Here is a 57,671-nt window from a genome sequence, read left to right on the forward strand (position 1 = left end):
AAAAGCACGGGATTCTGATCTCGACGCAGTCGGCGTGTTCCTCCAAAAGCTTGAAACCGAGCCGGGTGTTGACGGCTATGGGAATGGACGAGCATCGGGCGTCGGGAAGCATTCGCATCAGCTTCGGGGACGAGCAAACGGAACGGGATATCGATACGCTTGCCGAAAGATTGCGCCTCGCCGTCGCCAAGCTGAAGCCGCTTGAGAGGAGCTTGACATGATTTACAACTTAATTTTGGTGAGATTCGGAGAACTGACGATCAAGGGACGCAACCGGCGGAAGTTCGAATCCCTTATGACGGCCAACATCAAACAATCGCTCGCGGCGTTCCGGGGCTTGTCCTATGAACGATCTTACGGCAGGGTGTTTATCCACCTGAACGGAGAAGCATACGAATCCGTCGCCGCCCGCCTTCGCGAAATATTCGGGCTCGCATCGTTCAGTCCGGTGCTGAAAGCGGAAAACGAACTCGCGGCCATCCAGGCAGCCGCTCTCGCGGTCATGCGGGGGCTGGACGTTCCGCCCAAAACGTTCAAAGTATCGGTAAAACGAACCTGGAAGGACTTCCCGCACGATTCGCAGCAAATGAATCACCTTGTCGGCGCTCACGTGCTGCGCAATACGCCGGAGCTGAAGGTAGACGTCCGCCATCCCGACACCGAGCTCAAGGTCGACATCCAGGCGGAGGCAACGTACGTCTATTGCAAGGTCGAGCAAGGCACCGGAGGGTTCCCGATCGGGATGAACGGCAAGGCGATGCTGCTGTTGTCGGGAGGAATCGACAGTCCCGTAGCCGGATGGATGGCGATGCGAAAAGGGCTGGAAATCGAAGCGGTTCATTTTCACAGCTATCCGTTTACGAGCGAGCAGGCGACCGAGAAAGTGATTACGCTGACGCAGCGGTTGGCTCATTACGGCGGCCGGATCAAGCTTCATCTTGTTCCTTTTACCGATATCCAGACGAAACTCGCGCAAAACGGCCAGGACAATCTGATCATCACGCTTATGCGCAGATCGATGCTGCGCATCGCCGAAAAACTGGCGGAACGCAGCGGCGCGCTTGCGCTCGTGACCGGCGACAGCCTCGGGCAAGTCGCCAGCCAGACGCTCGGAAGCATGAACGTGATCGGACGAACGATATCCTTGCCGCTGCTGCGCCCGCTGGTCATGATGGACAAGCTCGATATTATCCGGCAAGCCGAAAAAATCGGCACCTACGAAACGTCGATCCTGCCGTTCGAGGATTGCTGCACGTTGTTCGTGCCGAAATCTCCGGCGACCAATCCGAATTTGAAAATCGTCGAGCGGCTGGAGGATGGAATGAAGGCCGATCTGGAGCGCATGATCCGGGAGGCGGTCGAGGGAACGGAGACGGTGTGGATGAACGCCCAGGGCCGGATCCAGCGAAAAAAAGAAGCCCCCGCCGAGGAGGACCGCTGGTTTTAAGCGGGTAACGACGCAGAGCGCCCTTGGGACGGGGGCAACGAATAAAAGATGCCGGCCCAATCCGGGCTCGCTCCTCGATCAAAATAACGGCCTCCGGTCCCGGGGCCGTTATTTCGTTTGCAGTTAGGAAAATTTCGTAAATGGCGGCCTCTCGGGACCGCTGATTCGGACGCCAATCCGAGGCTTGTCCGGGCAAACGAATGCAAATGGCCGCTCAATCGGCGTCTCCGCCCGATAAACGCCCCTGCTGCCTTTTCGCCTTGATGGCGTTCGTCCAAATGCCGCCGACGATGACGATGGCGATCATGAGCGCCACGAATGTCCAGACGGCGACCGGATTGTCGTGGAACAAGCCGCCCAGCCGGGGCTCGTGCGTGACCATCGTCGAAGCGGTATAGGCGAGGACGGCGGCCCCGATGTACACGATCCACGGAAACCTTCCGAGCAGCTTGACGAACAGCGTGCTTCCCCAGACGACGATCGGGATGCTGATGAGCAGGCCGAGGATGACCAGCAGGTCGTTACCGTGGGCCGCGCCCGCTACCGCGATGACGTTGTCGAGGCCCATCGCCGCGTCGGCGATGACGATCGTGCGGATGGCGCCCCACAAAGAGTCGCTCGCTTGAATGTCCTCGTGGCTGTCCTCTTGAACGAGCAGCTTGTAGGCGATCCAGAGCAGCACCAGGCCGCCGACCGCTTGCAGAAACGGAATTTTGAGCAAGGTGACGACGAGCAGAGTGGCGGCGACCCGAATGACTACCGCCCCGCCGGTCCCGTACCAGATCGCTTTTTTTTGCAGGTGCTTCGGCAAGTTGCGCGCCGCAAGCCCGATCACGATCGCATTATCCCCCGCAAGCATCAAATCCATAAAGACGATTTGCAATAACGACCCTAAAAACTGAAGACTGAATACTTCCTCCATGCCGGCTTCCTCCCTGTTGTCCAACTTCTTGCCTACGTTCCGCCCGACAAAAAGATTCGTTTTCGAACCCAATATTTAATAACATAACCTGAATGGCTTGTACATACAACGGGTAAGAGGGGGGATTTCGAATGGGACTGGGCGAAAATATTTTGGTTTTTGCGCAAATCGTTTTGATTAACCTGCTGCTTAGCGGCGACAATGCGGTCGTCATCGCGATGGCCGGACGGCGTCTGCCCCCTGCGCAGCGCCGTGCGGCGATCTGGTGGGGAAGCGCCGCCGCCATTGCCCTTCGCTGCCTGCTGACCGTCGGGGCCGTCGCGCTGCTCCGGATTCCGCTGCTGCAGACCGCCGGATCGCTTTTGCTGTTCGCCATCGCGCTGAAGCTGCTTGTCGACAATAACGGGCACGAGCAGGAAACGAAGGCGGCGGTTACGCTGAAAGGAGCGGTATGGACGATCGTGACCGCCGATTTCATCATGAGCCTGGACAACGTGCTCGCCGTAGCTGCGGTCGCAAAGGGGGATGTCGGCCTTCTCGTCATCGGAATTGCGATGAGCATCCCGCTCATCATCTGGGGCAGTTCGTTTATGATCAAAGCGCTGGACCGCCTTCCGTTTCTCGTTTACATCGGGGGAGCGCTGCTCGGCTACGCGGCCGGCGAAATGCTGCTCAAAGATCCCTTTTGGCAGCGCTGGCTGCCGCAAGTTTCCGCCCATGCGCTCGAAGCGCTTCCGTTCGTGACCGTTTCGCTCCTGATCGCTTCGGCTCTCCTCCTGCGCAGAAAGCGAGCGTAAAGTCGAACCGGCTAACCTTTGGCGAATCTCGCCAGTTTGCGAAGGGCGATCTTTGTTCGAATTTTAGCTTGCCGCCCTAGTTTTTTCTCCTCAATTCCATTACACTAAAAAGGAATTCGTTGAATGCATAGAAGTTTTTGAAAGAATTGGGGGGCCATCGTGAACAAACAATCCGCCGCGGTCGGCGTTCTGGTGTTGGCTGCGGGGTTGGTCATTTTGCTGGGGAAGCTTGGCGTTTTTGCTTATATCGGTTCCTTGTTCTGGCCGTTGTTCATTTTGATCGCCGGGGTGCTGCTGCACGTCCTGTATTTCGGCCGGATCCTGCCCGCGATCGCGCTCGTGCCGGCGGGGATTTTGACGGTCGTGTCCGTCCCGCTGCTGATCGGCCGCTGGTTCGACTGGAGCTTGATGAAGTACTTGTGGCCATTGTTCGTATTTGCCGTCGCCGCGGGCCTGTACGAATATTACATATTCGGACCGATGCGCAATCGCGCCATCTGGACCGCGTCGATCGTTCTCGGAGCCGTTTCGCTGCTCATGTTCGTCATGTCGCTGCTGTGGACGTGGGGCATTTATCTCATTGCGGTGCTGCTGATCGGTTTCGGGGCCTACCTCGTGCTGCGCCGGCCGAAAATTTGGTAGTCCCTTGATTTGCGACGATTTTCGCATATAATAGAAGGGATGTAGGTATACGTCGACTAAAACGTCGGCGTTTTATGTTGTGATACAGAGAAAACATGAGGAGTGGAATCATGCATCAAAGAGATCGGATTCGAAATATCGCCATTATCGCGCACGTCGACCACGGGAAAACGACGCTGGTCGATCAACTGCTGCGCCAATCCGGCACATTTCGGGACAATGAGCAAGTGCAGGAGCGCGCAATGGACTCGAACGATCTGGAGCGGGAACGCGGCATTACGATCCTGGCGAAAAACACGGCGGTCCACTATAAAGACTATTTGATCAACATCGTCGATACGCCCGGACACGCCGACTTCGGAGGCGAGGTCGAGCGAATCATGAAAATGGTCGACGGCGTGCTGCTCGTCGTCGACGCGTTCGAAGGCTGCATGCCGCAAACGAAATTCGTATTGCGCAAGGCGCTGGAAGCGGGACTTACCCCGATCGTCGTCGTCAACAAAATCGACCGCCCCGCGGCCCGTCCGGCCGAAGTCGTCGACGAAGTGCTCGAGCTGTTCATCGAGCTCGAAGCGAACGACGATCAACTGGATTTTCCGGTCGTCTACGCCTCCGGCCTCAACGGGATCGCGAGCATGGACGCTTCCGAGCTCGGCACGACGATGGAGCCCCTTTACGAAACGATCGTCGGGCATATCCCGTCGCCGACCGAGGATACGGAGCAGCCGCTGCAGTTTCTCGTTACGCTGCTCGACTATAACGAATATTTGGGGCGCATTCCGATCGGCCGGGTGAACCGCGGCAAAATCCGCCAGGGCCAGCCGGTCGCCGTCCTTGACCGCGAAGGCAAAATCCGCCAGGCCCGCATCGAAAAGCTGTTCGGCTTCCAAGGGCTGAAGCGCGTGGAAATGGAAGAAGCGGCCGCCGGCGACATCATCGCCATTGCGGGCATAAAGGACGTCAACATCGGCGAAACGATCGCCGATTTGGCGAATCCGGAGGCGCTGCCGGTACTGAAGATCGACGAGCCGACGCTGCAGATGACGTTCATCGTCAACAACAGCCCGTTTGCCGGCCGCGAGGGCAAATTCGTCACGTCCCGCAAGCTGCGCGAGCGGCTGTTCAAGGAGCTGGAAACGGACGTCAGCCTCCGCGTGGAAGAAACGGACAGCCCGGACGCGTTCATCGTGAGCGGCCGCGGCGAGCTGCACCTCGGCATTTTGATCGAGAATATGCGCCGCGAAGGCTACGAGCTGCAGGTGTCCAAGCCGGAAGTCATCGTTCGCGAGATCGACGGCGTGAAGAGCGAACCGATCGAGCGCTTGCTGATCGACGTGCCGGAGGAGAGCATGGGCAGCGTCATGGAAAGCCTGGGCACCCGCAAAGCCGAAATGGTCAATATGATCAACAACGGCAACGGCCAGGTGCGCCTGGAGTTTCTGATCCCCGCCCGCGGGCTGATCGGGTACCGGACGAATTTCCTTACGCTGACGCGCGGCTACGGGGTCATGAACCATGCGTTCGACCACTACGGTCCGGTCGTCGGCGGGCAGGTCGGCGGACGCCACCAGGGCGTGCTGATCGCCAGCGAAACGGGCACCTCGACGATGTACGGCATGCTGAGCGTCGAGGACCGGGGCATCCTGTTCGTCAATCCGGGCACGGAAATTTACGAGGGCATGATCGTCGGCGAGCATACTCGCGATAACGACATCATCGTCAACATCTGCAAGGAAAAGGCCCTCAACAACATCCGGACGGCAACGAAGGAAGAGACGGTGAAGCTGAAGACGCCTCGCCTCATGTCGATGGAAGAAGCGCTCGAATATTTGAACGACGACGAATATTGCGAAATTACGCCGAAGTCGATTCGCCTGCGCAAAAAGTACTTGAACAAAGGCGAGCGCGACCGGTTCGAAAAGCAGCGGAAAATGGCGGAGTCGGGCGTATAATCCTGTCCCGGCTCGCCGCTGAACGCAGCCAAAGGGGGAACAAGCCGTGCAGACGTGGTTTCAGGAGCATCCGCTCATCTCCTATATCCTGATCCTGGCGTTTACGATTTATATTTTCAACGCCGTCTTTCGGCCCGGGCGTCTGCCGATTTTGAAGGAAATCCTGGTTTACGTCATGATGGCGCTCGGTTGCCTGGTGCTGCTGGTGCTGCAAATCGACAAGCTGCCGATCATTCAGTGCATGGGCGTCGCCGTCATCATGATGCTCATGCTGCGCTTGCGCCAGCTGTACGACAAGCTCCGCAAGCCGAAGGATGGCGGGGACAAGCCTTCGGCCGAGGCCTCCGAATCCAGGTAGTTGACCATGTAAGCGAAAGCGAATAGCGAATCTCGCATGCGGCCTTGCCGAGCGCGGAGGGATCGGAAATGCGTCTGAACGATGCGCTGTTCTATTGGCTCCAAACGAAGCTGATGACCGAAATTCGCCCCGACGACGAAGCCGCGCGGGGTTCGCTTCGCTTTTTTGCGCAAATTTTGTCGGAAGATCACGGGCTGGCGTCGGTTGAAGTCGATTCAAGCGATGCCGCCAAATATCGCGTTTCCTATCGGGCGAAAGACGGAACGGCCCGCGAAGTCCGGTTCGACCGCGAAGCGGCCGAGCAGCTCGCGGCCGACCTGTACGGCCATGCTTCGATAGAAGACGGAGAGTCAGAGGTGAACGAATGAACGCGAACGCACCGTTGCCGCCGCGAGCCCGTCAAACGCCTCCGCGCAAAACGTCGGCAACCCCGAAAAAGAAAAAACCGAAACGGCGCAAGTGGGTCGTCGCCCTGCTTTCGTTTTTTGCCGTCGTCATTTTGGGCCTGGGCTTGTTCGCCGGGTATTTGTATCTGGAATTGAATAAAACGCTGGACGATATCGCGTTGCCGGAAGGGCCGGATTCGAAGCCGATCGCTTCCGCCGACAGCGCCCAGGTGAAGCCGGTTTCGATGGTTTTGCTCGGCCTTGACAGCCGCGAAGGCACCGGGACGCTGAACACGGACGTGCTGATGGTCGCCGCGTTCAACCCGAAATCGAATACGGCCACGGTCGTGTCGATTCCGCGCGACTCGCTGCTGGACATCGACGGATACAAGCAGCGGAAGGCGAACGCCTACTATGCCAATTTTTACGCGGGCAAGCGGGATGAAGGGCTAAGCAGCGACGATGCTTATACGTACGCCCGAAGCGAAATGCGCGACATGTTCGGCGAGTTTTTCGGCGTGCCGTTCGACTATACCGCCATTATCAATTTCAAAGGATTCTCCGACGTCGTCGACGCGCTCGGCGGCATCAAAGTCTACGTCGACCAGGATATGTACTATACCGATTCGGCGGACGGAACGAAGATCGACTTGAAGAAAGGCGAGCAAACGCTCGACGGCGAAGACGCGCTCGGCTTCGTCCGCTACCGGAAGTCCAAGGGCGGCAGAACGCCGGAGTCGAGCGACTTCGCGCGGAACGACCGCCAGGCCCGCGTGCTGGCCGCCATCACCGACGAAATGAAATCGCTCGGCGGGGTGACGAAGCTCGGGAAGGTGATCAGCGCCGTAGGCGACAACATGACGACCGACATTCCGCGCGAGCAGATCACCAATCTGTTGAAGGCCTATTACGATCTCGACTCCAGCCAGATCCGGTTTATTCCGCTCGAAGGCAGCTGGAGGAGCCCTTACGTTTATTTGAACGACAGCAGCGTCGAGAAAGCGAAGGCCGCCCTGGCGGAGGAGCTTTCGCCCGAAGGGCGCCAGGCTGGCGCGGCAACGCCCTCCGCCGCCGGTTAATTCGGGACGGCCGCTTACTTGGAAACGCCTCGGAGCGTGTGGTATAATGAGGCCATGAACAGCTGCGAGGAGGTCTGCCAATGGCGGTGCGCGTCTTCATTCATCCCGACTCGGGAAAGCTTCCCGCCGTTGTCGCAGCTCCGTTGCCTTGCGGTTCGGCCGACCGTTTACATGGACAAGTTTTCGTTAACATGCGCAAAAAAGCCCAGTGAATTTCGCTGGGCTTTTTTGCGTCTTTCGGGAAGGTTGACGACCTGGCCGACTTGCTAACGGGAGGTGCGGCGATGGCCGTTTTGAACCGAATTCGTCTCTTGCTGCCGGACGGAATCGTCGATATCCGGGGATGCGGGCGGGATGATGCTGCGCGGCATTTGCGGCACGAGCCGGCCGACGATGTCCGCGAGCTCTTCGGCAAATCCGGCGATCGGGCGCCCTTGGTTCGCGTCCTGCCGGATTTCCCGAATCCGCTGGGCGAGGTCGACGTCGGCCGTGACCAGCGCGTCTACCCCGTAAGGGTCTTTGCGGAACGCTTCCGCAACGGCGTATTTAACCGTTCCGACCCGCGATCGCTCCATCTTCGGTTCCACGTCGATGCCGACGATCGCGTAATTGCCGAACACGACGCAGTTGGCGCCCCTGACGCCCTGAACGCCCGCCGCGAGCTGCTCCAGATGCGCGGCAACCGCCTGCGGATCCGTAATCTCCCTTCTCGCCGCGTCGGCCGGCTGTTCGTCCTGCGCTTCGAGACGGTTTGCCGGCGGTTCGGGCGCCGCTTGTTTCGCAGCGCAGCCTGCGGCCCCTGAAGCCAGGGAAGCGAGCATCAGGCAGACCGCAAGTCGAGATCCGTAACGCTGCCATTGCATGATTTTCACCTTCTTCGTTTGGTTGCTTTTCTTATTGTCCCCTGTCGTCCGGCTCCTATGTAAACACGCGAAAATTCGTCGAACCCGGGAGGGACCACCCGTGAAAAAAATTTACGTACTCGATACGAATGTGCTGCTGCACGATCCGCTGGCGATGTTTTCTTTCGAGGAGAACGTGGTTGTCATCCCGTCGGTCGTACTGGAGGAAATCGACTCCAAAAAACGGCTGGCCGACGAAATCGGGCGCAACGCCCGCTTCGTATCCCGGGAACTGGACCGCATGCGCGGACTCGGGCATTTGCATAACGGCGTCCCGCTGGAAGGCGGCGGTCAGCTCAAGGTGGAAATGAATCACCGCCGGTTCGTCCGGGTTCAGGAGCTGTTCGGGGAAATGACGAACGACAACCGCATTTTGGCGGTTGCGCTCAATTATCATATGGAGGAGCAGGAGCGCGGGGAAGAAGGAAGCCCCGTCATTCTCGTCAGCAAAGACGTGCTCGTGCGCGTCAAAGCCGACGTGCTCGGCATCCATGCCGAGGACTACTTGTCGGACCGCACCGTGTCCCCCTCCGACCAATATACGGGGCACGCGACGCTGCGGGTCCATCCTTCGATCATCGACGAGTTTTATACGTACCGTTTCCTCGATATTCAAAGCCTGGGGCCGGGCGTTCATTTGCACCCGAACGAATTCGTCATTTTGCGCGACGAGCTCGGCACTTCCAAATCGGCGTTGCTGAAGGTCAGCCAGGACGGGCAGCGGCTCGATCCGCTGCACCTCGGCAACGATCCCGTCTGGGGCATCACCGCGCGAAACGCGCAGCAGCGCATGGCGCTCGAACTGCTGCTGAACGACGACATCCCGCTCGTTACGCTGACCGGCCGCGCCGGAACGGGGAAGACGCTCATTACCCTTGCCGCGGGCCTCATGAAGGTCGAGGACGAGCACAAATTCAAAAAGCTGCTGATCGCCCGTCCCGTCGTGCCGATGGGCAAGGATATCGGGTATTTGCCGGGAGAGAAAGAGGAGAAGCTGCGTCCGTGGATGCAGCCGATTTACGATAATCTGGAGTTTCTGTTCGATACGAAAAAGTCGGGCGATCTCGACAAAATTTTAATGGGTCTCGGCAGCATCCAGGTCGAAGCGCTCACGTACATTCGCGGCCGTTCCATTCCGGGGCAGTTCATCATAATCGATGAAGCGCAAAATTTAAGCCGCCACGAGGTGAAGACGATCGTTTCCCGCGTCGGCGAAAACAGCAAAATCGTGCTGCTGGGCGACCCTGAGCAGATCGACCACCCGTACCTGGACGCGCAGAGCAACGGGCTGACGTACTTGGTGGAGCAGTTCAGAGGAGAGGGCATTAGCGGCCACGTCACCCTGGAAAAGGGCGAGCGCTCGCGCCTCGCGCAGCTCGCCGCCGAAAGGCTGTGAACCGGCCGGATTACTCATCCAGCCACTCCGTCCGGCAGCCGTAGGCGCGCGCGATTCGGTCGGCCAGCTCTTGAAGCCCGCCGTCGATCGCGAACGCCGTACGGCCGTCCGCCTCGATCGAGCAGACGAGATGCTCCTCCAATTGCCATCGGGCCGGCGCGATCGAGGCGTCCGGCTCCGATTCCGCAAGCCGGAACAAAGCCGTCGACGTCAAGTCGAGGTAGGCGTTGCCGGCGCGCGATTCGAAGCCGTAATCGTCGAAAAGGCCGGTCCGGACGACGCCGTTTTCCGGCAGTTCAAGCAGCGGACGAGGCTCGAACGCGACGTTGTACCGCGTCAGAAATTGTTCGACGGAGGGGAGATGTTCCCGCTTGTCGAAAATGAGCAGCTCCTTGTGCCGGTCGTATAGCGGAGCGCGCTCGGCGATTCCTTTGACGATCTGGGCATAGAACCCCGGAAGCTTATTTTCCGGAAGCGTCATGCTCAGGCCGAATTTTTTTTCCATCCGTTTGTTCCCTCCCTTCATGCTTTGAGGCGTATCGGACGGTTCGTCGCCCGAATGGCTCGGCGGCAGGCTGAAGCGTTTGCAAAAAAGCGAGACATTCCTGATCTTACCTGATATCATAGGAAAATGGCAACACAAGCATGAGGAGTGAGCGGTGTGAAGAGTCGCAAATCGAGCGTCGTTCTCGTGCTGCTGGCAATAGCCGTTCTATTGCTGTCGCTTTGGGATTCCGCTCCCGCCCCGACGACGGAGTCGATTTTGACGAGCGAAGGCGGGGAAGCATCCCCGCCCGCGGCGGACGAGCAGGAGCCGAACGCGGAGCTCAAAGTCACGGCGGTCGCGAGCAGCTCCGATTTCGCCGCATTGTCCCGCCAGAACGAGTCGTTTCGGCTCCGCTATCCCGACATCCGCGTCGAGCTCGCCCGAATGGATCCGGCCGAAGCCGACCTGCTGTGGGAACGGGAACTGTGGAGCGCCGAAGACTCGGACCTGTGGCTCGTGCCGAACGAACGCGTCAAAGCGCTCGCGGTGGCGGGGGAGCTAATGCCGGCCGACGGCGTGTTCGTCGGGGAGGCGATATCGGAACCGTTCGACGTTCTCCTCTCGCAAGTGCGGTGGAACGGCTACATATGGGGCGTGCCCCGCGATATGGATCCGCATGTCATCGTTTGGAATCGCGAAACCCTTCGCGAGCTCGGAAACGATGCGGATCCGCTTTCCGTGCCGCTTTCGCTTGCGGAATGGCGGGAACTGGCGTTAAAGCTGGCCGAAACCGGCGGGGACGCGGATTGGCTTGCGATCGACGATACCGATCCGCTTGCCCTGCTCGCATGGGTCGGATCCGCGGCCAGGCTGCGGGAAGACGCGGTGCTGGACGGGACGAGCTGGACCGGAAGCGGGGAAGCCTTCGAGCAGGCGCTTTCGCTGCTGGCGGAATTCCGCGAGGGCGTCCGCACGGGCCCGCAAAACGCCGCCTTCTGGCGAACGTTCGCGGAAGAGGGCGTGGCGGCGGTCGCCAGGCATTCCGAAGCGCTGCTGGCGCTGGATGCCTTGCCGGAAGCGGCTTCGGACCGCCTTCACTTGGACCGCTCCTCGTGGGAGCGCGCGTTCGTATGGCCGGGCGGCCAAAGCTTCGTGCTGTCCGCCAAATCGCAGCATGAAGAAGCGGCCCAATTATGGGCCGCCGAAATGACGAGCAAAGACAATCAACTGCAAAACTACCGCGATTCGCGCAAGCTGCCCGTCTATCGTTCTCTCTTTTCGGCTGCCGGCAGCGTTCCGATTCCGCTGCACGAGGCGGGAACGGGCGCGTTTCCGAATATGCCCGCGCTCGCTTCGGGGCCGAACGCCGCCGAACGGCTAAGCGAGCTCGGCGCGGCATGGAACGGCCTGATGGACGGTTCCGTAACGGTGGAGGACTGGAAACGGCTCGACCCGGGGCTATTTGCCGATTTTTAAGCCGACGACCAGTTCCCCCTCTTGAATGTCCACCGTGTCCGCCGTCACGTACTTGATCAGCCGTTGCGGATAAAAACCGAGATCGAATTCCCGTTCCAAATCGGCCCTCGTCGTGTCGGGCAGCTCCAAGCCGTTGAACACGAGCTTGTCGACATGAAACAGAATGGCGTTTTGCGGCTCGTTTTCGAGTGTATAATGGCCTTCGATCCGCACGCTCAGGCTGCCGTTGTCGCCTTCGAGCACCATTTTTCCCGGTACGAACGAAATCTCGAATTGCTCGAATCGCCCGTCCTCGCTTCGAATGAACTCGTTGAGCTGCTCGTCGGTGACGGTAATCGTCGCCTTCAGTCCGCTAGTCTTCATGATGCCGGGGTTTTGCTGAATCCAATCCGGCAAGCGGCCCATCGCTTTCGACAGCGCGCGGAAATGTTCGCGAACTTCGTATAAGCCGACGTTGCGCCAGTAGGCCTGCATTTCGTTCATCAACTGCCGCAAATACGCTTCCTGCCCGCTGCCCGCGAGGGCTTCGTCGACTTCTTGCCGCAAAGCCGTTATCCGGTCGCGCTGGGCGATCAGGGCGTTCTCGACCTCGGAAAGCTCCGTCTTGCTCTTCGCAAGGGCCTCGTAGCTCTGGCGCAGCCGATCGTATTCTTCCTGGTACGCGAGCAGGGCTTCGCGGTCGGAGCGGAAGACGAGCTCCATGAGCTCCCACGTCCGGAGCAGCTCGGAAAGCGATCCCGCATTCAAAATTCCGGACAACAGAATATCCTTTTGACCCATATAATAAGAGCGCAAGGCGCGGCCGGCCTTTTCCCGGTGGGCCGCAATCTCGATTTCCTGCCGGGCCAGTTCCGTTTCGCTATGGATGATGTCTCGCTCGGCTTCGGTTCTCAGGCTTCCGATCCGTTCGATTTCCCGTTCGAGCTCGGTCACGGATAAACTTTTTTCCAGCAGTTCCCTCGTTTGTTCGGGGATTTCGGCCGGATCGGCGTAAACGGGAACGAGAGCCCCGGTTCGCGTCAATGCCGCAAGGAGCAGCAATAACGGCAAGCCAATCCCTATCAATCGTCGCATCGGGGCCTCCTTTCTGCGGCGGACGAGCGGCGAGGGTAGTTCAACCTATGTCCGAACCGCCGAATTTAGAAGCGCGTCCGGTATTTGTTCCTTCGCCGAGGGCGGCTTTGTCACGACTTTTATTATAATCGCTTGGCAATGTCAGGGAAAGGAGCCGGCAGCGATGAAACGGAATCGATCTCGACCGCCTATTGCCGATAAATTCCGGGAACAGCTCCTTCGGAGCGGCCGCGAAGGGCGGACCGCGGACGGAGAGACCGTCGTTTGCCTGACGTTTTGCGACTATATGCGGCTTTGCCTGTACGACCCCCATTACGGCTATTATCGAAGCGGCCCCGCGCGCGTCGGAAGGGAGGGCGACTTTTACACGAGCCCGTTCGTCGGCGATGCGATGGGCAGGCAGCTCGCGAGCTCGCTTCGAAAGCTGGCCGACGAGCATTTCGGCGCCGGCATCGTAAACGTTGTCGATTGGGGAGGGGGAACGGGAAGGCTGGTCCGCCAGCTGGCCGAGGCCTGGTCGGACGAAGCCGGCGGCGGAAGGTTTCGGCTGTTCGTCGCGGAGGATCACCCCGCGCACCGGCGGGAAGCGGAGAGGACGCTTTGCGGCGACCGTGCGCGGCCGATGGCGACCGTGATGGACAGCGCCCAGGCGGAAAGCTATCCGTGGAAGGAACACAACGCCATCGTCATCGCCAACGAGCTGCTCGACGCGTTTCCCGTTCATCGGGTGACGGTGCGGGAAGGCGAGCTCCTCGAATGGGGCGTGGCCTGGGCCGAGAGCTCGGCGAAACCCGAGGCCTGCCTGACCCGGCCAAGCAGGCCGGAGCTGGCGGCGTGCCTCGCCGCGGACGGAATCGGTTTGCGCGATGGGCAAACCGTCGAAATCGGCCTGGAAGCCGTCGAGTGGATCGCCGGCATGGCCGGAAAGCTGGGCGACGCGCTGCTGGCCGTCATCGATTACGGCGACGAGGCGGGGGATCTGGCGGCGCCGCACCGGACGGACGGGACGCTCGTCTGCTACCGGCGGCATGCGGCCGGCGTCGATCCGTACGAAGCGCCGGGCGAGCAGGATATGACGGCGCACGTGAATTTCACGGCGGTGCGGGCCGCTGCCGCAGCGGCGGGATGGCGGCCGGTCTGGCAGGGGACGCAGCAGCGTTTTTTGATCGAGTCTGGCATTTTGGAACGGTTGTCGGCGCACGCGATAACCGACCCGTTCGATCCGGTCGTCCGGAGGAATCGCTCGATCCGCCAGCTGCTGCTGTCCGACGCCATGAGCGAGCTGTTCAAGGTGCACATTTTTTTCAAAGGGAACGGTTCGAGAGTTTAGCGATTGTCAGCGTGCGCTGCCCGCTGTCCGTTATGTCGAAGTCGAAAGCCAAATGCCGATCGCTCCGGCAAAATGACTGAAAAAAGCCCGAGTCCCGCACGGAAAACCGCGCGAGACTCGGGCTTCTGTTCGCTGGAATGCGTTCGCCCCAAGCTTAGTAAGGCAAATCCATTTCGAACACCGACCAATATGTAAAGCCAAGGAACGCAATGATCATATATCCCCAAAACATGTAGATATAGGTCTTTTCCGTGAATTTCAAATATCCGAGCAGGAAAAATACCGCCGACTGGATAAAGAACAGCAAAGACATTTCCCACATGTCGCCTGCGAAAGACATAAGAGCGATCACAAGCGTGAAGAAGCCGAGCACCCGAAACATGCGTGCCATGAATGATCCCCCTCTCTGCTGACATACCAACCCAATTTCTAATCGTTATTATACCCGCTGTCCGCACGAAGTGTAAACCGGAAGAAGTGACGAATTGGCAAACTTTTTAACTTGCATTCATCATTCCGCAAAGACCGCCGTTTTATTCCCCATTCGTTCGTCATCGCCGACCGCAGGTATACGCGCGTGAAATTTGGATATACATAGGAGTATCCGATAGATTCTATGAATTTCTCGCCAAGCATAGAAATGAAATGAAAAGGCATCGAAGCAAGGATGACGAGGAGGGAACAAGCCATGACAGCCGCGAGACAGGATGCATGGACGGAAGACGACGATTTGATTTTGGCAGAGGTAACCTTGAGACATATTCGGGAAGGCGGCACGCAACTGGCCGCGTTCGAAGAGGTCGGGCAGCGAATCGCGAGAACGGCGGCGGCGTGCGGCTTCAGATGGAACAGCTGCGTGCGGAAACGGTATAACGAAGCGATCGCGCTCGCCAAGCAGCAGCGGCAAAAACGGAATTATCTCAAAAAGCAGGGGATTGCCGAGCTGAGTTCGGCCGACGAAACGGTTTCGGTCGAAGCGGGCGGCGCCAAATCCGAAGCGCTGACGGCGGAATCTATGTCGCTCGAAGCGGTTATCCGCTATTTGCGTCAATGGAAGGGCTCGATTCAGGAGTATAACCGCCAAATCAAGCAATTCGAAAAGGAATTGAAAGAGAAAGACGAGCGGATTGCCGAGCTCGAGGAAGAGAACGAGCGGCTGTCCAAAGCCGTAAACGAGGTGCAAACCGATTATCGCGTCGTCAACGACGACTACAAGGCGCTCATAAAGATTATGGACCGGGCGCGCCGGCTCGCTTTTTTGGCGGAGGAGTCGGAAGAGGAAAAGGCTCGGTTCAAAATGGACGCAAACGGCAATCTGGAACGCATCGAATAAAGGCGCGACCTGCTTCCACAGCGATTTTGTGGGCAGGTCGTTTTTTTTGCCCGGACGAACGGGACGATGGCCGCCCGCCGGATCGAGGATGGCAGATCGGACGATCTTGCGATAAAATAGGGCAAAAAAGGGAGGCGCGGCAAGTGCGGATCGCGATCGTAGGAGGAGGGGCGCTCGGCTTGCTGTTCGGAGGCAGGCTGGCGGCCGCGGGACGGAAGGCGGAGCTGTGGACGCGAACGAGGGAGCAGGCGGAGCTGCTGTCGTCCGCGGGCATCCGCCTCATGGACGCGGACGGAGGCTCGCCCGTCGACGTTCCCGTGGCCGCGCGGGCCGTCGACGACGTGCCTGCGGACGGCGGCGGGCCGATCGCCTTTCTTGCCGTAAAGCAAACCTCGCTTTCCCCGGAGCTGCTCGCCGGGCTGAGGCGCGCCGTTCCGCCCGGCGGCGCGATCATCGCGCTGATGAACGGCATCGGGCACACGGACCTGCTCGCCGACGCTTTGCCGGGACGGGCGATTGTCGCGGCGGTGACGACCGAAGCGGCGCTGAAGGTCGACCCCCGTTCGGTTTTGCATGCCGGCCGGGGGACGACCTGGCTCGGACAAGCCCCGCTGTTCGGGACGTATCCCGCCCGCTATGCCGATCCGATGCCGGAGGAAACGGCGTTCGCCGTCGAAAAATGCCTTCTGCAGGCAGGATTTTCCGTTTCCCTGTCGAATGATATGATGGACAGAATGCTGCGCAAGCTGCTCGTCAATGCGGTCGTGAATCCGCTGACGGCGCTGCTTCGGCTAAGGAACGGGGAACTGTCGGCGACGGCGGACCGGCGTTCGCTCATGCGCGCCGTTTACGAAGAATCGGCGGCCATCCTGGCGCCGTACGGTTTGCGGGATCCGGAGCTGCTCTGGCGGGAAGTGCTCGACGTCTGCGAAGGAACGGCCGCCAATCGCTCCTCCATGCTCCAGGACGTGCTGGCGGGACGCCCGACGGAAATCGACGCCATCAACGGGGCGATCGCCCGCATGGGTTCCGCGATCGGGAGAAGCGCGTCCTGGAACGAGAAGCTCGCGGCGTTGGTAAAGGCGATATCCGGCGAATGAGGAGAGATGACGATGGCGGCGATATGGGAAGCATTAAAGTATGCTTATGCTGCGTTGGCCGTTGTGCCGATGATTCCCTTTCTCCTTGTCTTCCTCGTCGTGCATGCCCGAAGCAAGGATAAAAAGCGGGCCATCCAGCTGTCGATGGACGTGACGACCCTCTTTCTGATCGGCATCGTGTCCAGCCTCCTGAACCAGTTCGGCACGTCGTTCGGTCCGTATTTGATTTTGCTGTTCATGCTGCTGCTTGCGGGGCTCATCGGCAACGCCCAAAACCGGGTCCGCGGCAAGGTGGACGGAACAAAGCTCGTTCGAGCGGTGTGGCGGCTGTCGTTTTTTATGCTGAGCGTCGTCTACGTCCTGCTGATGGCGGTTACGCTGGTCAAATACCTGTTCGTGCAGTCGGCGTGATCGCCTGACCGTGAATAAGAGCGACGGGACCAAACTCTCCTGCGCGGAGATTTGGTTTTTTTCGCGTTTTCGGCCAGCCCGAACCCGAATCGCGCCGCCGGCGTACACTTGAGAGAACCCGATGGAAGTCCGCGATATTCTCTTTTGACGCCAATTCCGCTGTTGTGTACAATCAAGTTTGATAAGTCTCAAACTTTGGGAGGACCCCTGAATGAATCTAACACCCTTGGATGGGTTGTCTTCTCCTTCGCTGGCGGAGTTATATCGACGTCAAGACGAGAGAGTTCGCGGCCTTTTCGGAAGCCACCCTTCGGCGGAAGGCGATTGGCGCCGCCGCGCCGCGGCGCTGGATGCGGCGGCCGGACGCCGCGCGGACCGGAAGCTGGTCGCCGGCGCGATCCGCGAGTACCATGCCCGGCTGCCGGCGTTCGAGGCGGTCGCGCGTTCGCTGGCGAAGCTGGAATCTTCCGACAGCCTTGTCGTCGTAGGCGGTCAGCAGGCCGGCCTGTTCGGCGGTCCCCTTATGATCGTATACAAGGCGCTGACCGTCATCGAAACGGCGCGCCATGCGGAGCGCCTGCTCGGCCGTCCGGTCGTCCCGGTATTCTGGATCGCGGGCGAGGATCACGATTTTGACGAGGCGAACCACGTCTTCGTGGCGGCTGCCGGCGGCGAGCTCGCCCGGATCCGGATGGAGCGCCCCGAGGGCGCGCGTCATTCCGTCAGCCGCACCCCGCTTGGCGGACAGGAGTGGGAGGCCGCGCTCGAGGCGCTGTCCGCCGCCTTGCCGGACACCGAGTTCAAGCCCGGCTTGCTCGAACGCTTGCGCAAGCACGTTTCGGATGAGCCGACGCTGACGCTCGCCTTCGCCCGTTTGCTGGCGGACTGGTTCGGACCTTCCGGGCTGCTGCTGCTCGATGCGGACGACCCGAACCTGCGCGCGTTGGAAGGTCCTTTTTTCCGCGAGCTGATCGAGCGGAACGACGAGCTGGAACACGCCCTTCGCGAAGGAGAGGGAGCGGTCCGCGAGCTCGGGTTTCCGCTGCAGGCCGAATCGTCGCCGGGCTGCGCCAACGTATTCGTTCATCTGGAATCGGGAAGGACGCTGCTGTTCAAGAAGGACGGGCGTTTTTCCGATAAAAAGGAAGAAGCGTTTTTCTCCAAAGACGAGCTGCTGGACATGGCGGACGGCGGTTCAACACGGCTTAGCAATAACGCGTTGACGCGGCCGATGATGCAGGAGTACCTGCTGCCGGTTTTGGGCACCGTTCTCGGTCACGCCGAAATCGCCTACTGGAGCTCGCTCGGAGCGGCGTTCAAGCGCTTCGGCATGTCGATGCCGATTATCGTTCCGAGGCAATCGTTTACATTTTTGGAGCCGAACATCCGCAAGCTGCTCGACAAGTATGAAATCACGGCGGAAGAGGTTATTCGCGAAGGCGAAAGCCGGAAGGAAAAATGGCTTGCCGAGCAGGACCGGTGGCAGCTCGATGCCAAATTCGCCGATGTCAGAGACCGGTTCGCAGAGCTTTACGCGCCGATCCTGGATACCATGTCGGCGCTTCAGCCGGCCTTGCGAAAGCTCGGGGAAAGCAATCAGGACAAAATTTTCGAGCAAATCGCCTACCTGGAAAAGCGCGCCTCCGACGCGCTCGCCAAGCAGCACGAAGCGGGACTTCGGCAGTGGGATCGCATGCGCGGCTCGCTGGCGCCCCAGGATAAGCTTCAGGAGCGGGTGCTCGGAAGCATTCATTTCCTGAACCGGTACGGGCCCGATTGGCTTGCGGGCTGGCATCAGGTGCCGTTCGAAGCGACGGGCGGCCATCGGCTGGTCGAGAACCTGATCTCGGAAGCGTTGGTCTGACATCTGACCGGATCGCAGAAATTGGTTTTTATTATGGATACGACTTGGAGGAGATTCGCAATTGGCAACGACTAACAGCATTATCCGGGACCCTTCGCTTGCTCCCGAAGGCAAACTGAAAATCGACTGGGCGCAAGCGCACATGCCCGTGCTGAATCGCATTCGCGAGGAATTCGAGCGCGAGTTGCCGTTCAAGGGACTTAAAGTTGCCATTTCGCTTCACCTGGAAGCCAAAACCGCGTACCTGGCCAAGGTTATTCAAGCCGGCGGCGCGCAAGTGGCCATTACGGGCAGCAATCCGCTGTCCACGCAGGACGACGTGTGCGCGGCGCTCGCGGAAGACGGAATAACCGTTTTCGCCAAATACAATCCGACGGCGGAGGAATACCACGATCTGCTCGTCAAAACCGTGGAAACGAAGCCGGATTTGATCATCGACGACGGCGGCGATCTCGTCACGATCCTCCATACGGAGCGCCAGGATTTGCTCGCCACGATCCGCGGCGGAGCGGAAGAAACGACGACCGGCATTTTGCGCCTGAAAGCGATGGAGAAGGACGGATCGTTGAAATTCCCGATGGTGGCGGTCAACGACGCGTACTGCAAGCACCTGTTCGACAACCGCTATGGGACCGGCCAATCGGTATGGGACGGGATCAACCGGACGACGAACCTCGTCGTCGCGGGCAAAACGGTTGTCGTCAGCGGCTACGGCTGGTGCGGCAAAGGCGTCGCGATGCGGGCCAAGGGGCTGGGCGCGAACGTCGTCGTCACCGAAGTCGACGCGATTAAAGCGGTCGAGGCTTACATGGACGGCTTCGCGGTCATGCCGATGGACGAAGCTGCCAAAGTCGGCGACTTTTTCGTTGCGGTGACGGGCAACAAGGACGTCATTCGCGGCACCCACTTCGAAAATATGAAGGACGGCGCCATTTTGTCCAACGCGGGCCATTTCGACGTGGAAGTCAATCTGGTCGAGCTCGCGGCGATGGCCGTTTCCAAGCGCACCGTCCGCCGCAATATCGAGGAATACGCGCTGAAGGACGGCCGCCGCGTTTACGTGCTCGCCGAAGGACGATTGGTCAATCTGGCCGCCGGCGACGGACACCCGGCCGAAATTATGGACATGACGTTTGCGCTCCAGGCGCTTGCGTTGCGTTACGCGAACGAGAACTATCAGTCGCTCGGCGCAAAGGTTATCAACGTGCCGTACGAGCTCGACGAGCAGGTTGCCCGGACGAAGCTGTCGGCCATGGGCGTCGCCATCGATACGCTGAGCGGAGAGCAAAAAGCGTATTTGGACAGCTGGACCGCGCACTGAGCGGAATCATTGTCAAAAGAAAAGAGGCGGATCGCCTTCCGTTGAACGGGGGCGGGCCGCTTCTTTTCATGCAATTGGGTAAAAATGAATCGTCTCGCCGTCTCCGCACGCCCGCTAACGATCCAGTTGAGTCGTGGCGACTCATCTCGACCCTTCGCACGCAAACAGCCGCCTGCAGTTGAGTAACCATTACTCATCTCGACCCTCCGCACGCCCGCTAACGATCCAGTTGAGTCGTGGTGACTCATCTCGACCCTTCGCCCGCAAATAGCCGCCTGCAGTTGAGTAACCATTACTCATCTCGCCGTCTCCGCACGCCCGCTAACGATCCAGTTGAGTCGTGGTGACTCATCTCGACCCTTCGCCCGCAAATAGCCGGACTCAAATGAGTAACCATTACTCGTCACGCCGCCCTCGCACGCATGCAGTCGATCCGGTCGAGATGCGGCTACTGCTCGAAACACGCTTGAAGGCTCATGGGCCGCGCTTCCGGGAGCTTGGATGAAATGTCGGCTGCGGACGGTGGCTTGGCTTGGGCTGGGCTGGTTTGGACTAGTTGGACGGGTTCCTGGTCCCCTCTGTCAGAATAGTTGTCGTACCCCCAAATTGAATATATAGTGAGGAGAAACGAGGACGAGGTGGAGAACGTGAATCCCGTAACCAAAGAATTCAAGCAAAGCATTGTACAGCGTATGATGCCCCCGTACAACGAGCCGGTCAGTCGGCTTGCTAAGGAAATCGGTCTATCGGAGACGACTTTATTTAAGTGGAAGAAGGCGGCAAAAGCACAAGGTATGATACCCGGTGATGACGTACAGCCCGAACGTTGGAGTACGCAGGAGAAGTTCGCTGTCGTCGTCGAAACCGCAAGTTTGAGCGAAATCGAACTGGCAGAGTATTGTCGGACAAAAGGGCTGTTTGTTGAGCAGGTGGAAGCATGGCGGGATGCGTGTATGCAAGCCAATGGCGGAATCGTCTCGCAAGCGAACAGGCTTCAGAAGGAACTCCGCGAGAAAGAGCAAGAGAACAAGGCATTAAATCGAGAGCTTAAGCGCAAAGAAGCAGCGCTCGCCGAAGCCGCCGCCTTGTTGGTGTTGCGAAAAAAGGCCCAAGCGATCTGGGGGGACCAAGAGGACGAATGATCAGTGCCTCAGATCGCGAGCATGCCCTTACACTGATTCAAGAAGCCGTTGCTGCCGGCGCAAGAGAAGCGGCTGCTTGCCGAGAGCTCGGACTGACTCAGCGAACGCTGCAACGCTGGCGCAAGCAAGGCGGTACCGTAGACGGACGCCCTCACGCCAAACGGCCGACACCCGCTAACAAGCTAAGCGATGCAGAAGAGCAGCAGGTGCTGGAGGTTCTTCAGCAGCCGCCGTACAGGAGCCTGCCGCCAAGCCAGATTGTGCCGGCGCTGGCCGATGAAGGAACCTACATCGCCTCCGAGTCCAGCTTTTACCGGGTGATGCATAAATACAATCAGCAGCACCATCGCGGGCGCAGCAAGAAACGCACGCCTAAACCCATCACCAGCCACGCTGCGAGCGGCCCGAATGAAGTATGGATGTGGGATATCACTTGGTTGCCCGGGCCCGTGAAGGGGTTGTTCTTCTACCTGTATCTCATCCTGGATTTGTACAGCCGTAAAATTGTAGGCTGGGAGATTTGGGAAGAAGAGTCTGCCGAGCATGCCAGTCAATTGATCCGTCGTACGGTCGTGCGAGAGCAATGCGTGATTCGTCGGCAGCCGCTTGTGCTTCACTCGGATAACGGAAGCCCGATGAAGGGGGCCACGTTGCTGGAGACCCTGTACAGTTTGGGCATTACCCCTCTCGAAGCCGACCACGCGTCAGCAACGACAACCCTTACGCAGAATCGATTTTCCGCACATGCAAGTACCGTCCTGGCTATCCAACGGAAGGCTTTAAGGCCTTGTCAGAGGCGCGTGAATGGGTCATGCGATTTGTTCGCTGGTACAACGAACAACATCGACACAGCGGACTGAATTTTATTACACCTAACCAGCGGCATGAAGGATTAGCACACCAAGTGTTTGAGAAACGCAAGGAGATTTATTTGGCCGCAAAAGCCAGAAACCCTAATCGCTGGTCTGGCACCATTCGCGACTGGAGCCTGAAAGATGAAGTCTGGCTGAATCCTGAAAAAGTGACGCTTATTCCGGCTGCAAAAAAATCGCTATCTTAACATTTACTTTCCCTAAGGAATCGCGACAACTATCTTGACAAATACCGTGGTTTTAGCCGGTTGAGGCTGTTTGGCTGGGGTTGACTGGAACTTAATGGAACGGACTTGGGGTGGCTGGAGCCGGCTGGGGCTGCCTGGGGCGCTGCGATCGGTGTCTATGTTGGATTTTATCCACTCTACGGAGCTAAAAACGAGGGGACCGCCGTCTAGAGTGGATTTTATCCAACGAGGAGCTTGGAATCGGGGCAAAATCTCCTAAAATGCCTCTCCCGATTGGACAAAATCCAACGAAGGCATCGAGTTTCCTGAAAAAGCCGTTTTTGATTGGACAAAATCCAACGAAGCTTCGCCTTAACTTGCATGCAACCCGATATCCCTCGAAACATCGCAATCACACCGAGCAATTCGCCCTTATGACTGTCCTGAGCCTGCAAGCAGCTAATGTCCCCGAACATTTCGCCCACATGACCGCCCCAAGCCTCGCAAGACGCCAATGTACTCTAACATCTCACCCTCATACCCGCCCCGACTGCCGACCGCTCAATTTATATATGCATGACTTAAGCAATGAAAAGCGTTTGTTTCGGTTTCCTTGCGTCCGGCCGAATCGGCTTTCGGCTCAAAAGCAAGCGGTTTGAAGGCAAGCGAATGCCCGACGAAACGCCTCCGCAGAAATATGTAACATTTTCCTTTTGCGCCGCGTCTAACGGTCAGAACTATAAAAAGGGGGAAATGGACATGAGGGGGATTTGGCAAAAGAAGCAAGGAAGCGCGGTCGGCAAGGCGAGTTGGCTTTCGTTGCTCTTGCTGACGGTTCTCGTGCTGCTCGCGGGAGGCTGCAGTTCCGCGTCGGATGAAGCCGACTCGGCTCCGCAGGAGATGGCGGCGCCGGCGGCGGAACCCGGGGCCGGCGGGGCGGAGGCCCTGTCCATGACCGCCGCTTCGCAAAGCTCGCAGTCGGCGGCCGGACAATCCGGCGCCGCCGGCGAAACCGGCGGTTCTCCGGCCGCGGTGCCATCCGCCAGCGCCGGCGACGGGAGTGCCGCCATGGCGGACTCGGCCGGCGCCGCGGCGGGAGCGGGCAACGCGCAGGCGGGCGAGATGGAAGAGGGAACCGGCGCCCAGGCGGGAATCGGCCCGATCGCCGATGCCGCCGGCGGCTACAACCGAAAAATGATTTATACCGCAAACGTGACGATGAAAGTGGAATCGTTCGCCGAAGGGGAAGAGCGGGTGGCGAACGCGATATTTCAAACCGGGGCTATATCGTCCAATTCGCGGACAGTCAAACGAATGGGCGCGCCGGCTCCACGTACGTCATTAAAGTGCCGTCCTCCGGCTTCAGCTCGTTTCTCGACGAACTCAAGCAAATCCCCCATCTCTCTTTCGAACGGCAAATGGAAGGCAACGACGTTTCCGAAGAATACGTCGACCTCGAAGCGAGACTGAAGGCGAACGAGGCGCTGGAGGCCCGGTTGCTGAGCTTCATGGATAAGGCGACGAATTCGGACGATCTGGTTCATTTCTCCAATGAAGTGGCGCGCGTTCAGCAAACGATCGAGCAAATCAAGGGGCGAATGCGCTATCTCGACCAAAACGTCGCCTACTCCACCGTCAATTTGCGTCTTTACGAGGGCGCGCAGGAGGCGGAATTCGAAGAAAACGAAGGCGCGTCATTGGGAGAGCGGCTGTCGGCCGCGATGGAGGGCAGCGCCCGCGTCTTGCGGGCCGTCGGCGAAAGCCTGCTCACGTTTTTGGCCGCGTTGCTGCCCGTGCTGCTCGTCATCGCGATCGTCGCCGTCCCCGCCTTTTTCGTCGTCCGCCGAAGCCGGGCTGTCAGAAACCATCGAAGCGCGGAGAAGCGAAAACGGCTGAACGCCGATAAAATGCCTTCGGACGCCGAACTCGCCGAACAGCCGGCACCAGCCGACACGGACGGCGGAGAGGAAAGCCGATAAAACTCGTTTAATCCCGTAAAATATTTTTTTAAAATCCTGCCATCCAGGCAGGATTTTTATTTTATGACGCGAATAATCATCCTAAGTGGCACAAAGTGGGGGAAAGTGGTGTATAGTGGAGGGGGTGACGAGGGCTTATGTTTTTGGGGGAATTTCAGCATTCGATTGACGACAAAGGCCGAATCATCATTCCTGCCAAGTTTCGCGAAGCCCTCGGTTCCGACTTCATCGTTACCCGCGGATTGGACAACTGTTTGTTCGTCTACCCCCGCGAAGAATGGAACGCGTTCGAACAGAAGCTGAAGCAGCTGCCGCTCATGAAATCGGATGCGCGGGCGTTTACGCGTTTCTTCTTTTCCGGCGCGTCCGAATGCGAATGGGATAAACAGGGAAGGGTAACGTTGCCCGGCCATTTGCGCGAGTACGCAAAGCTGGAAAAAGAGTGCGTCGTCATCGGCGTCTCGACCCGGGTCGAGATTTGGGACAAAGCGGTCTGGGATTCCTACAAGGATCAATCCGAGGAATCGTTCAACGAGATTGCCGAGAAGCTCGTCGATTTCGATTTGAACTTCTAGGTCGGCTTAACCGGCTCCGACGACACCAAAAACGTTAACAAATTACTGCAAGATAGAAAAAACGAAGGACCCACGAGGTTGCCGGGAGGGCTTGCATTTGTTTCACCATGTTACGGTGCTGAAAGAGGAAGCGGTCGAAGGGCTTAACGTCCGCGAGGACGGCGTTTATGTCGACTGCACGTTGGGAGGAGCCGGCCACAGCGAAGCGATCGCCGCAAAGCTGACGCCGCCGGAAGGCCGGCTTTTCGCCCTCGATCAGGACGATCGGGCGCTGGCCAGCGCCCGGGAGCGGCTCGCTCCGTATCGGGATGCGGTGACGCTGGTGAAAAGCAACTTCCGGCACCTGGAATCGGTCCTGCGGGAAGCCGGCGTTCCGCTGGTGGACCGGAAGCCTCAAGTCGACGGCATCTTGTTCGACCTGGGCGTATCCAGCCCGCAGCTCGACGAGGCCGATCGCGGCTTCAGCTACAATCACGATGCCGAACTCGATATGCGGATGGACCGGCAGCAGGAGCTCGACGCGAAGCAAATCGTCAACGAATGGGAGGAGCGGGAAATCGCCCGCATCATCCGCGATTACGGCGAAGAGAAGTTCGCGCGGCAAATTGCCCGGCGGATCGCGGAGGCGAGAGCGAAAGCCCCGATCGAAACGACGGGCGAGCTGGTCGAAATCGTAAAGTCCGCGATCCCCGCGGCGGCCCGCAGAACGGGGCCGCATCCGGCGAAGCGGACGTTCCAGGCGATCCGAATCGCCGTCAACGACGAACTGGAGGCGTTTCGCGAGGCGCTGCTGCAGGCGATCGATTGTTTGAAGCCCGGCGGGCGGATCGCCGTCATTACGTTTCACTCGCTGGAAGACCGCATTTGCAAAGAAACGTTTGCGAAAGAAGTGCCGAAAAATATGTCTCCGCCGGGGTTCCCGGTCGAGATCATGAGCGAGGGCAGGCTTAAGCTTACCCCGCGCAAGCCTGTTCTGCCTTCCGAACGCGAACTCGAGGCCAATCCGAGAGCGCGCTCGGCCAAATTGCGAATTGCCGAAAAGCTCGCGAAGGCGAGTCTCGACGAATAGACCGGAAGGGGATTGAAGGAATGCCGCAACAATATTATGGGAACCTGGCTCTCCGTCCGGAACGGAAGCCCGAGGAGCCGGCAAGAAAGAAAGCGCCTGCTCCTTCGCGGTCGCCCGATCCGCGCCGCCGTTCGATTCCGGTCGGGGAAAAACTGCTTTATTTGCTGTCCGTATTTTTGTTCGTTGCCGTATCCAGCGTCGTCATCTACCGATACGCGGGCCTCTATCAGCTCAACCGCGAAATTCAAACGGTCACGACCCAGTACGAGCAGCGGGTGGAAGAAAACAAAGAGCTGCAAAGAGAAATCGACAAGCTGAAAGATCCCAGCCGAATCAAAGAGATTGCCGGGCAAAACGGACTTTTGCAAAACGACGAACAACCGATCACGCTGTCTCCCGACTCCGGTCAACCTGCCGCGGATTCGAATCCGTAAAGCTTTTGTCAGAGGGTGAAAGGGTATGGAAAGACGAATCAAATTGCGCACGCTGCTGTTGGGAGGGCTCATCACCCTCCTGTTTTTCGGTTTGATCGTCCGAATCTATTGGGTTCAAGTCGCCAATGCCGAGTTTTGGGAGGGACAAGCCCGCCAAACCTGGGTAACGAGCAAAAAGCTCGTGCAGGACCGCGGGACGATCACGGACCGGGACGGCAAGGTGCTGGCCGCCGACACGGTCGCCTATACGCTGGCCGTCGGGCCGAAAAAGCTTCACGAGCTTGAAGAAGAGCATCCCGAATGGCGCTTGGTCGACCAGATCGTTTCCAAGTTCGGCATCGTGCTGGGCAAGGACGAGACGGAGATTCGCGAGGCGATCGACGCCAAAAAATCGGACGGGACCTACCTTGCCCAACGCGAAATCCGTCCCGAAGGCTGGAAAATGGACAAGGAAGTCGCCGACCGGTTGATGGCGTTTCGCGATCAGTTGAAGGAGCAAACCGGCCAATCCGACGTCGGCATTTATTTTATCGAAGAGAAGAAACGTTTTTATCCGAACGATTCGCTGGCTTCGCATATTCTCGGCTACGAGAATAAAGAAGGGGAAGCGGTCATGGGGATGGAAAAAACGCTGAACGAAGAATTAAAGGGACAGGAAGGCTCGATCACCTACGAAAAAGACGGCATCCGGACGCAATTGGCCAACGGAAACGTAGAGGTCAAGCAGGCGGTCGACGGGAAAAACGTCAGGCTGACGATCGATCAGGACATTCAGTTTTACATGGAAGAAGCGCTGAAAGAGGCTTACAAGCAGTATAATCCGGTCAGCATCACGGCGATCGCGGCCGACCCGAAGACGATGGACATACTGGGAATGGTCAGCCTGCCGGATTTCGATCCGAACAACTATTGGAATTATTCGTCCAATCAGGAAGCGTTCAAAAACAACGCGATCCAGTCGGTGTACGAGCCCGGTTCGACCTTCAAAATCGTGACGCTGGCGGCGGCGGTGGAAGAAGGGCTGTTCAATCCGAACGCCTACTACGATTCGGGGAGCATCAGCATTTCCAGCAAGGACAAGCCGATCCACGATCACAACTGGAGCGGGTGGGGCCGGATCTCGTATTTGGAAGGCCTGAAATATTCCAGTAACGTCGCGTTCGTCAAGCTCGGCTATCAAATGCTCGGCAAAGAGTTGTTCAAGCAATATATCGACAATTTCGGCTTCGGCGCCAAAACGGGCATCGAGCTGCAAGGCGAAGTGATCGGCAAAACGTCGCTGACGTGGAATCGCGACTACGCTTCGGCCACGTTCGGCCAAGGCGTAACGGTTACGCCGATCCAGCAGGTTGCGGCGGTCGCGGCGGTCGCGAACGGCGGCAAGCTGTACCAGCCGCATTTGGTCAAAGAGATCGTCGATCCGGCAACGGGAGAAAAAACGGTGACCGAGCCGAAGGTCGTGCGCCAGGTCATTTCCGAGGAAACGTCCAGGCAGGTCGGCGAATATTTGGAGCAGGTCGTCAGCGACCAGGAAATCGGCACGGGCCGCAACGCGTACATTCCCGGCTACCGGATTGCCGGCAAAACGGGCACCGCCCAGGTCGTCGAAAACGGGATTTACTCCGAGGACAAATTCGTCGTTTCGTTCATCGGCTACGCGCCGGTGGAAGATCCGCAGATCGTCCTGTACGTCCTGGTCGACCGTCCGCAGGACGAATATGCGGGCGGCGGCTCGGTCGCGGCCCCGATTTTCAAAAAAATCATGGAGCAGTCGCTTCGCCATCTCGGCGTCATGCCGCAATTGGAAGAGGAGGACGCCGAAACCGGCGAAGAGACGGAAAGCGCGCCGGTAACGGCGACCGTTCCCGACGCCGCGGGCAAGACGATCGAGCAGGCGGCGGCTTCGCTGCAAAGCGCGGGGTTTCAGGCGGAAGTGCTCGGCAAGGGCGATAAAGTGCTCCACCAGCTGCCCGTCGCGGGGAGCGTGTTTCCGACGGCCGACCGCGTCTACTTGCTTACGGAGGAAAAAGTCGGCAGCGTGCCGGACATGACGGGGCTGTCGCTGCGCGACGCGCTCGATCTGTGCTCGCTGCTCGGCGCGACGTGCCGGGTGACCGGCGAAGGCTACGTAAGCGCCCAACAGTCCACGGTCACGGACGGCGCCATATCCGTCGTGCTGGCCCTTGCGCCTCCCGGTCAAAAAGCCGAAATCGAGGACGGCGCTTCGGACGGGGAGACCGGCGATGCCGCCGACGGACAATCGGACGGAGATGCCGGGCAGACCGAAGAAGAGACGGACGATCGGACGCAATCGAATCCATAAGGCTTGTTCTAACCCCCCTTCCCCGGAATAGCTTGAACTAAGCGGTGCGGGCTCGGCCCGCCGGTTCCGGGGAGGGGGGACTTTGCATGAAAATATCTCAGGTGACCGTGCGCAGGCGGCTGTTCGCCGCTCTCATTTTCGTAATCGTCGGTTTCGGCGCCCTGATTTTCCGGCTCGGATACGTTCAGCTGTGGAACGGGGAGGAACTGTCGGAAAAAGCGGAAGATTCCTGGAGACGCGAAATTCCGTTCGCCGCCAAACGCGGGGCGATCGCGGATCGGAACGGCGTCAGCCTCGCGTATAACGTCAGTTCGCCGACGGTGTACGCCGTCCCGGCCCAGGTCAAGGATCCGGGAGAAACGGCGAGAAAGCTGTCGCCCTTGCTCGGCATGACGGAGGAGAAGCTTTATTCGCAGCTGACGAAAAAGGAGAGCAACGTCCGGCTGCAGCCGGGGGGACGCAAAATGACGACCGAGCTGGCGCAGCGGGTCCGGGATCTCGATTTGCCGGGCATCGTCGTCGCGGAGGACAGCAAGCGCTACTATCCTTACGGCAGCATGGCGTCGCACATTCTCGGCATCGTCGGCTACGACGGGGGACTGACGGGGCTGGAGAAAAAGTATGACGAGCTGCTGTCCGGCATCAACGGGAACGTTTCGTTCCTGACGGACGCGGCGGGCAGGCAGATGCCGAATTCGTCGGAAAATTACGTGCCGTCGCGCGACGGGCTCACGCTCCAGCTTACGCTCGACCAAAAAATCCAGTCGATCGTCGAACGCGAGCTCGATCAAGCCATGCTTCAATATCAGGCCGACAGCGTCATCGCCATCGCGATGGATCCGGACACCGGCGAAATTTTGGCGATGGGAAGCCGTCCGACGTTTCAGCCCGATTTGTATCAGGAGGTCGACCCGTCCGTCTACAACCGGATTTTGCCGATCTGGATGACGTACGAGCCCGGGTCGACGTTCAAGATCATTACGCTCTCCGCGGCGCTCGAGGAAAAAAAGGTCGATTTGAAAAACGAGTTTTTTTACGACCCCGGCTTTGTGGACGTGGCCGGCGCCAAGCTGCGCTGCTGGAAAAAAGGAGGGCACGGCAGCCAGTCGTTCCTCGAGGTCGTCGAAAACTCCTGCAACCCGGGCTTCGTGGCGCTGGGGCAGCGGCTCGGCAAGGACGCGCTGTTCAAGTATATCCAGGATTTCGGCTTCGGGAAGCGAACCGGAATCGACCTGGAGGGAGAAGAAAACGGCATTTTGTTCAAGCCGAAGCAGGTCGGTCCGGTCGAGCTCGCGACGACCTCGTTCGGCCAGGGCGTTTCCGTTACGCCGATCCAGCAAATTACGGCGGTGGCGGCGGCGATCAACGGCGGAAAGCTGTATAAGCCGCACGTGTCCAAGGCATGGGTGCACCCGGAAACCGGGACCGTGCTGGAGGAGACGCAGCCCGAGCTCGTCCGGGAGGTCATCTCGCCCGAGACGTCGCGGCAGGTTCGCGAGGCGCTCGAAAGCGTCGTCGCCCGCGGCACGGGGGGCAACGCCTTCCTGGACGGCTACCGGGTCGGCGGCAAGACGGGGACCGCGCAAAAGGTCGTGAACGGCAGGTACTCGCCGAACGAGCACATCGTGTCCTTTATCGGCTTCGCGCCGGCGGACGACCCCGAGCTGATCGTTTACGTCGCGGTCGACAATCCGCAGGGCATTCAATTCGGCGGCGTCGTCGCGGCGCCCGTCGTGCGCAACATCATGGCGGACGCGCTGCCGTACCTCGGCGTCAAGCCGAGCGCCGACCAGCTTCCGAAGGAATACAAGCCGGGCGAAACGCGGATCGTGACGGTGCCGAACGTCGTCGGGAAGACGGTTTCGGATTTGTACGAGGACCTGAACATGAATTTTACGTTGTCCGCTTCGGGCAAAGGCTCGACGGTCATCCGGCAGGCGCCCGCGGCCGGCTCGCGGGTGGCGAAAGGGTCGGTCATCCGCATCTATTTGGGCGAAGAAGCCGCGGACGAATGAAAAACGTTTCATTTTCAGAAAATCGTGCGGGATTCACTTGTGTCGGCGAGTCCGTTCGTTGATAATGAGTGTACTGCATGTCGAAGGAGGCCGATGGCTTATGTTATTGGAAGAACTTGCCCGGCAGTTGATCGTATGCCGTCCCGTCGGCGATATCCGGGTCCCTATACAAGGCATCGAAGCTGATTCCCGTCGCGTGCGGCCGGGTCAGCTGTTCTTTTGTTTGCCCGGCCATACCGTGGACGGGCACGATTTCGCGCCGCAAGCGGCGGCGGCCGGCGCGGCGGCGCTCGTCGTCGGCCGCGAGCTGGACGTCGCCCTGCCGCAGCTCGTCGTGCCCGACGTCGGGCATGCGCTGGCGCAGCTTGCGGACGTCTGGTTCGGACGTCCGTCGCACAAGCTGCTGCCGATCGGCGTCACCGGCACGAACGGCAAGACGACGACGACGTATTTGATCGAGCGCATTCTGGCGGACGCGGGCATCGCGCCCGGCGTCATCGGCACGATCGAGACGCGGTTCGCCGGAAGGAGCCTGCCGATGTCGGGGACGACGCCCGACGCGCTGAACCTGCAGCGGATTTTCCGGGAAATGGCGGACGCCGGAACGGAGCGCTGCGTCATGGAAGTCAGCTCCCATGCGCTCGCGCAGGGCCGCGTGAAGGGGACAAGGTTCCGCGGCGCGGTATTTACGAACCTGACGCAGGACCATCTCGATTATCACGGCACGATGGAAGCATACGCCGACGCGAAGGGGCTGTTTTTCTCCCGGCTCGGCAACCATTACGAGGACGATCCGTCCTTGCGCGGCTACGCCGTGCTCAACGCGGACGACGACGTTTCGGAACGGTTCGCCCGGCTGACCGCGGCGGAAGTGGTGACCTACGGCGTGGAGCGGGAGGCTCACGTTCGGGCGTCGAACGTCCGCATCTCCGCCGGGGGAACGTCGTTTACGGCGGACACGTTCCGCGGCAGCCGCGAAGTGAAGCTCAAGCTCGTCGGCAAGTTCAACGTCTACAACGCGCTGGCGGCGCTCGCGGCCGCGCTTTGCGAAGGCATCGGGCTCGACCGGGCGATCGCGAGCCTGGAGAGCACGCCCGGCGTTCCCGGCCGGGTGGAAGCGGTCGACGAGGGCCAGCCGTTTGCCGTCATCGTCGATTACGCGCATACGCCCGACGGGCTGGACAACGTGCTCCGCACCGTCCGGGAGCTGGCAAAGGGACAAGTGATATGCGTTTTCGGCTGCGGCGGGGACCGCGACCGGACGAAGCGGCCGATCATGGGCCGAATCGCCGCACAGCTCGCCGACAGGCTGATCGTGACGAGCGACAATCCGCGCTCGGAGGATCCGGCCGCGATTTTGCGGGACATCGAGGCGGGGCTCGCGGACATCGGCACGCCCCGGGAGCGCTACATACTGGAACCGGACCGAAAGGCCGCGATCGAGATGGCGGTTGAAATGGCAAGCCCGGGAGATGTAGTATTGATTGCGGGGAAAGGTCATGAAACGTATCAAATCATCGGCGGCGTCACCTACGATTTCGACGACCGCCTCGTTGCGAAAGAAGCATTAAGGAGACGAAAGTCGTGATGATCGCATCTTTGCATACTGTCGCGGACTGGTGCGGAGGCGTCCGCATCGAGGGGGCGCCCGGCGCCGGACAGACCGAAATCGCCGGCGTGTCGACCGATACGAGGAGCCTCGCGCCGGGTCAGCTGTTCGTGCCGCTCGCCGGAGAACGCTTCGACGGCCACGATCATTTGCGGGCGGCCGAGGCGGCCGGAGCGGCGGCCGCCCTCTGGCAAGCGGACCGTCCGATTCCGCCCGGGGCCGGAATTCCGCTCGTCGTCGTCCGGGATACGCTTGCCGCCTTGCAAAAGCTGGCCGAAAGCTATTTGGCCGGCTTGAACGCCCGCGTCGTCGGCGTAACCGGGAGCAACGGCAAGACGACGACGAAGGATCTGATCGCCTCGGTGCTGGCGACCGGGTTCAAGGTGCACGCCACCGCGGGCAATTTCAACAACCATATCGGGCTCCCGCTGACGATCTTGCGGGCGCCGGCGGATACGGAAGCGATCGTGCTCGAAATGGGCATGAGCGGGAAAGGCGAAATTTCGCTGCTCTCGCGCCTCGCGAAGCCGGACGCCGCCGTCGTCACGAATATCGGCGACGCCCACCTGCTGCAGCTCGGCTCGCGCCGCAACATCGCGCGCGCCAAGCTGGAAATCGCGGAAGGGCTGAAAGCCGGCGGCGCCCTCGTCTACAACGGCGACGAGCCGCTGCTCCGGGAAGAGCTCGCGCATCTTGCCTTGCCCGAAGGCGCAAGGCTCGTCTCCTTCGGCGAAGGGGAGGGCTGCGACGTTCGCCTCCGGGAAGCCGAGGTGACGCTGGAAGGGTGCGTTTTCCGCATCGCGGACCGCCCGGACGCCGCTTTCGAGCTTGGCGTGACCGGACGCCACAACGCGGTGAACGCGCTCGCGGTCGTCGCGGTCGGCCGGCTGTTCGGGCTGGGCGACGAGCAAATCGCAACCGGGCTCAAATCCGCGAAGCTGACCGGAATGCGCATCGAACGATCGAAGGCGTACAACGGGGCGGTCGTGCTCAACGACGCTTACAATTCCAGCCCGACGGCGGTGCGCGCGGCGATCGGACTCGTCGCCCAGCTGAAAGGCTACCGCAAAAAGTGGATCGTGCTCAGCGACATGCTGGAGCTCGGGCCGGACGAGGCGGCGTTTCATGCGGGCATCGGCGAGGCGCTGACGCCGGACAAGGCGGATGCCCTGTACACGGTCGGGCCGCTTTCGGCGCATACGGCCGAGCGGGCGAAAGCTTCTTTTCCGGAAGGAGCCGTCCGCCACTTCGCAACGAAGCGCGAATTGATCGAGGCTTTGCTGCCGGAGCTGTCTCCGGACGATCTCGTGCTCGTGAAAGCCTCGCGCGGCATGAAGCTGGAAGAGGTCGCGTTCGCGCTGCAAAAAGGAGCCGTGGGGTGAGAGGATGGACTATACGACGACGCTGTGGACGCTAGGCGTTTCCTTTTTGCTCGCCGTCTTGCTCGGCCCGCTGTGCATCCCGGTTTTGCGGCGCCTCAAGTTCGGCCAGCAGGTGCGGACGGAAGGACCGGAATCCCACAAAAAGAAATCCGGCACGCCCACGATGGGCGGCGTCATTATTTTGCTGGCGCTGACGATCGCGTTTTTGCGGTTCGCCGACCGGGGCCCGGAATATTGGGCGCTTATCGTCGCCTGTCTCGGATTCGGGCTGGTCGGCTTTCTCGACGATTATATCAAGATCGCGCTGAAGCGCTCGCTCGGCCTTACCGCCAGGCAAAAGCTGCTCGGCCAGCTGCTGTTCGCCGTCGTTTTTTGCGTGCTGCTGCACGGGATGGATCATTCGACCGCGGTCGGCATTCCCGGCACCGATTGGTCGCTCGAACTCGGCTGGGGCTATTATCCGCTCGTCGTCGTCATGTTTTTCGCGGCGAGCAACGCGGTCAATTTTACCGACGGGCTGGACGGCCTGCTGTCGGGGACAAGCGCCCTGGCGTTCGGAGCTTACGCGCTCATCGCGCTCGAAGCGTCGCAGTCGGAATCGGCGATTTTTTCGGCGGCGATGATCGGCGCGGTGCTCGGTTTTCTCGTTTATAACGCCCATCCGGCGAAAGTATTCATGGGGGACACCGGGTCGCTCGGCATCGGCGGAGGACTGGCGGCCGTCGCGATTTTGACGAAGGCGGAGCTTTTGCTCATTCTGATCGGCGGCGTGTTCGTCATCGAAATGCTGTCCGTCATCATTCAGGTCATCTCGTTCAAAACAAGGGGCAAACGGGTGTTCAAAATGAGCCCCATCCACCATCATTTCGAGCTGTCGGGCTGGTCCGAATGGCGGGTCGTCACCACGTTCTGGTTCGCGGGGCTCGTGCTTGCGCTGGCCGGATTCATCTTGTACAAGGGGATATAGAACATGGAGCAACCAACCCGTTACCGGGGGCGGCGGGTCGTCGTCCTCGGTCTCGCGAGAAGCGGCGTCGCCGCCGCGAAGCTGTTTCATCGGGCGGGGGCGGTCGTCGTCGCGAACGACCGCAAGCCTCGCGAACAATGCCCCGAAGCTTCGGAGCTCGAAGCTTTGGGCATTTCTGTTGTGTGCGGGGGACATCCGGACGATCTGGTGACGCGGGAAACGGCGCTCCTGGTCAAAAATCCGGGCATCCCCTATACGGCGCCTCCGCTGGTCAGGGCGGCCGAGCTCGGCGTCGAGATCGTCACGGAGGTCGAGGTGGCCGCGGCGATTTCGCCGGCTCCGATCGTCGGCATCACCGGCTCCAACGGCAAAACGACGACGACGACGTGGACGGGCAGGCTGCTGGAGGCCGCCGGCCTCAAGCCGCTCGTCGCCGGTAATATCGGCCGCCCGCTGACCGACGCGGTGTCGGAGGTGTCGCCCGACGGCTGGCTGGTCGCGGAGCTGAGCAGCTTTCAGCTCAAGGGGACGAGCGCCTTCCGGCCGCGGATCGCCTGCCTGCTCAACGTCGCGGAGACGCACCTCGATTACCACGGAACGATGGACGATTACGTCGGCTCGAAGGCGAAAATGTTCGCCAATCAGACGGCGGACGACGTCGCGGTGTACAACGCGGACGACGAAGCTTGCCGGCGGCTTGCCGGATCGCTCAACGCCAGGACGCTGCCGTTCTCGCTGACGCAAAGCCTTGCGCGCGGCGTCTGCGTGGAGCCGCCGTATCTGTCCGCCCGGCCGGCGGAGGGCGAGGCGCCGGAGGACGAGTCGCGGCGCATGATCGTGTACCGGCCCGGCGACGGCACGGAGACGGCGATCCTTCCGGTCGCCCGCCTGGGCTTGCCCGGTCGGCACAACGCCGCGAACGCGCTGGCGGCGATCGCGATCGCCTTGAGCGCCGGAGCGTCGCCGGAACGCCTTGCGGCGCCGCTCGAGACGTTCGCCGGCGTGGAGCATCGGCTGGAGTACGTCGGCACGTTCCGCGGCGTCAAGTACTACAACGACTCGAAAGCGACGAACCCGACGGCGACGGCGATGTCGATCGCCTCGCTGCCGGCGCCGCTCGTGCTCATTGCCGGCGGCCTCGACCGCGGCTCGGACTACATGGAGCTGCTGCCGTCGTTTCGCGACCGGCTCAAGGCGGTCGTCGCCATCGGGGAAACGAGGGAGAAGATCGGCAAGGTGGCGGAGAAGGCCGGTTTACGTTCGGTCCGAATCGTCGATCCTGTAGAGGATGCCGCCGATACGCTTCGCCTTGCCGTCAAAGAGGCCGCCGGACTTGCTGAAGAAGGGGACACCGTACTTTTGTCCCCGGCTTGCGCGAGCTGGGATATGTTTGCGTCCTATGAGGTGCGGGGCCGCATTTTTAAGGAATCGGCGCATACGTTGTAAGAAGGGGGCTCGTCCCCACTTCTTCGTCTACGTGAGGTGTCCGGTACCATGGTCAAGACCCGTTCCGCTCCCGATATCTGGATCATCGCGGCGACGCTCGCCATTTTGGCGATCGGCATCGTCATGGTTTACAGCGCCAGCGCCGTAGCCGCTTTCCACGATTACGGAGACAAGTTTTATTACGTGAAGCGCCAGCTGGTGTTTGCCGCGATGGGCATCGCCGCCATGTTCGTCACGATGAACGTCGATTACGCCCGGCTCAAGAAATGGACGCTGCCGGCGCTCATCGCCTGCTTCGCGCTGCTCGTCGTCGTGCTCGTTCCGGGTATCGGCGTCGTGCGGGGCGGGGCCCGAAGCTGGCTGGGGATCGGATCGTTCGGCATCCAGCCTTCGGAATTCATGAAGCTGGCGATGATTTTGTTTCTCGCCCATTTTCTTTCCGAGCGTCAGGACCGGATGCATTCCTTCGCGCGGGGGCTGATGCCTCCGCTGGGCATTCTCGGCGCGGCGTTCGCCCTCATCATGCTGCAGCCGGATCTTGGCACCGGAGCCGTCATGATCGGGGCGTCGCTGCTCGTCATTTTCGCGGCCGGAGCCAGGCTCGCCCATCTGGGCGGCCTCGCGCTGCTCGGGGTTGCCGGCTTCGTCGCCCTGATCGCGGCGGCGCCGTACCGCCTTCAGCGCATCACGGCGTTTCTCGACCCGTGGCAGGACCCGCTCGGCGCGGGCTACCAGTCGATCCAGTCGCTTTACGCGATCGGGCCGGGCGGGCTCGTGGGCTTGGGCCTCGGCATGAGCCGGCAAAAGTACAATTACTTGCCGGAGCCGCAGACGGATTTCATTTTTTCGATTTTGGCGGAGGAGCTCGGTTTCATCGGAGGATCGCTTTTGCTGCTGTTGTTTCTCCTGCTCATCTGGCGCGGCATGCGCTGCGCGATTACGATTGCCGATCCGTTCGGCAGCTTTCTCGCGGCCGGCATCGTCGGCATTTTCGGCGTTCAGGTGCTTATGAACGTCGGCGTCGTCATCGGCCTGCTGCCGGTGACGGGCATTACGCTGCCGCTCGTCAGCTACGGAGGCTCGTCGCTTACGCTGCTGCTGACGGCGCTCGGCATTTTGCTTAATTTATCCCGTTATTCGAGGTGAACGTATGCGTATCGTATTGACCGGCGGAGGCACCGGCGGCCATATTTATCCCGCGCTCGCCATCGGCCGGGAAGTGACGGCGCGGGAGCCCGACTCGTCGCTGCTGTATATCGGAACCGAGCGCGGGCTGGAAAGCCGGATCGTTCCCGAGCAGGGCGTCCGGTTTCAAAGCATTCACATTACCGGCTTCCGGCGGTCGCTGTCGCTTGACAACGTCCGCACCGTCATGCGCTTCCTTAAGGGCGTGAAGCGCTGCAAAGCGATGCTGAGCGAGTTCAAGCCGGACATCGTCGTCGGCACCGGCGGCTACGTGTGCGGACCGGTCGTTTACGCCGCGGCGAAGCTCGGCATCCCGACGCTCATTCACGAGCAGAACGTCGTTCCCGGGCTGACCAACAAATTTTTAAGCCGGTACGCGGACGGCGTCGCCGTCAGCTTCGCGGATTCGAAGCCGCATTTCGGCCGCAAGCCCAATGTGGTGCACGCAGGCAATCCTTGCGCTTCGGCCGTCGCCAAAGGAGACAGCCTCAAGGGCTTCGCCTCGCTCGGCCTGGCGCCGCAAACGCCGTTCGTGCTCGTCGTCGGCGGCAGCCGGGGAGCGAAGGCGCTCAACGACGCGATCGTCGACATGGCGCCGAAGCTGGGCTCGCTAACCGGCGTCCATTTTATTTTCGTAACGGGGGAGCGTTATTACGAAGAGACGCTCGCGCGGATGAAGGGACCGCTTTCCGCCGCGGAAAGCCGCGTGCATGTGCTGCCGTACGTCCGCAACATGCCGGAAGTGCTGGCGGCCGCATCGCTTGTCGTCAGCCGCGCGGGCGCCTCTTCGCTGGCGGAAATCACTTCGCTCGGGGTACCGTCGATTCTCGTGCCGTCTCCGAACGTCACGAACAATCACCAGCAGCCGAATGCGGAAAGTCTGGAGGCGGCGGGGGCGGCGGTCATGATCCTGGAGAAAAATCTGACCGGGGACGCCCTGTTTCGGACGATCGCCGGCATTATGGGCGATCCCGCCCGCCGGGAAGCGATGTCTCGCGCTTCGCGCGGCCTCGGCATGCCGGAGGCGGCCGCGACGATCTACGATCAAATCAAGGGCATTATTCGTAAACGTTAATGAAAATACAAGGCTTGTTTCGGTCGGCCGTTGGGCGTTTGTCACCAGCGCGGGCCGCTCGTCATACTATACAGCGTAATCGCGACTGTCGGTCCGGCGGCGAGCGGCGCCGCGGGGACGGCTGACCGAAACGCTTTAGGAATTGGGAGGAACTATTTATGCAACGGTTGGTCGCGGAATTGGAACAAGCCCGAGTCGGGCGCGTGAAGCTGAACGAATCGCTCGCCGAACATACGACCTGGAAAATCGGCGGACCGGCGGATCTCTTCATCGTTCCCGAATCCCGCGAACAATTGTCCGGCGCGCTCGGGATTTTGCATCGGCACGGGATTCCCTGGACTCCGCTCGGCCGCGGATCCAACACGCTCGTCTCCGACAAAGGAATTCGGGGCGCCGTCATCAAACTGGGCAATGGGTTCGACCGCATCGATTTCGACAACAACGCCGTTTGCGCCGGAGCGTCCTATTCCTTCATCAAGCTGTCGGTCATGGCCGGAAAGCAGGGCCTCACCGGACTGGAATTCGCGGGAGGAATTCCCGGTTCGGTAGGCGGAGCCGTCTACATGAACGCCGGAGCGCACGGTTCCGACGTGTCGCGCATTTTAAAGTCGGCCGATATCGTCTGGGAGGACGGTAGCAGCGGGACGTACGGAAAGGATCAACTGGATTTCGGCTATCGCCATTCGATCCTGCATGAACGCCGGGGCATCGTAACGGATGCGACGTTCGTCCTTGAACAAGGCGATCGCAAGGAAATCGCCGCCGTTATGGCGACGTACAAGGAGAGGCGGCTGCGCACCCAACCCCTGCAAGCGGCTTGCGCGGGCAGCGTGTTCCGCAATCCGCCGAACGATTATTCCGCGCGGCTCATCGAGGCCGCAGGATTGAAAGGCGCCCGCGAAGGCGGGGCCGAGGTTTCCCTTCTGCACGCCAACTTTATCGTCAATCACGGCGGAGCAACGGCCGAGGACGTCCTCGCCCTCATGGAGCGGGTTCAAAACACCGTCGAGGACCGTTTCGGAATCCGATTGGTGCCGGAGGTTCTATTGATGGGCGAACGGTAATCCGGAGGTGAAACCCTTGGACAATTTGGTGATTGAAGGCGGCACGCCGCTTTCGGGCACCATTCGCATCCACGGAGCCAAAAACGCCGCTCTGCCGATTCTGGCCGCCAGCTTGCTGGCCGAAGGAACGGTAACGATTCGCAACGTACCCCGATTGCTCGACATTCAAGTGATGCTCGACATTTTGCAAAATCTTGGCTGCCGCGCCAGCCGTCAGGACGAGGAAATCAAGGTCGACGGCGCGCTGGCTTCCTCCTCGCACGTTCCGGAGGTCCTGATGCGCCAGATGCGGTCTTCGGTTTTTTTGATGGGACCGCTGCTTGCCCGCTTCGGCGAAGTGCAGGTGTACCAGCCCGGAGGCTGCGCGATCGGCGAGCGTAAAATCGATTTGCACCTGCGGGGGCTGGAGGCGCTCGGCGCGGAAATCCAGGCGATGGGCAACCGGATCGTCTGCAGGGCGAAACGGCTGCGCGGCGCGGAAATCATCTTGGACTTTCCCAGCGTCGGCGCGACGGAAAACGTTATGATGGCGGCCGTTCTGGCCGAAGGCCGGACGACGATCGTCGGCGCGGCCCGCGAGCCGGAAATCCAGGATTTGGCGAAGTTTTTGAACGCTATGGGCGCCTGTGTCCGCGGGGCCGGCACGGATACGATAACCATCGAAGGCGTGTCGTCGCTCTCCGGGTGCGAATTCGAAGTGATTCCGGACCGGATCGTGACGGGGACGGTCATGGTCGCCGCCGCGGCGACGAAAGGCGACGTCTCGCTCGCCGGTGCCGAGCCCAGGCATCTTACCGCTCTCATCCATGTGCTGCGGCGCGCCGGTGTTCAAATTCAAATCGAAAATGATATAATAAAAGTCTGCGCGGCCGCTCGTCCGCGCGCCGTGCCTCGGGTCGTGACCTCGCCGTATCCGGCGTTTCCGACCGATTTGCAGGCGCAACTGATGATTTTGCTGTCGCTGGCCGACGGCGTAAGCGTCATTAAGGAAACCGTGTTCGAAGGCCGCTTCAAACATGTCGACGAGCTTTGCCGCATGGGGGCCGACATCCGGACCGATTTGAACAACGCCTTTATCCGCGGCGTGCCGAAGCTGTTCGGAACGACGGTGGAAGCGACGGATTTAAGGGCCGGTGCCGCGCTTGTCATCGCGGGACTCGCGGCGGAAGGCCGGACGGTCATCGAGCAGGTTCATCATATCGACAGGGGATATGATCGGATAGAAGAGATGTTCGGCCGATTGGGAGGCCGGATTGTCAGACAGTGCAGCGACAGGGCCAATATCGCGGCTTTTCGCTGAGGGGTTCCCCGCTGAAGCTTAACCCCATTCTTTGGCGGGGGATTTTTATAGGCTGACCGGGACAAGCCGCATGGGGGCCGAGCGGAGGACCCGAACGGAACGGGGGGAGGAGGAGCGAGATGGCAGAGCGGATACCCGCGTTGAAAAGAACGTCCGCAGAAGGCGAAGCGGCGCCGCGCCGCAAGGGCGGAAAGCTGCTGTGGATCGTTTTTGTTTTGTTCGTCGTCGTGATGATCTTCTTGTTTTTCCGCTCCTCCTTGTCGAAAGTATCGTCCGTTCAAATTTCCGGAAACGTGCACGTCACGGCGGAAGACGTCATGTCCGCCGGAACGGTGCGGGAAGGCGATTCGTTTTTCTTCCCGGGCGCGGAGGAGATGGAGCGGCGCATTCGCGAGCTTCCGCCGGTCGAATCCGTCAAGGTGACGAAGCGTTTTCCGGGCAAGATCGAAATTGCCGTGAAGGAATTCGAAGAGGTCGCCGTCGAGCTCGACGAAACCGGAAAGACGCTCGTCGTGCTGGCGAGCGGGATCGCGGTTCCGGTGTCCGGAGATTTGCCGGACAAGCCGGTGCTGACCGGCTGGTCGGAAATGGAAGCGCAGCGAAGCGCGCTGTGCGTCGCGCTCGGCCAGCTGCCGGACTCTCTGCTGAGAGATTTGTCCCAGATCGCCCCCGATCCTTCTTCCGCCTATCCGGACCGGATCAAAATCTTTACCCGTTCCCGTTTCGAAGTGACGACGACGATCGAAAGGCTCCCCGAGAAGACGACCGTCCTTTCGGAAATCGTGGAAAACCGGGAACCCGGAAAAGTCGTTCTCCTCGAAGCGGATACGTACAGGCCTTTTTCGGCACAAACTGAGCCGGATAGCGCGGGATAATCTTTTAAACTAAGGAAATGGACTCTACTCAACTGCCGAAAACAGTGCTAGAATTTCTTTTATGGACTTCCGGGAATTCACAGTCTGAAAGGAATAATTTTCACGCCCGATTTTATGAAAAAATTTGTTGAAAAAAGAGGGAAAACCTCGCAGACGTTGAATATGTAGAGGAAGCGTCCCATATCATAGCCATTTCATCGAACCAACGGGAGGTGCCACCGGTTGAGCAGCAACGACCTCATCGTCAGCTTGGACATAGGCACATCTAAAGTCCGGGTGATCATCGGGGAAATAAGCAACGGGGCCATCAATATTATAGGCGTCGGTTCCGCGGATTCCGAAGGCATCCGCAAAGGCGCCATTGTCGATATCGATCAAACCGTACAATCGATCCGCAACGCGGTCGATCATGCCGAGCGCATGGTCGGCATCACCATTAGCGAAGTTTACGTCGGAATCGCCGGCAATCATATCTCGCTGCAGAGCAATCACGGCGTCGTCGCCGTTTCCAACGAAGACCGGGAGATCGGCGAAGAGGATATCGAGCGTGTCCTGCAAGCGGCAAAAGTCGTCGCCCTGCCGCCCGAGCGGGAAATTATCGGCCTGCTGCCGAAGCAGTTTCTCGTCGACGGCTTGACGGGCATTCAGGATCCGCGCGGTATGATCGGCGTTCGCCTCGAAGTGGAGTGCACGATTATTACCGGCACGAAAGCGGCCGTACATAATTTGATGCGCTGCGTGGAGAAGGCCGGCCTGAAAATTTCCGGCATCGTGCTGATGTCTCTGGCATCGGGAATGATGGCGCTGACCAAGGACGAAAAGCAGATGGGAACGGTGCTCGCCGACATCGGCGCCGGCGCCACGACCATCGCGATTTTCGAAGGAGGCAGCCTTGCGGCGGTCTCCACCTTGCCGATCGGCGGCGATTACGTGACGAGCGACATATGCTACGGGCTGAAGACGCAAACCGAACATGCGGAGAAGATCAAGCTAAAGTACGGTTGCGCCCGTGCCGAAGATGCAGACGAGGATCAGAAATTCAAGGTGATGCGCGTCGGCAGCAACGTGGAGAAGGATTTTTCCCAATACGAGCTGGCGATCATCGTCGAACCGCGCATGCAGGAAATCTTTCAAATGATCCGGCAGGAAGTGAAACGGCTCGGTTATTTGGACAAGATCAACGGTTACGTGCTTACGGGCGGATCGGTATCGATGCCCGGCGTGCTGGCGCTTGCCCAGACCGAACTGGAATCCAATGTCCGAATTGCGGTGCCCGATTTTATCGGAGTGCGCGATCCGTCGTTCAGCAGCGGTGTCGGCATGATTCAGTACGTCATGAAGTATGTTCGAACGCATGGCGCGTCCGCTTCCAAACGCCCGTCCAAAAGCAAGTCAACGGGGGGAACGGCGCCGACCAAGCCCGGCATCAAGGAATGGTTCAAAAACATTTTCAAAGAATTTATTTGAACCGCCGCTCAGGACGGATCAAGCAAGCGATGCGAGGAGGAAAATGGAAATATGTTGGAGTTTGATTTTGAAATGGAACCGCTCGCTCAAATTAAAGTGATCGGAGTCGGCGGCGGCGGCAGCAACGCCGTCAACCGCATGATCGAAAACGGAGTGAAGGGCGTCGAGTTCATTACGGTGAACACCGACGCTCAAGCGCTGCAGCTGACCAAATCGGAACAAAAGCTGCAAATCGGCGATAAATTGACCCGCGGACTCGGCGCCGGCGCCAACCCGGAAGTCGGCAAAAAAGCGGCCGAAGAATCCAAAGAGCTCATCATGAGCGGACTTCGCGGTTCCGATATGGTATTCGTCACGGCGGGAATGGGCGGCGGCACGGGTACGGGGGCCGCTCCGGTCATTGCGGAACTCGCGAAAGAATGCGGGGCGCTGACGGTAGGCGTCGTGACGCGCCCGTTCACGTTCGAAGGCCGCAAACGGTCGACGCAGGCCGAGCAAGGCATCGAAGCGTTGAAAGAGAAAGTCGACACGCTGATCGTCATCCCGAACGACAGGCTGCTCGAAATCGTCGACAAGAAGACGCCGATGATGGAAGCGTTCCGCGAGGCGGACAACGTCCTGAAGCAGGCCGTTCAAGGCATTTCCGACCTCATCGCGGTGCCCGGGCTGATCAACCTCGACTTCGCGGACGTCAAGACGATCATGACCGAGCGCGGCTCCGCCCTGATGGGCATCGGCATCGCAACCGGCGAAAATCGCGCGATGGAAGCCGCCCGCAAGGCGATCATGAGCCCGCTGCTGGAAACGTCCATCGACGGCGCACGCGGCATCATCATGAACATTACCGGCGGCTCGAATTTGTCGCTGTTCGAAGTAAACGAAGCCGCCGAAATCGTCATTGCCGCTTCCGACCCGGAAGTGAACATGATTTTCGGCGCCAGCATCGACGACAGCATGAAGGACGAGATCAAGGTAACCGTCATCGCGACGGGATTCGAGCACAAGCCGGCCGCCGCTCCGCAGCGCCGTCCGCAAATGCCGGCATCGGCGCCGCAAGCGCAGCAGCATGCGGAAACGCATGAGACGCAGCGCCCCGCTTCGTCCGGGGGCAATCTGCGGCCTTTCGGCAGCAGCAACAATACGTCCAGCGACCATCTGGACATTCCCGCCTTTTTGCGGAATCGCCCGCGCGGCGATCGTTAATCGGCTATCCAGCGAACCCCCTTTCCGGCTTCCGGAAAGGGGGTTTTTCGTTGGCCGCCTGCCGTCCGAGTCGTCGCTTATGCGGATGGGGCGCGCGCGAAGATCGGCGTAACGTGTTATCGCTTAAGTGAAGGGGGCGCGCGAAGTGCGGCAATCCGGAGTCGTCGCTTAAGTGGAGAGGGTGCGCGAAGAGCGGCAGTCCGGAGTCTTCGCTGAAGTGGAAGGGCGCAACTAACCGGAAACGATGTCGTCGCCCAGGCAAGGGGAGGTCGTGTGGCGGTCCGATCATCGCTTAGGCGAAGGAGAGATTGCGTTAAGTGACGGTCATCGGTATGCCTAGGTTGGATTTTATCCACTCTACGAAGCTAAAAACGGAGGGACCGCTGTCTAGAGTGGATTTTATCCAACGAAGAGCTTGAAATTGGGGTGAAACCTCCGAAAAGGCCTCTCCCGATTGGACAAAATCCAACGAAGGCATTGAGTTTCGCGAAAAAGCCGTTTTTGATTGGACAAAATCCAACGAAGCATCGTCTTCTTTCGAATGTAGTCCGACTCCTCCTCCTAACTGCTCGATTGTACCGGGGAAATTCGCCTTTTGATCGCTTCTCACCCGCAGGTCGCCGTTCCCGCCCTCATGTCCGCCCACGCATCCGAACATCGCCAATGAACCGAAAGTTTCGCCCTCATGGCCACGTGGCGCAGTCGACCAGGTTGCGCGTGCTTGCCAAGTTTGACGTAACATGCCAGATCGCCGCGCCGCGCCGTGCGCTAGATCGCGCTGCACCAGTGCCAGATCGCCGCGCCGCACCGTGCGCAAGATCGCGCTGCACCAGCGTCAGATCGCCACGCCGCGCCGTGCGCCAGATCGCCGCGCCGCGCCGTGCGCCAGATCGCCGCGCCGCGCCGTGCGCAAGATCGCGCTGCACCAGCGCCAGATCGCGCCGCGCCGTGCGCCAGATCGCGCCGCACTGTGCGCCAGATGACACGGGCGTCTGGCGGCTTGAGCGGCGCCGCCCATTTCCTTTTTTCTTCAGAAACGTTGACAGGAGTTCGAACATGTTATATGGTTAATTACAAGAGTAATTAACCAGTTAGGGGGAGGGGCAATGGGCGTTCAAATGGATGACAGCCGTCCGATTTTTCTGCAAATCGCCGAACGAATCGAAGACGACATTATCGACGGCGCGCTGCCGGAGGAAGGGCAGGTCCCGTCGACGAACCAGTTCGCGGCTTTTTACAAGATCAATCCGGCTACGGCGGCCAAAGGCGTCAATTTGCTCGTGGACCAAGGCATATTGTACAAGAAGCGAGGGATCGGCATGTTCGTGAAAGAAGGGGCAAGCACCGTTTTGAAAGAAAAGCGCAGGCAGCAATTTTACGACCAATATGTCGTCACGATGCTGAGGGAAGCGGAAAAGCTCGGCATTACGGCATCGCAAATCGCGGAAATGATCCAAAAAGGGGAGGAAAGGCCATGACGAACGTGGTGGAAGTTCGCAACTTGACCAAATCGTACGGCGATTTCAAAGCGCTCGATTCCGTCAGCTTCGCTCTCCGGGAGGATAAAATTTACGGCTTGCTCGGACGCAACGGGGCGGGCAAGACGACGATCATGCACCTGCTGACCGCGCAGCAATTTCCTTCGGGCGGGGAAGTGAACCTGTTCGGAGAAAATCCTTATGAAAACAACCGGGTGCTTGCGCGGACCTGCTTTATAAAGGAAAGCCAGAAGTACCCCGATACGTTTACCGTTCGGGACGTCATGAGCGTAGCGGCTACCCTGTTCGAGAACTGGGACCGGGAATATGCTTCCCGGCTGATCGAGGATTTTCGGCTGCCGCTGAAACGGAGAGTGAAGAAGCTCTCGCGCGGCATGCAGTCTTCGGTCGGCATCGTCGTCGGACTGGCGAGCAGGGCGCCTCTCACGATTTTCGACGAGCCTTATTTGGGGCTCGACGCCGTCGCCCGCAGCCTGTTTTACGAACATTTAATCGAGGATTACGGGAAATTCCCTCGTACGGTCATCCTCTCGACGCATCTCATCGATGAAGTGAGCCTGATGCTGGAGCACGTGCTGCTGATCGACAAAGGCAAGCTGATGATCGACGAGGACGCCGAAGCGCTGCGCGGAAGCGCCTATACGGTGACAGGGGCGGCGGCCAAGGTGGAGCGATTTTCCAAAGACAAGCAAATCATCCGGAAGGAATCGTTCGGCGGCCTGCTGTCGGTCACGATCGTCGGCCAAAGCTCGGAGTCCGAGCAGGAGGAAGCGAGAGCGTCGGGCCTCGAAACGGCGCCGGTTTCGCTTCAGCAGCTGATCGTTCATTTGACGAAAACCGAATCTTCGCAGGAAAAGGAGGGCGAGCGGAAATGAACAGGGTAGCATGCGTCGTTCGCTCCCATTCGCGCGACAAGTGGTCTTGGTACGTGCTGCCGTGGTTCGTGGTGGGCATGGCATTCGTTATCAATTGGGCCATCGGCGCCTTGGCGGCCGAGGGGGATGTTATTCAAACGGGCGGGATAGCTTCGATTTTCGTGTATATGTTTGTCAGCGGCTGCATATCGGTCACGCAATCGTTTCCGTTTCTCATCAGCTTAAGCGTAAGAAGAAGAGATTATTTTTTGGGCACGACGATCATGGCTTCGGCGGTCTGCCTGGGGTCGGCCATTTTGCTGTACGCGTTAACGGAGATCGAAAAAGCGACGGGCAGCTGGGGCATCGGGATGCGATTTTTTACGATTCCCTGGATCGATTCGATTCCGGACGTCGGAAGGATATGGATGTACCTGATCGTTCTTCTGCTCATGTTTTTTCTCGGATTTTTCATCTCGTGCTGGCACCGGCGGTTCGGACGGATCGGCCTTTGGCTGCTGTCCATCGGGATATTCGCGGCGGTTACGCTGGCCCTCGTTCTGACGACCCGGTACGAACGGTGGGACGACCTTGGCCGATTTTTAGGCGGCTTCAGCCCTCTCGGCCTGATCTCCTGGCTTGCCGCGCCGACGGCTTTGCTGTTCGCCGGATCGTACTTGCTGTTGCGCAAGGCTACCGTCTGACGGAGCGCCGTACCTATACCGAAACGCACGACCGGCCGACGCGGCCGGTCTAATTTTTTGTCGAATCTTTATAAAAAGATAAGAAACGGAGCGAAAGATTGCGTTAGAATAGAGTGGTAAAGGAGGAGAGTTATGCTAGAAATACAGGGACTGTCCCACAGCTTTCGGAACGGGACGGAAGAGACGCTCGTATTGGACGGAATCGATCTGACCGTACATAAAAAGGAAGTCGTCGCTCTGCTCGGGAGCTCGGGCTCCGGCAAATCGACGCTGCTCAACCTGATGGCGGGTCTGATGAAGCCGACGAAGGGCACGATCAAAATCTCCGGGCAAGCGATCGAAAAAATGAACGAAAACAAGCTCGCCGAGTTTCGCAGGGGCAACATCGGATTTATTTTTCAATCCTACGAGCTGATCCCCCATCTCTCGGTGTCGGAAAACGTAGAGATGCCGCTCGTCTTCCAGGGGGTAAAACCGAAGGAGCGAAAAGAGAGAGCCGCGCGCATCCTGAACCAGGTAGGCTTGTCGGAAAAACTGGGGCTCTACCCTTCGCAGCTGTCCGGCGGCCAGCAGCAGCGGGTCAGCATCGCCCGTTCGCTCGTCACTTCTCCGTCGATCGTGTTCGCCGACGAGCCGACCGGCAACCTGGATACGAAAACGGAAAAGGAGATTATCGATCTGCTGCTCGATTTGAACGACCGGCTCGGCATTACGTTCATGATCGTAACGCACGAGCACGAAGTGGCGCAAAGGGCGCAGCGCATCATCTATTTGCGGGACGGAAGACTGGCGTCGCCCGAGGAATCGCGGGGGGAAGCCGGATGAAAATAAGGGACTACGTCGTGCTCGGCTGGGACCAGCTGCGGCGGCGAATGGTCGTCACGGCTTTGTGCGCGATGGGCATCGCCATCGGCTCCGCGGCGATCATCGTGGCGCTCGCGTTCGGCGAATCGATCACGCATTATGCCAGGGAACAAATGAACTCGTTTTTGAAAATGGACGAAATCACTGCGTTTCCGGGCGCTTCAGTCTCGCAGGGCAGCGGAACGGCCGGACAGGGCGGCGACCTGACCGAGCAAAAAATCGAGCTGATCCGGCAGCTGCCCAACGTTCGGAGCGCCGCGCTGTTCCGGCAAGTCGACTATGCCAATTTTATCGTGGACGATACGAAGCGCGGGAGTCTGCAATTGATCGGAGCCGACGTCTCGAAGCTGGAGGAGTTCGGGTTCGAGCTGGGGCAGGGCGCTTTTTCCGATCAGGACAACGCCATCGTTATCAGCTACTCGGCGCTGTACGACCTGTACGACACCCGGCTCGAAGGCCTTCAGGCGGCCGGTTCCGGCGACGCGGCGGCAAGGGATCGAAGGCAGGAAAGAATCTCTTATCCGTTATACCAGAAGCAGCTGACGCTTAGCGTCTATATCGGCGAAAACGACGGAGCCGCGAGATTTGCCGAATTTCCGGTCCGGGTCGCCGGCGTGCTGCAAAAGCCAGAAGGAACGGAAGGGTACGAAGGCCAAAAAATCGGCTACGTTTCCCTCGGGCTGGCGGACCGGATCGAGCGGGCCAAACGGGACGCCAACGGGGCCGGAGGGACGGTTCAACCCTATCTTATCGTTAAAGTCGAAGATCCGTCCCGCGTCGGCGAAACGGAGGAACTGATTCGAAAGCTGAACCTGACCACGCAATCGAATGTTCGGTATCAGGAAGAGACGAATTCGCAGTTCAAAATCATTCGCTATATTTTCGGCGGGGCGGGCCTCTTCATTTTGTTCGTGGCTTCCATATCGATCATCGTGGCGATGACGATGTCGACTTACCAGCGAAGGCGGCAAATCGGCATTATGAAGGTGCTCGGCGCGAATTTGGCCCAGATCCGGAACATGTTCGTCGTCGAATCCGCGCTGCTCGGCTTTATCGGCGGCTGCGTCGGCATTTTATTTTCCTATTGGGTCATATGGGCGATCAATATCGTGCTGCAGCGGTTTGCCGAAAGCGACGAAATTTTGTTTATCGATCCGTGGATTTTGGCGGTCGGCCTGTTTTTCGCCCTGCTGACCGGCGTGCTGTCCGGCATCTATCCGGCGATCAAAGCTTCGCGGACGGACGCCTTGACCGCAATCAAAAGAGAATAGATTCAGAGGAGACCGAACATGAAAAAAAAGTCGACATGGATAATCGTTCTGTTGCTCGTCCTGATCGCCTTGTTCACTTATTTGCTGTACAGCATGAACCGCAATGCCGGGCAGTCGGCGCCGTCCGACGGATTGGACCGCAACGTCATCCGGCTCGAAGCGACGAAAGAGACGATCGCGAATACGATCGAAGTGAAGGGAAAGTCCTCGTATGCGGACGAGACGCCGGTTTATGCTCCGTTCGCGGCCGAGGTGAAGGAATGGAACGTGCAGGAGGGATCGCAGGTCGAGAAAGGCCAGGTGCTGTTCAAGCTGGAAGATTCGGCGCTGCGGGACAGCATTGAGCTGGCTAAAGCGAACGTGCGCAAGCAGGAACTGGATTTGAAGCTCGGGGCGATGCGGGATCGGGTCGAACAAGATGCCGCCGACGCGAAGTGGGGGGACCCGACCGTCGCCTTCGAACAGTACGCCGGCGAGGAGCAAAAGGCGGCGGAAGCCGAGCTCGGCGGCGTCCAACTGGACATTGCGAGGAAAGAGCTCGAATTGAACGAGGAGAAGCTCGCCAAAGCTCAGTATATCGCTCCGGTCGGCGGCATTTTCCTGTTCTCCGAAACGAAGGAGCCCAAAATGGTCGATCCCGCCGCGGCGATCGGCAAAATCGTCGATACGACGAAGCTCGAGCTGATCGCGACGGTCGGCGAATACGAAGTGTTCCGAATCAAAGAGGGCATGGAAGCCGTCATCAAGGCCGAGGCGTTGAAGCGAACGGAACTGAAGGGCGTCGTTGAGCACGTGTCCAAATTCGCCAAGACGGGCACCGATCCGGCGCAGTTCGAGGTCGTCATCTCCCTGGAAGCCGATCCGGAGCTCATTGCCGGCTTGACGCTGACGGGAACGATCCAGACGGACAAAAAGGACGAAGCGATCGTCGTGCCCACTTTGGCCGTCATGCAGGAGAACGGCGATTACTTCGTTTACGTCGAGCGAAACGGCGCGATCGAAAAGCAGCCGGTCGAAATCGGTCTCGAAACGCCCGACAAGACGGAAATTTTAAACGGCGTAAGCGTCGGGGACGTTGTGGTCCTGCAATAAAACGAACGCGAACTCGACAAAAAAACAGCGGATGGGGCGGCAAATTTAGACAGACTCCGAAAACGAAACGGATTATACTGGGTTCATCCTTACCGGTGGTGCTTTCAAGGGTGGCGATATCCATTGACCGTTTACGTGGATCTTGTATTTTTAACCAATCTGGCTGTTGATGGAACGGTGCTGCTCACGACGGCGAAAGTCCGCAAACTGCGGCCCGGCAGAACGCGGATCGCCTTGTCGGCCGCGGCTGGCGCCGCTTATGCCGCCATCATGTTTCTTGCGGACATCCCTTACCTGTACACGTTCGGGGCGAAGGTGATCGTTTCCGCGATCATGGTGTGGATTGCATTCGGATACGGAGGGCCGCTTCGGTTTATCCGCCTGTTCGGGGCCTTTTATCTCGTCAATTTCGCGACGCTCGGCGGCGTGATCGGCATCTCCTTTTTGCTTAAGCAAACGGGTTCGCCCTGGGGCTCGGTGACGGTGACGGAGCAAGGGGGCTGCTGCTCGATTGGCAGATGCAGCTTGGGCTTCTCGCGGCGGCGTTCGCCCTGTCCGTCTGGCTGTTTCGCAGCGCCTCCTCCAGCGCCCAAAGCCGGGAACGGCTCGAGACGCTGCTGGCGGACGTGACGGTGACAATCGGCGAACGAAGTTTGCGCTGTCGGGGATTGATCGATACGGGCAATCGCCTGTACGACCCGTTTACGCGAATTCCGGTGATGGTCATGGAAGCTTCGATTTGGAGCGATTGGCTGCCGCTCGGATGGGCCTCGAGGCTTGCGGCCGAGCCGGCCGACCGGATGGTGGCCGAGCTTGGCGGACAGACGCCCGCGGACGCCGATTTCCATGACCGGCTGCGCCTTATTCCTTACCGGGGCGTGAACGGAAACACCCGGATGATGCTGGCCGTCAAACCGGACGCCGTATCGGTCGTTCTCGGGGATCGCTTGCCGCAAACGAGCCGGCGCGTGCTCATCGGCCTGGACGGCGGGAGGTTGTCCTCCGACCAGACCTATCGGGCGATCGTCCATCCCGACCTCGTGCCGGCTCCAGGTTCGGATCCCGCCCCATCTCAGCCTGCATGACAGGAGGTTGTCGAATTGTTCGTGAAATGGAAGCTCCTATCCCAACTGACGCTGTATCGCCTGTTGTTCCGGCTCGGATGGAAGTCTGAAGAGGTGTACTACATCGGCGGCAGCGAAGCGCTGCCGCCGCCGCTTACCCGCGAGGAAGAGGAATATCTCCTGGGCAAGCTTTCGACGGGCGACGCGGCGATCCGGGCGATGCTCATCGAGCGCAACCTGCGCCTCGTCGTCTACATCGCGCGGAAGTTCGAGAACACCGGCATTCACATCGAGGATCTCGTCTCGATCGGCGCGATCGGCCTCATCAAAGCCGTCAACACGTTCGACCCCGAGAAAAAAATCAAGCTTGCCACCTACGCGTCCCGATGCATCGAAAACGAAATTTTGATGTATCTGCGCCGCAACAGCAAAACGAGAACCGAGGTGTCGTTCGACGAGCCCCTGAACATCGATTGGGACGGCAACGAGCTGCTGCTGTCCGACGTGCTGGGAACGGAGAACGACACGATTTACCGCAATATCGAGGAACAGGTCGACCGTAAGCTGCTGCACAAGGCGCTGGATAAGCTGACGGACCGGGAAAGAACGATTATGGAGCTCAGGTTCGGGCTTGCGGACGGAGAGGAAAAAACGCAAAAGGACGTCGCCGACCTGCTCGGCATTTCGCAGTCCTACATTTCGCGGCTCGAGAAACGCATCATCAAGCGGCTTCGAAAGGAATTCAACAAGATGGTGTAATAAAATGGCTGACCCCCGGAGACACTTACCATTAACGCTGCTCCCGGGAGGAATCGTCTTGACCCGCAACAAAGTGGAGATTTGTGGAGTGGACACCTCAAAGCTGCCTGTCCTCGCCAATGCCGAAATGAGGGAGTTGTTTACGGCTCTGCAAACCCGCGGCGAACTCGCCGCGCGGGAAAAACTGGTCAACGGCAATTTGCGTCTCGTCCTTAGCGTCATTCAGCGATTCAATAACCGCGGCGAATATGTGGACGACCTGTTTCAAGTCGGCTGCATAGGCCTGATGAAAGCCATCGACAATTTCGACCTCAGCCAGAACGTCCGGTTTTCGACGTACGCGGTGCCGATGATTATCGGCGAAATTCGCCGTTACTTGCGGGACAACAATCCGATCCGGGTATCGAGGAGCCTCCGGGATATCGCCTACAAGGCGCTCCAGGTGCGCGACCAGCTGACGAATCAGCATTCGCGCGAGCCGACGATCATGGAAATCTCCGAAGTGCTCAACGTGCCGAAGGAAGATATCGTGTTCGCTCTCGACGCGATTCAGGACCCGGTTTCGCTCTTCGAGCCTATTTACCACGACGGCGGGGATCCGATTTACGTCATGGATCAAATCAGCGACGAGCGGAACAAGGACATCCAGTGGATCGAGGAGATCGCTCTTCGCGAAGCGATGCGCAAGCTGAACGATCGCGAGAAAATGATTTTGTCCATGCGGTTTTTCGAAGGCAAAACCCAGATGGAGGTCGCCGACGAAATCGGCATTTCCCAGGCGCAGGTGTCGCGTCTCGAGAAATCCGCCATCCAGCAAATGCAAAAGCACGTCAAAACGTAATTCGGATTTCGTTCGCCGGACCGGGGGAGTTTCCCCCGGTCCTTTCCGCGCGTTCATGAAACTTTTGCGGGCATGGCACATATATTTAGAATAAACGGTACGGTAGCCTATACCGACGCCGAGGGCGGAAGGCGGGAAGGCGGCAAATGAAAATATCCGATTTTCAAGCGAAGGACGTCATCAACATCGTCGACGGGAAAAAGCTCGGCCAAATCAGCGATCTGGAGCTCGATCTCCGGCAGGGGAGGATCGATTCGATCGTGGTGCCGACAAGCACCCGCTTTTTCGGGATGTTCGGAAACGGCAGCGACGTGGTCATCCCGTGGAGAAATATCGTCAAAATCGGAGCCGACGTCGTGCTTGTCCGGCTGGACGACGCCAAAGCCTACCGGGCGGAGGAAGCGGAAGGAAGCGCCAGGTAAGGGGGGTTCTTCTTTTCGCGGCCCTTGCCGCTGTGGTACACTGTTAGGACGGAGGTGGCGCTAGTGGAGCCATTTGGAAGAAATGCCGCCGACGGAGCGGGACCGGCGCTTCTCCGGCTGGGAGCGAGCTGGGCGGAACCGGCGAAAGCCGCCGGCTTGACGGCCGGCTTTACGACGCGCGGCGGAGGCGTCGGCAAGCCGCCCTGGGCGTCGCTTAATGCGGCTCTGCACGTCGGGGACGATCCCGCCGACGTCGTCCGGAACCGGGAGCTGATCGCAAACGCCCTGGATTGGGATTTCCCGGCCTGGACGTGCGCCGAGCAGGTTCACGGCAACCGGGTGCATGTCGTGACGGGAGCCGACCGGGGGAAAGGGCGGCTGAGCCGCGAAACGGCGATTCCCGATGCGGACGCGCTCATCACGGACGAGCCGGGCGTGCTGCTAACGATGTTTTTCGCGGATTGCGTTCCGCTTTATTTTTACGATCCGGACGCAGGCGCGGTCGGCCTTGCCCATGCCGGGTGGAAAGGGACGGCCCTCCATGTGGCCGAAGCCGCGGTCGAGGCCATGGGAAAGGCGTACGGAACGCGTGCCGATCGGCTGCTTGCCGCCGTCGGGCCTTCGATCGGCCCGTGCTGCTACGAGGTCGACGAGCCCGTGCTTCGCCATATGCTGCCGCTAGGCGCGGACGAGAGCTGCGTTCGCCCGACGGCAAACGGGAAGGCAAAGCTTGACTTGAAACAAATTAACCGACATCTTATGATAAAAGCAGGAATTTTGCCGAGCCGCATCGAAATGTCTTCTTGGTGCACGTCGTGCCGTACCGACTTGTTTTTCTCCCATCGCGCGGAGAACGGTTCGACCGGAAGAATGGCGAGCTGGATCGGCAGGAGATCGGGGTGAACGTCGTCGTGCATTTGCAGCAACGGTTGCAGGACGTAGAGAGACGGATTCGGGAAGCTTGCGCGCGAAGCGGCAGGCGGCGGGAAGACGTCAACGTCGTCGCCGTCACCAAATATGTATCCGCCGCCGCGGCGGCGAACGTCGTCGCGCACGGAATCCGGCACGTCGGGGAGAACCGGTGGCCCGATTCCGAAGAGAAGTGGCGGCAGTTGAACGGACAAGCCGTGTTTCATTTTATCGGCTCGCTGCAGACGCGGAAGGTCAAGGACGTCGTCGGCAAGTTCGGTTACATCCATTCCGTCGACCGCTTGTCCCTTGCCGAGGAAATTGACAAACGCGCGGACGCGCTCGGAATCGACGTGCCCTGCTTTTTGCAGGTGAACGTGTCGGGCGAGGAGTCCAAGCACGGAATCGAGCCGGACAAGCTCGAGGAGCTGGTCCGAGGAGTGTCGGGCCTCCGGCGCGTCAAGCCGGTCGGCCTGATGACGATGGCTCCGCACGAGGACGATCCGGAGCACACGCGGCCGGTATTCCGCCGGCTGAAGCAGCTCCGCGACGAACTGAACGAGGGGAGCGCGCTGCGCGAGCCGCTGACGGAATTGTCGATGGGCATGTCGAACGATTTTGAAGTGGCCATAGAAGAAGGAGCGACATGGATCCGGTTGGGTAGCGTTCTCGTAGGCAAAGAGGAGGGATAGGACATGAGCGTAGTCAACAAGTTTCTGAACTACTTCGGCTTGCAGGACGAAGCCGTGGACAAGGACAAGGACGCGATCGCGGAGGATGAAGAGCAAGAAATTGAAACTCCCGCGTTCGAGCCGCGTAAACAAATGGGAAAGAATAACGTGGTGAGCATTCATTCGCAGAAGAACGTCCGCGTCGTGCTGACGGAACCGCGCACGTACGACGAAGCCCAGGAGATCGCGGATCAATTGAAGTCGCGCCGCACGGTCGTCGTCAATTTGCAGCGGGTAAGGCGCGATCATGCGGTGCGCATCGTCGATTTTTTGAGCGGCACGGTTTACGCGCTGGGCGGACAAATCTCGAAACTCGGCCCGAACATTTTTCTCTGCACCCCGGACTCCGTTGAAATCTCGGGCACGATTTCGGAACTTTATGCGGAGGAAGCCGACTATTCCAAAATGAGGTGACCTCAGGTTGTACCAAATTGAAAGCTACATTTGGCTGTTGCACGATATTTACTTTTATATGATCCTGATCTACGTGCTGATGTCCTGGGTGCCCGCGGTGCGCGAAAGCTTCGTCGGCGAGCTTCTGGGCAAGATCGTCGAGCCGTACTTGTCGCCGTTTCGCCGCATCATCCCGGCCATCGGCGGGGTCATCGACATTTCGCCGATCGTGGCGATATTCGCCTTGCGCTTCATCGCCATGGGGCTGATCGCGGTGCTGAATCTCTTTTTCGGTTAGGAGTTAAGAACGATGCCTCATTCCGAAATATACGAGCATTTCCACCCCGACGAGAAAGGGTTTGTGGATCGCGCCTGGGAATGGGTCGAGCGGGCCGCCGAGCTTCACGAAGTTCGGCGCACGGATTTCCTCGACCCGCGCCAGGCGCATATTTTATTTTCGCTGGCGGGCCGGCGTTCCGACGTCGCGATACGGCTCGACGGGGGCTACCCGGAAGCCGAACGCAAACGGGCGGTTCTCGCTCCCGATTATCGTCCGGTCGAGCACGAGGAAATCGGAATCGAGGTGCTCGAGGTCGCCTCGGACGACCGCAAAATCGGCGAGCTCGATCACGGGGATTATCTCGGGGCCCTGCTCGGTCTCGGCGTCAAACGGGAAAAAATCGGCGATTTGCACGTTCATGAAACCGGCTGCCACGTGCTGGTCACCGAGGAAATCGCGGACTTTTTGCGGATTCACCTGAAGCAGGCCCACCGGGTCGAAGTGACGACGGCCCTGCTGCCGCTGTCCGCGCTGAACGTTGCGCGGCCGGCATTGGAGGAGACGACGCTGTCCGTCGCTTCCATGCGGCTCGACGGCATCGCCAGCGACGCGTTTCGGCTAAGCCGCGCGAAAATTATGGCCCCGATCCGGGCCGGACGCTGCAGGGTCAACTGGAAAACTGAAGAAGACCCGTCCAGCCCCGTACGGGAAGGCGATATCGTCTCCGTCAAAGGCTTGGGGCGCTTCAAAGTGCTGGAAGTGCAAGGAACGTCAAAAAGCGGGAGAATACGCGTTCGCATCGGCAAATTTGTCTGAAAAGCAGAAGGAATTCCAATTCGGATGTCGAATACCCTGATTAACATAACGAATCTTTCCGCATTTTTCTCACAGGAGGTTAGCCGATGCCACTCACGCCATTGGACATCCATAACAAGGAGTTCGGCCGCCGGCTTCGCGGTTACGACGAGGACGAAGTCAACGAATTCCTCGATCAGGTCATTAAGGATTACGAAGCGCTGATCCGTGAGAACAAGGAGCTGCAAAACCAGGTCGCATCCCTTCAGGAAAAGCTGGGGCATTTCTCCAACATCGAGGAGACGCTCAGCAAGACGATCATCGTTGCCCAGGAAGCGGCGGACGAACTGAAGAACAACTCGAAGAAAGAAGCCCAGCTGATCATCAAGGAAGCAGAGAAAAACGCGGACCGAATCATTAACGAATCGCTGGCCAAGTCCCGCAAGGTGGCGATGGAAGTCGAAGAACTGAAAAAGCAGGCTTCGATTTACCGCGCCCGCTTCCGCGCGCTCGTGGAGACGCAGCTGGAACTGCTGACGAAGGACAGCTGGGATTCGCTGGAGTCGCAGGAATCGCGCATTCACGAGATCGAGGTTTGAGCCGATTGACAAACGCCGGATTTCCCGGTATAAAGAAATGAAAAGCAGTGAAAATCGATGACGGGAACAAGTGCGCCTTGCGCGGATGCGCAGAGAGCTGGCGGCGGGTGCGAGCCAGCGTGAAGCGAAGGCGGCATATCCTCCCCGAGATGCCAGGCCGAACCCTGC

Annotated in this window: 56 protein-coding genes and 1 pseudogene (1 of these 57 cut by a window edge); 52 read left to right on the plus strand and 5 right to left on the minus strand. The window is 59.5% G+C overall.

Annotation, left to right across the window (positions count from 1 at the left end; all coding sequences use genetic code 11):
- Both JW799_RS19370 and thiI read left to right on the plus strand, forming a co-directional pair.
- Positions 1–221, plus strand: the 3' portion of a protein-coding gene (locus JW799_RS19370; protein ID WP_205433049.1) for a cysteine desulfurase family protein. The gene continues 937 nt to the left of window position 1, outside the view; the window shows 221 of its 1,158 coding nt (coding positions 938–1,158); its start codon lies beyond the left edge, outside the window; its stop codon occupies positions 219–221.
- Positions 218–1,447 (plus strand): tRNA uracil 4-sulfurtransferase ThiI, encoded by a 1,230-nt coding sequence (thiI, locus tag JW799_RS19375; RefSeq protein WP_080840504.1) that lies wholly within the window; start codon positions 218–220, stop codon positions 1,445–1,447. The genes JW799_RS19370 and thiI overlap by 4 nt, the downstream gene beginning before the upstream one ends.
- Positions 1,448–1,661: 214 nt before the next feature.
- On the opposite strand, the gene JW799_RS19380 is transcribed toward thiI, so the two are convergent.
- Positions 1,662–2,369 carry a TerC family protein gene (locus JW799_RS19380; RefSeq protein WP_080840503.1) on the minus strand — a complete coding sequence of 236 codons (708 nt, stop codon included), beginning with the start codon at positions 2,367–2,369 and terminating at the stop codon, positions 1,662–1,664.
- 131 nt (positions 2,370–2,500) lie between these two features.
- On the opposite strand from JW799_RS19380, the gene JW799_RS19385 reads away from it, so the two are divergent.
- The 7 genes from JW799_RS19385 (at position 2,501) to JW799_RS29365 (ending at position 7,795) form a co-directional block, all read left to right on the plus strand.
- Complete coding sequence (locus JW799_RS19385) at positions 2,501–3,166, plus strand: TerC family protein (protein ID WP_205431247.1); 666 nt, start codon at positions 2,501–2,503, stop codon at positions 3,164–3,166.
- A 159-nt stretch (positions 3,167–3,325) separates the two neighbouring features.
- Positions 3,326–3,808 (plus strand): hypothetical protein, encoded by a 483-nt coding sequence (locus tag JW799_RS19390; protein WP_080840501.1) that lies wholly within the window; start codon positions 3,326–3,328, stop codon positions 3,806–3,808.
- 110 nt (positions 3,809–3,918) lie between these two features.
- On the plus strand, positions 3,919–5,760 hold the full coding sequence (typA, locus tag JW799_RS19395) for a translational GTPase TypA (RefSeq protein ID WP_205431257.1): 1,842 nt from the start codon (positions 3,919–3,921) through the stop codon (positions 5,758–5,760).
- A gap of 46 nt (positions 5,761–5,806) precedes the next feature.
- Positions 5,807–6,118, plus strand: coding sequence for a YlaH-like family protein (locus JW799_RS19400; protein ID WP_080840499.1), 312 nt, complete (start codon positions 5,807–5,809; stop codon positions 6,116–6,118).
- A 68-nt stretch (positions 6,119–6,186) separates the two neighbouring features.
- Entirely contained in the window at positions 6,187–6,486 is a 300-nt protein-coding gene (locus tag JW799_RS19405) for a hypothetical protein (protein ID WP_080840498.1), read from the plus strand.
- The gene (locus tag JW799_RS19410) at positions 6,483–7,583 is read left to right on the plus strand and encodes an LCP family protein (protein WP_205431260.1); all 1,101 of its coding nucleotides are present in this window, start codon (positions 6,483–6,485) and stop codon (positions 7,581–7,583) included. Before JW799_RS19405 ends, JW799_RS19410 begins: the two co-directional genes overlap by 4 nt.
- Positions 7,584–7,663: 80 nt before the next feature.
- Positions 7,664–7,795 (plus strand): hypothetical protein, encoded by a 132-nt coding sequence (locus tag JW799_RS29365; protein WP_275901474.1) that lies wholly within the window; start codon positions 7,664–7,666, stop codon positions 7,793–7,795.
- A gap of 54 nt (positions 7,796–7,849) precedes the next feature.
- Here the strand turns inward: JW799_RS29365 and JW799_RS19415 are convergent, their stop codons facing one another.
- The gene (locus JW799_RS19415) at positions 7,850–8,446 is read right to left on the minus strand and encodes a YhcN/YlaJ family sporulation lipoprotein (RefSeq protein WP_240353344.1); all 597 of its coding nucleotides are present in this window, start codon (positions 8,444–8,446) and stop codon (positions 7,850–7,852) included.
- A 100-nt stretch (positions 8,447–8,546) separates the two neighbouring features.
- Here JW799_RS19415 and JW799_RS19420 point away from each other — a divergent pair, with 100 nt between their 5' ends.
- A complete protein-coding gene (locus JW799_RS19420) occupies positions 8,547–9,881 on the plus strand; it encodes a PhoH family protein (protein WP_080840495.1) in 1,335 nt (444 codons plus the stop codon).
- 10 nt (positions 9,882–9,891) lie between these two features.
- Here the strand turns inward: JW799_RS19420 and JW799_RS19425 are convergent, their stop codons facing one another.
- On the minus strand, positions 9,892–10,386 hold the full coding sequence (locus tag JW799_RS19425; protein WP_080840494.1) for a hypothetical protein: 495 nt from the start codon (positions 10,384–10,386) through the stop codon (positions 9,892–9,894).
- 156 nt (positions 10,387–10,542) lie between these two features.
- Here JW799_RS19425 and JW799_RS19430 point away from each other — a divergent pair, with 156 nt between their 5' ends.
- Positions 10,543–11,844 (plus strand): extracellular solute-binding protein, encoded by a 1,302-nt coding sequence (locus JW799_RS19430; RefSeq protein ID WP_205431262.1) that lies wholly within the window; start codon positions 10,543–10,545, stop codon positions 11,842–11,844.
- Here JW799_RS19430 and JW799_RS19435 read toward each other — a convergent pair.
- Positions 11,827–12,918, minus strand: coding sequence for a coiled-coil domain-containing protein (locus tag JW799_RS19435; RefSeq protein WP_205431263.1), 1,092 nt, complete (start codon positions 12,916–12,918; stop codon positions 11,827–11,829). The genes JW799_RS19430 and JW799_RS19435 overlap by 18 nt on opposite strands.
- A 163-nt stretch (positions 12,919–13,081) precedes the next feature.
- Here JW799_RS19435 and JW799_RS19440 point away from each other — a divergent pair, with 163 nt between their 5' ends.
- Positions 13,082–14,248 carry an SAM-dependent methyltransferase gene (locus JW799_RS19440; protein WP_205431266.1) on the plus strand — a complete coding sequence of 389 codons (1,167 nt, stop codon included), beginning with the start codon at positions 13,082–13,084 and terminating at the stop codon, positions 14,246–14,248.
- 154 nt (positions 14,249–14,402) lie between these two features.
- Here JW799_RS19440 and JW799_RS19445 read toward each other — a convergent pair whose 3' ends face one another.
- The gene (locus JW799_RS19445; protein WP_080840490.1) at positions 14,403–14,639 is read right to left on the minus strand and encodes a DUF2626 family protein; all 237 of its coding nucleotides are present in this window, start codon (positions 14,637–14,639) and stop codon (positions 14,403–14,405) included.
- A gap of 297 nt (positions 14,640–14,936) precedes the next feature.
- Here JW799_RS19445 and JW799_RS19450 point away from each other — a divergent pair, with 297 nt between their 5' ends.
- The 40 genes and pseudogenes from JW799_RS19450 (at position 14,937) to JW799_RS19645 (ending at position 57,503) form a co-directional block, all read left to right on the plus strand.
- Positions 14,937–15,581, plus strand: a complete 645-nt coding sequence (locus tag JW799_RS19450) for an RsfA family transcriptional regulator (protein ID WP_205431268.1) — start codon at positions 14,937–14,939, stop codon at positions 15,579–15,581.
- 143 nt (positions 15,582–15,724) lie between these two features.
- Positions 15,725–16,681, plus strand: a complete 957-nt coding sequence (locus tag JW799_RS19455) for a 2-dehydropantoate 2-reductase (protein WP_205431270.1) — start codon at positions 15,725–15,727, stop codon at positions 16,679–16,681.
- A gap of 12 nt (positions 16,682–16,693) precedes the next feature.
- The gene (locus tag JW799_RS19460) at positions 16,694–17,092 is read left to right on the plus strand and encodes a DUF3397 domain-containing protein (protein ID WP_080840487.1); all 399 of its coding nucleotides are present in this window, start codon (positions 16,694–16,696) and stop codon (positions 17,090–17,092) included.
- A 211-nt stretch (positions 17,093–17,303) separates the two neighbouring features.
- Positions 17,304–18,956: a bacillithiol biosynthesis cysteine-adding enzyme BshC gene (gene bshC / locus JW799_RS19465; protein ID WP_205431272.1), complete on the plus strand. Its 1,653-nt coding sequence runs from the start codon at positions 17,304–17,306 to the stop codon at positions 18,954–18,956.
- A gap of 61 nt (positions 18,957–19,017) precedes the next feature.
- Positions 19,018–20,277, plus strand: a complete 1,260-nt coding sequence (locus JW799_RS19470; protein ID WP_205431274.1) for an adenosylhomocysteinase — start codon at positions 19,018–19,020, stop codon at positions 20,275–20,277.
- Between the two features lie 647 nt (positions 20,278–20,924).
- Positions 20,925–22,479: pseudogene (locus JW799_RS19475) on the plus strand (IS3 family transposase).
- A 1,265-nt stretch (positions 22,480–23,744) separates the two neighbouring features.
- The gene (locus JW799_RS19480; protein ID WP_338026361.1) at positions 23,745–24,437 is read left to right on the plus strand and encodes a DUF4349 domain-containing protein; all 693 of its coding nucleotides are present in this window, start codon (positions 23,745–23,747) and stop codon (positions 24,435–24,437) included.
- Positions 24,438–24,574: 137 nt separating this feature from the next.
- Positions 24,575–25,012: a division/cell wall cluster transcriptional repressor MraZ gene (gene mraZ, locus JW799_RS19485; RefSeq protein WP_080840482.1), complete on the plus strand. Its 438-nt coding sequence runs from the start codon at positions 24,575–24,577 to the stop codon at positions 25,010–25,012.
- 97 nt (positions 25,013–25,109) lie between these two features.
- Complete coding sequence (rsmH, locus tag JW799_RS19490) at positions 25,110–26,081, plus strand: 16S rRNA (cytosine(1402)-N(4))-methyltransferase RsmH (RefSeq protein WP_205431276.1); 972 nt, start codon at positions 25,110–25,112, stop codon at positions 26,079–26,081.
- A 20-nt stretch (positions 26,082–26,101) separates the two neighbouring features.
- On the plus strand, positions 26,102–26,515 hold the full coding sequence (gene ftsL / locus JW799_RS19495) for a cell division protein FtsL (RefSeq protein WP_080840480.1): 414 nt from the start codon (positions 26,102–26,104) through the stop codon (positions 26,513–26,515).
- A 25-nt stretch (positions 26,516–26,540) separates the two neighbouring features.
- Positions 26,541–28,838: a penicillin-binding transpeptidase domain-containing protein gene (locus JW799_RS19500; protein WP_080840479.1), complete on the plus strand. Its 2,298-nt coding sequence runs from the start codon at positions 26,541–26,543 to the stop codon at positions 28,836–28,838.
- 86 nt (positions 28,839–28,924) lie between these two features.
- Positions 28,925–30,853 (plus strand): stage V sporulation protein D, encoded by a 1,929-nt coding sequence (locus JW799_RS19505; RefSeq protein ID WP_205431278.1) that lies wholly within the window; start codon positions 28,925–28,927, stop codon positions 30,851–30,853.
- 100 nt (positions 30,854–30,953) lie between these two features.
- On the plus strand, positions 30,954–32,441 hold the full coding sequence (locus tag JW799_RS19510; RefSeq protein WP_205431281.1) for a UDP-N-acetylmuramoyl-L-alanyl-D-glutamate--2,6-diaminopimelate ligase: 1,488 nt from the start codon (positions 30,954–30,956) through the stop codon (positions 32,439–32,441).
- Positions 32,438–33,844: a UDP-N-acetylmuramoyl-tripeptide--D-alanyl-D-alanine ligase gene (locus JW799_RS19515; RefSeq protein WP_080840476.1), complete on the plus strand. Its 1,407-nt coding sequence runs from the start codon at positions 32,438–32,440 to the stop codon at positions 33,842–33,844. The genes JW799_RS19510 and JW799_RS19515 overlap by 4 nt, the downstream gene beginning before the upstream one ends.
- A gap of 4 nt (positions 33,845–33,848) precedes the next feature.
- Positions 33,849–34,811, plus strand: coding sequence for a phospho-N-acetylmuramoyl-pentapeptide-transferase (gene mraY, locus JW799_RS19520; protein ID WP_080840474.1), 963 nt, complete (start codon positions 33,849–33,851; stop codon positions 34,809–34,811).
- 3 nt (positions 34,812–34,814) lie between these two features.
- On the plus strand, positions 34,815–36,257 hold the full coding sequence (gene murD / locus JW799_RS19525; RefSeq protein ID WP_080840472.1) for a UDP-N-acetylmuramoyl-L-alanine--D-glutamate ligase: 1,443 nt from the start codon (positions 34,815–34,817) through the stop codon (positions 36,255–36,257).
- Between the two features lie 48 nt (positions 36,258–36,305).
- Positions 36,306–37,403 (plus strand): stage V sporulation protein E, encoded by a 1,098-nt coding sequence (gene spoVE / locus JW799_RS19530; RefSeq protein WP_205431283.1) that lies wholly within the window; start codon positions 36,306–36,308, stop codon positions 37,401–37,403.
- Positions 37,404–37,407: 4 nt separating this feature from the next.
- On the plus strand, positions 37,408–38,517 hold the full coding sequence (gene murG, locus JW799_RS19535; protein ID WP_205431284.1) for an undecaprenyldiphospho-muramoylpentapeptide beta-N-acetylglucosaminyltransferase: 1,110 nt from the start codon (positions 37,408–37,410) through the stop codon (positions 38,515–38,517).
- A gap of 158 nt (positions 38,518–38,675) precedes the next feature.
- Positions 38,676–39,581 (plus strand): UDP-N-acetylmuramate dehydrogenase, encoded by a 906-nt coding sequence (gene murB / locus JW799_RS19540; RefSeq protein WP_080840466.1) that lies wholly within the window; start codon positions 38,676–38,678, stop codon positions 39,579–39,581.
- Between the two features lie 16 nt (positions 39,582–39,597).
- Positions 39,598–40,881, plus strand: a complete 1,284-nt coding sequence (gene murA, locus JW799_RS19545; RefSeq protein WP_080840464.1) for a UDP-N-acetylglucosamine 1-carboxyvinyltransferase — start codon at positions 39,598–39,600, stop codon at positions 40,879–40,881.
- Between the two features lie 119 nt (positions 40,882–41,000).
- Positions 41,001–41,756, plus strand: a complete 756-nt coding sequence (locus tag JW799_RS19550; RefSeq protein ID WP_080840462.1) for a cell division protein FtsQ/DivIB — start codon at positions 41,001–41,003, stop codon at positions 41,754–41,756.
- A gap of 222 nt (positions 41,757–41,978) precedes the next feature.
- Positions 41,979–43,223, plus strand: coding sequence for a cell division protein FtsA (ftsA, locus tag JW799_RS19555; RefSeq protein ID WP_080840460.1), 1,245 nt, complete (start codon positions 41,979–41,981; stop codon positions 43,221–43,223).
- Between the two features lie 51 nt (positions 43,224–43,274).
- Positions 43,275–44,426: a cell division protein FtsZ gene (gene ftsZ, locus JW799_RS19560; protein ID WP_080840458.1), complete on the plus strand. Its 1,152-nt coding sequence runs from the start codon at positions 43,275–43,277 to the stop codon at positions 44,424–44,426.
- A gap of 1,106 nt (positions 44,427–45,532) precedes the next feature.
- Positions 45,533–45,904: a GntR family transcriptional regulator gene (locus tag JW799_RS19565; RefSeq protein WP_080840455.1), complete on the plus strand. Its 372-nt coding sequence runs from the start codon at positions 45,533–45,535 to the stop codon at positions 45,902–45,904.
- A complete protein-coding gene (locus JW799_RS19570) occupies positions 45,901–46,800 on the plus strand; it encodes an ABC transporter ATP-binding protein (protein WP_205431285.1) in 900 nt (299 codons plus the stop codon). The genes JW799_RS19565 and JW799_RS19570 overlap by 4 nt, the downstream gene beginning before the upstream one ends.
- On the plus strand, positions 46,797–47,483 hold the full coding sequence (locus tag JW799_RS19575; protein WP_205431286.1) for a hypothetical protein: 687 nt from the start codon (positions 46,797–46,799) through the stop codon (positions 47,481–47,483). The genes JW799_RS19570 and JW799_RS19575 overlap by 4 nt, the downstream gene beginning before the upstream one ends.
- Before the next feature lie 132 nt (positions 47,484–47,615).
- Positions 47,616–48,308 carry an ABC transporter ATP-binding protein gene (locus JW799_RS19580; RefSeq protein ID WP_080840447.1) on the plus strand — a complete coding sequence of 231 codons (693 nt, stop codon included), beginning with the start codon at positions 47,616–47,618 and terminating at the stop codon, positions 48,306–48,308.
- Complete coding sequence (locus JW799_RS19585; protein WP_205431287.1) at positions 48,305–49,618, plus strand: ABC transporter permease; 1,314 nt, start codon at positions 48,305–48,307, stop codon at positions 49,616–49,618. Before JW799_RS19580 ends, JW799_RS19585 begins: the two co-directional genes overlap by 4 nt.
- Positions 49,619–49,636: 18 nt before the next feature.
- The gene (locus JW799_RS19590; RefSeq protein WP_205431288.1) at positions 49,637–50,710 is read left to right on the plus strand and encodes an efflux RND transporter periplasmic adaptor subunit; all 1,074 of its coding nucleotides are present in this window, start codon (positions 49,637–49,639) and stop codon (positions 50,708–50,710) included.
- 123 nt (positions 50,711–50,833) lie between these two features.
- Positions 50,834–51,340 carry a sigma-E processing peptidase SpoIIGA gene (locus JW799_RS29370; protein ID WP_205431289.1) on the plus strand — a complete coding sequence of 169 codons (507 nt, stop codon included), beginning with the start codon at positions 50,834–50,836 and terminating at the stop codon, positions 51,338–51,340.
- Positions 51,229–51,795: a sigma-E processing peptidase SpoIIGA gene (locus tag JW799_RS29375; RefSeq protein WP_205431290.1), complete on the plus strand. Its 567-nt coding sequence runs from the start codon at positions 51,229–51,231 to the stop codon at positions 51,793–51,795. Before JW799_RS29370 ends, JW799_RS29375 begins: the two co-directional genes overlap by 112 nt.
- Before the next feature lie 15 nt (positions 51,796–51,810).
- Positions 51,811–52,533 carry an RNA polymerase sporulation sigma factor SigE gene (gene sigE / locus JW799_RS19605; protein WP_080840439.1) on the plus strand — a complete coding sequence of 241 codons (723 nt, stop codon included), beginning with the start codon at positions 51,811–51,813 and terminating at the stop codon, positions 52,531–52,533.
- 58 nt (positions 52,534–52,591) lie between these two features.
- Positions 52,592–53,374: an RNA polymerase sporulation sigma factor SigG gene (gene sigG, locus JW799_RS19610; RefSeq protein ID WP_080840438.1), complete on the plus strand. Its 783-nt coding sequence runs from the start codon at positions 52,592–52,594 to the stop codon at positions 53,372–53,374.
- A 146-nt stretch (positions 53,375–53,520) separates the two neighbouring features.
- Positions 53,521–53,796, plus strand: a complete 276-nt coding sequence (locus JW799_RS19615; protein ID WP_080840436.1) for a YlmC/YmxH family sporulation protein — start codon at positions 53,521–53,523, stop codon at positions 53,794–53,796.
- A 63-nt stretch (positions 53,797–53,859) separates the two neighbouring features.
- Entirely contained in the window at positions 53,860–54,699 is an 840-nt protein-coding gene (pgeF, locus tag JW799_RS19620) for a peptidoglycan editing factor PgeF (RefSeq protein WP_205431302.1), read from the plus strand.
- Entirely contained in the window at positions 54,696–55,397 is a 702-nt protein-coding gene (locus JW799_RS19625) for a YggS family pyridoxal phosphate-dependent enzyme (RefSeq protein WP_338026302.1), read from the plus strand. Before pgeF ends, JW799_RS19625 begins: the two co-directional genes overlap by 4 nt.
- A 3-nt stretch (positions 55,398–55,400) precedes the next feature.
- Complete coding sequence (locus JW799_RS19630) at positions 55,401–55,850, plus strand: cell division protein SepF (RefSeq protein WP_080840432.1); 450 nt, start codon at positions 55,401–55,403, stop codon at positions 55,848–55,850.
- Between the two features lie 7 nt (positions 55,851–55,857).
- The gene (locus JW799_RS19635; RefSeq protein WP_080840430.1) at positions 55,858–56,127 is read left to right on the plus strand and encodes a YggT family protein; all 270 of its coding nucleotides are present in this window, start codon (positions 55,858–55,860) and stop codon (positions 56,125–56,127) included.
- Between the two features lie 12 nt (positions 56,128–56,139).
- Positions 56,140–56,925 carry a YlmH family RNA-binding protein gene (locus tag JW799_RS19640; RefSeq protein ID WP_080840429.1) on the plus strand — a complete coding sequence of 262 codons (786 nt, stop codon included), beginning with the start codon at positions 56,140–56,142 and terminating at the stop codon, positions 56,923–56,925.
- Positions 56,926–57,011: 86 nt separating this feature from the next.
- Positions 57,012–57,503 (plus strand): DivIVA domain-containing protein, encoded by a 492-nt coding sequence (locus tag JW799_RS19645; RefSeq protein ID WP_080840427.1) that lies wholly within the window; start codon positions 57,012–57,014, stop codon positions 57,501–57,503.
- Positions 57,504–57,671 lie beyond the last annotated feature (168 nt).

It is taken from the genome of Cohnella algarum (assembly GCF_016937515.1).
GTDB classification, from domain to species: domain Bacteria; phylum Bacillota; class Bacilli; order Paenibacillales; family Paenibacillaceae; genus Cohnella; species Cohnella algarum.

Excerpts from the sequence above, each read along its gene's own strand:
- thiI (WP_080840504.1), top strand. The coding sequence starts at position 218 with ATGATTTACAACTTAATTTTGGTGAGATTCGGAGAACTGACGATCAAG.
- JW799_RS19380 (WP_080840503.1), bottom strand. The coding sequence starts at position 2,369 with ATGGAGGAAGTATTCAGTCTTCAGTTTTTAGGGTCGTTATTGCAAATC.
- JW799_RS19385 (WP_205431247.1), top strand. The coding sequence starts at position 2,501 with ATGGGACTGGGCGAAAATATTTTGGTTTTTGCGCAAATCGTTTTGATT.
- typA (WP_205431257.1), top strand. The coding sequence starts at position 3,919 with ATGCATCAAAGAGATCGGATTCGAAATATCGCCATTATCGCGCACGTC.
- JW799_RS19405 (WP_080840498.1), top strand. The coding sequence starts at position 6,187 with ATGCGTCTGAACGATGCGCTGTTCTATTGGCTCCAAACGAAGCTGATG.
- JW799_RS19410 (WP_205431260.1), top strand. The coding sequence starts at position 6,483 with ATGAACGCGAACGCACCGTTGCCGCCGCGAGCCCGTCAAACGCCTCCG.
- JW799_RS29365 (WP_275901474.1), top strand. The coding sequence starts at position 7,664 with ATGGCGGTGCGCGTCTTCATTCATCCCGACTCGGGAAAGCTTCCCGCC.
- JW799_RS19415 (WP_240353344.1), bottom strand. The coding sequence starts at position 8,446 with ATGCAATGGCAGCGTTACGGATCTCGACTTGCGGTCTGCCTGATGCTC.
- JW799_RS19425 (WP_080840494.1), bottom strand. The coding sequence starts at position 10,386 with ATGGAAAAAAAATTCGGCCTGAGCATGACGCTTCCGGAAAATAAGCTT.
- JW799_RS19435 (WP_205431263.1), bottom strand. The coding sequence starts at position 12,918 with ATGCGACGATTGATAGGGATTGGCTTGCCGTTATTGCTGCTCCTTGCG.
- JW799_RS19440 (WP_205431266.1), top strand. The coding sequence starts at position 13,082 with ATGAAACGGAATCGATCTCGACCGCCTATTGCCGATAAATTCCGGGAA.
- JW799_RS19445 (WP_080840490.1), bottom strand. The coding sequence starts at position 14,639 with ATGGCACGCATGTTTCGGGTGCTCGGCTTCTTCACGCTTGTGATCGCT.
- JW799_RS19450 (WP_205431268.1), top strand. The coding sequence starts at position 14,937 with ATGACAGCCGCGAGACAGGATGCATGGACGGAAGACGACGATTTGATT.
- JW799_RS19460 (WP_080840487.1), top strand. The coding sequence starts at position 16,694 with ATGGCGGCGATATGGGAAGCATTAAAGTATGCTTATGCTGCGTTGGCC.
- bshC (WP_205431272.1), top strand. The coding sequence starts at position 17,304 with ATGAATCTAACACCCTTGGATGGGTTGTCTTCTCCTTCGCTGGCGGAG.
- mraZ (WP_080840482.1), top strand. The coding sequence starts at position 24,575 with ATGTTTTTGGGGGAATTTCAGCATTCGATTGACGACAAAGGCCGAATC.
- ftsL (WP_080840480.1), top strand. The coding sequence starts at position 26,102 with ATGCCGCAACAATATTATGGGAACCTGGCTCTCCGTCCGGAACGGAAG.
- JW799_RS19500 (WP_080840479.1), top strand. The coding sequence starts at position 26,541 with ATGGAAAGACGAATCAAATTGCGCACGCTGCTGTTGGGAGGGCTCATC.
- JW799_RS19505 (WP_205431278.1), top strand. The coding sequence starts at position 28,925 with ATGAAAATATCTCAGGTGACCGTGCGCAGGCGGCTGTTCGCCGCTCTC.
- JW799_RS19510 (WP_205431281.1), top strand. The coding sequence starts at position 30,954 with ATGTTATTGGAAGAACTTGCCCGGCAGTTGATCGTATGCCGTCCCGTC.
- mraY (WP_080840474.1), top strand. The coding sequence starts at position 33,849 with ATGGACTATACGACGACGCTGTGGACGCTAGGCGTTTCCTTTTTGCTC.
- murD (WP_080840472.1), top strand. The coding sequence starts at position 34,815 with ATGGAGCAACCAACCCGTTACCGGGGGCGGCGGGTCGTCGTCCTCGGT.
- spoVE (WP_205431283.1), top strand. The coding sequence starts at position 36,306 with ATGGTCAAGACCCGTTCCGCTCCCGATATCTGGATCATCGCGGCGACG.
- murG (WP_205431284.1), top strand. The coding sequence starts at position 37,408 with ATGCGTATCGTATTGACCGGCGGAGGCACCGGCGGCCATATTTATCCC.
- murB (WP_080840466.1), top strand. The coding sequence starts at position 38,676 with ATGCAACGGTTGGTCGCGGAATTGGAACAAGCCCGAGTCGGGCGCGTG.
- JW799_RS19550 (WP_080840462.1), top strand. The coding sequence starts at position 41,001 with ATGGCAGAGCGGATACCCGCGTTGAAAAGAACGTCCGCAGAAGGCGAA.
- ftsZ (WP_080840458.1), top strand. The coding sequence starts at position 43,275 with ATGTTGGAGTTTGATTTTGAAATGGAACCGCTCGCTCAAATTAAAGTG.
- JW799_RS19565 (WP_080840455.1), top strand. The coding sequence starts at position 45,533 with ATGGGCGTTCAAATGGATGACAGCCGTCCGATTTTTCTGCAAATCGCC.
- JW799_RS19570 (WP_205431285.1), top strand. The coding sequence starts at position 45,901 with ATGACGAACGTGGTGGAAGTTCGCAACTTGACCAAATCGTACGGCGAT.
- JW799_RS19575 (WP_205431286.1), top strand. The coding sequence starts at position 46,797 with ATGAACAGGGTAGCATGCGTCGTTCGCTCCCATTCGCGCGACAAGTGG.
- JW799_RS19580 (WP_080840447.1), top strand. The coding sequence starts at position 47,616 with ATGCTAGAAATACAGGGACTGTCCCACAGCTTTCGGAACGGGACGGAA.
- JW799_RS19585 (WP_205431287.1), top strand. The coding sequence starts at position 48,305 with ATGAAAATAAGGGACTACGTCGTGCTCGGCTGGGACCAGCTGCGGCGG.
- JW799_RS19590 (WP_205431288.1), top strand. The coding sequence starts at position 49,637 with ATGAAAAAAAAGTCGACATGGATAATCGTTCTGTTGCTCGTCCTGATC.
- JW799_RS29375 (WP_205431290.1), top strand. The coding sequence starts at position 51,229 with ATGCAGCTTGGGCTTCTCGCGGCGGCGTTCGCCCTGTCCGTCTGGCTG.
- JW799_RS19615 (WP_080840436.1), top strand. The coding sequence starts at position 53,521 with ATGAAAATATCCGATTTTCAAGCGAAGGACGTCATCAACATCGTCGAC.
- JW799_RS19630 (WP_080840432.1), top strand. The coding sequence starts at position 55,401 with ATGAGCGTAGTCAACAAGTTTCTGAACTACTTCGGCTTGCAGGACGAA.
- JW799_RS19640 (WP_080840429.1), top strand. The coding sequence starts at position 56,140 with ATGCCTCATTCCGAAATATACGAGCATTTCCACCCCGACGAGAAAGGG.
- JW799_RS19645 (WP_080840427.1), top strand. The coding sequence starts at position 57,012 with ATGCCACTCACGCCATTGGACATCCATAACAAGGAGTTCGGCCGCCGG.